This is a genomic window from Candidatus Aminicenantes bacterium, assembly GCA_026393855.1.
GTDB lineage: Bacteria > Acidobacteriota > Aminicenantia > Aminicenantales > UBA4085 > UBA4085.
Genome location: JAPKZJ010000075.1, coordinates 1 through 57,671 on the forward strand (window position 1 = coordinate 1; position 57,671 = coordinate 57,671).

50 protein-coding genes and 1 tRNA gene (1 of these 51 running past the window's edge) are annotated in these 57,671 nt (G+C 61.6%); 25 read left to right on the forward strand and 26 right to left on the reverse strand.

The window, feature by feature from the left end:
• The 5 genes from NTZ26_09090 to NTZ26_09110 all read right to left on the reverse strand — a co-directional run.
• Nucleotides 1-351: nucleoside hydrolase (locus NTZ26_09090; protein ID MCX6560659.1), on the reverse strand; the 351-nt coding region annotated here is incomplete at its 3' end.
• 47 nt (nt 352-398) lie between these two features.
• Nucleotides 399-1,334, reverse strand: a complete 936-nt coding sequence (locus NTZ26_09095; protein MCX6560660.1) for a hypothetical protein — start codon at nt 1,332-1,334, stop codon at nt 399-401.
• A 132-nt stretch (nt 1,335-1,466) separates the two neighbouring features.
• Complete coding sequence (locus tag NTZ26_09100) at nt 1,467-1,631, reverse strand: hypothetical protein (GenBank protein MCX6560661.1); 165 nt, start codon at nt 1,629-1,631, stop codon at nt 1,467-1,469.
• A gap of 243 nt (nt 1,632-1,874) precedes the next feature.
• A complete protein-coding gene (locus tag NTZ26_09105; GenBank protein ID MCX6560662.1) occupies nt 1,875-3,095 on the reverse strand; it encodes an SUMF1/EgtB/PvdO family nonheme iron enzyme in 1,221 nt (406 codons plus the stop codon).
• Nucleotides 3,096-3,159: 64 nt separating this feature from the next.
• On the reverse strand, nt 3,160-4,485 hold the full coding sequence (locus NTZ26_09110; protein ID MCX6560663.1) for a VCBS repeat-containing protein: 1,326 nt from the start codon (nt 4,483-4,485) through the stop codon (nt 3,160-3,162).
• Nucleotides 4,486-4,712: 227 nt separating this feature from the next.
• Here NTZ26_09110 and NTZ26_09115 point away from each other — a divergent pair, with 227 nt between their 5' ends.
• Nucleotides 4,713-5,027 carry a hypothetical protein gene (locus NTZ26_09115; protein MCX6560664.1) on the forward strand — a complete coding sequence of 105 codons (315 nt, stop codon included), beginning with the start codon at nt 4,713-4,715 and terminating at the stop codon, nt 5,025-5,027.
• A 236-nt stretch (nt 5,028-5,263) separates the two neighbouring features.
• On the opposite strand, the gene NTZ26_09120 is transcribed toward NTZ26_09115, so the two are convergent.
• Both NTZ26_09120 and NTZ26_09125 read right to left on the reverse strand, forming a co-directional pair.
• A tRNA-Ala gene (locus NTZ26_09120) sits at nt 5,264-5,339 on the reverse strand.
• Nucleotides 5,340-5,361: 22 nt separating this feature from the next.
• Entirely contained in the window at nt 5,362-6,159 is a 798-nt protein-coding gene (locus NTZ26_09125; protein MCX6560665.1) for a hypothetical protein, read from the reverse strand.
• Between the two features lie 144 nt (nt 6,160-6,303).
• Between NTZ26_09125 and NTZ26_09130 the strand changes: the two genes are divergently transcribed.
• From NTZ26_09130 to ubiG, 14 genes are all read left to right on the forward strand, one after another.
• Entirely contained in the window at nt 6,304-6,816 is a 513-nt protein-coding gene (locus NTZ26_09130) for a D-lyxose/D-mannose family sugar isomerase (GenBank protein MCX6560666.1), read from the forward strand.
• Nucleotides 6,813-7,970, forward strand: coding sequence for a hypothetical protein (locus NTZ26_09135; GenBank protein ID MCX6560667.1), 1,158 nt, complete (start codon nt 6,813-6,815; stop codon nt 7,968-7,970). The genes NTZ26_09130 and NTZ26_09135 overlap by 4 nt, the downstream gene beginning before the upstream one ends.
• Nucleotides 7,963-9,072 (forward strand): hypothetical protein, encoded by a 1,110-nt coding sequence (locus tag NTZ26_09140; GenBank protein ID MCX6560668.1) that lies wholly within the window; start codon nt 7,963-7,965, stop codon nt 9,070-9,072. Before NTZ26_09135 ends, NTZ26_09140 begins: the two co-directional genes overlap by 8 nt.
• Before the next feature lie 102 nt (nt 9,073-9,174).
• Nucleotides 9,175-10,152 (forward strand): FHA domain-containing protein, encoded by a 978-nt coding sequence (locus tag NTZ26_09145; GenBank protein ID MCX6560669.1) that lies wholly within the window; start codon nt 9,175-9,177, stop codon nt 10,150-10,152.
• A gap of 78 nt (nt 10,153-10,230) precedes the next feature.
• A complete protein-coding gene (locus NTZ26_09150; GenBank protein ID MCX6560670.1) occupies nt 10,231-12,564 on the forward strand; it encodes an alpha-xylosidase in 2,334 nt (777 codons plus the stop codon).
• Between the two features lie 69 nt (nt 12,565-12,633).
• On the forward strand, nt 12,634-13,521 hold the full coding sequence (locus tag NTZ26_09155; GenBank protein ID MCX6560671.1) for a cupin domain-containing protein: 888 nt from the start codon (nt 12,634-12,636) through the stop codon (nt 13,519-13,521).
• Between the two features lie 10 nt (nt 13,522-13,531).
• Nucleotides 13,532-14,593, forward strand: a complete 1,062-nt coding sequence (locus NTZ26_09160; protein ID MCX6560672.1) for a DUF362 domain-containing protein — start codon at nt 13,532-13,534, stop codon at nt 14,591-14,593.
• Between the two features lie 38 nt (nt 14,594-14,631).
• Complete coding sequence (locus NTZ26_09165) at nt 14,632-15,534, forward strand: cupin domain-containing protein (protein MCX6560673.1); 903 nt, start codon at nt 14,632-14,634, stop codon at nt 15,532-15,534.
• A gap of 12 nt (nt 15,535-15,546) precedes the next feature.
• Nucleotides 15,547-17,481, forward strand: a complete 1,935-nt coding sequence (locus NTZ26_09170) for an SMP-30/gluconolactonase/LRE family protein (protein ID MCX6560674.1) — start codon at nt 15,547-15,549, stop codon at nt 17,479-17,481.
• A 20-nt stretch (nt 17,482-17,501) separates the two neighbouring features.
• The gene (locus NTZ26_09175; protein ID MCX6560675.1) at nt 17,502-18,581 is read left to right on the forward strand and encodes a DUF362 domain-containing protein; all 1,080 of its coding nucleotides are present in this window, start codon (nt 17,502-17,504) and stop codon (nt 18,579-18,581) included.
• Nucleotides 18,578-19,759: a bile acid:sodium symporter family protein gene (locus NTZ26_09180; protein MCX6560676.1), complete on the forward strand. Its 1,182-nt coding sequence runs from the start codon at nt 18,578-18,580 to the stop codon at nt 19,757-19,759. The genes NTZ26_09175 and NTZ26_09180 overlap by 4 nt, the downstream gene beginning before the upstream one ends.
• A 13-nt stretch (nt 19,760-19,772) precedes the next feature.
• The gene (locus NTZ26_09185; protein ID MCX6560677.1) at nt 19,773-20,651 is read left to right on the forward strand and encodes a ThuA domain-containing protein; all 879 of its coding nucleotides are present in this window, start codon (nt 19,773-19,775) and stop codon (nt 20,649-20,651) included.
• Between the two features lie 69 nt (nt 20,652-20,720).
• Nucleotides 20,721-23,591 (forward strand): glycosyl hydrolase, encoded by a 2,871-nt coding sequence (locus NTZ26_09190; GenBank protein MCX6560678.1) that lies wholly within the window; start codon nt 20,721-20,723, stop codon nt 23,589-23,591.
• An 89-nt stretch (nt 23,592-23,680) separates the two neighbouring features.
• Nucleotides 23,681-24,511, forward strand: a complete 831-nt coding sequence (ubiG, locus tag NTZ26_09195; protein ID MCX6560679.1) for a bifunctional 2-polyprenyl-6-hydroxyphenol methylase/3-demethylubiquinol 3-O-methyltransferase UbiG — start codon at nt 23,681-23,683, stop codon at nt 24,509-24,511.
• Nucleotides 24,512-24,535: 24 nt separating this feature from the next.
• Here the strand turns inward: ubiG and NTZ26_09200 are convergent, their stop codons facing one another.
• Nucleotides 24,536-25,717 carry an SDR family oxidoreductase gene (locus NTZ26_09200; protein MCX6560680.1) on the reverse strand — a complete coding sequence of 394 codons (1,182 nt, stop codon included), beginning with the start codon at nt 25,715-25,717 and terminating at the stop codon, nt 24,536-24,538.
• Between the two features lie 20 nt (nt 25,718-25,737).
• Entirely contained in the window at nt 25,738-27,111 is a 1,374-nt protein-coding gene (locus tag NTZ26_09205) for an FAD-dependent oxidoreductase (protein ID MCX6560681.1), read from the reverse strand.
• Between NTZ26_09205 and NTZ26_09210 the strand changes: the two genes are divergently transcribed.
• Nucleotides 27,016-27,492: a hypothetical protein gene (locus NTZ26_09210; GenBank protein MCX6560682.1), complete on the forward strand. Its 477-nt coding sequence runs from the start codon at nt 27,016-27,018 to the stop codon at nt 27,490-27,492. The two genes, NTZ26_09205 and NTZ26_09210, sit on opposite strands and share 96 nt — an antisense overlap.
• Before the next feature lie 546 nt (nt 27,493-28,038).
• Here NTZ26_09210 and NTZ26_09215 read toward each other — a convergent pair.
• The 5 genes from NTZ26_09215 to NTZ26_09235 form a co-directional block, all read right to left on the reverse strand.
• Nucleotides 28,039-28,350, reverse strand: a complete 312-nt coding sequence (locus NTZ26_09215; GenBank protein MCX6560683.1) for a putative addiction module antidote protein — start codon at nt 28,348-28,350, stop codon at nt 28,039-28,041.
• 154 nt (nt 28,351-28,504) lie between these two features.
• Entirely contained in the window at nt 28,505-29,689 is a 1,185-nt protein-coding gene (locus tag NTZ26_09220; GenBank protein ID MCX6560684.1) for a 6-bladed beta-propeller, read from the reverse strand.
• 130 nt (nt 29,690-29,819) lie between these two features.
• A complete protein-coding gene (locus NTZ26_09225) occupies nt 29,820-31,841 on the reverse strand; it encodes a peptidase M6 (protein MCX6560685.1) in 2,022 nt (673 codons plus the stop codon).
• Between the two features lie 76 nt (nt 31,842-31,917).
• Nucleotides 31,918-32,772, reverse strand: a complete 855-nt coding sequence (locus tag NTZ26_09230; protein ID MCX6560686.1) for an MBL fold metallo-hydrolase — start codon at nt 32,770-32,772, stop codon at nt 31,918-31,920.
• 34 nt (nt 32,773-32,806) lie between these two features.
• Nucleotides 32,807-33,172 (reverse strand): cupin domain-containing protein, encoded by a 366-nt coding sequence (locus NTZ26_09235; GenBank protein MCX6560687.1) that lies wholly within the window; start codon nt 33,170-33,172, stop codon nt 32,807-32,809.
• A 287-nt stretch (nt 33,173-33,459) separates the two neighbouring features.
• Here NTZ26_09235 and NTZ26_09240 point away from each other — a divergent pair, with 287 nt between their 5' ends.
• Nucleotides 33,460-34,542 carry a ketoacyl-ACP synthase III gene (locus NTZ26_09240; protein MCX6560688.1) on the forward strand — a complete coding sequence of 361 codons (1,083 nt, stop codon included), beginning with the start codon at nt 33,460-33,462 and terminating at the stop codon, nt 34,540-34,542.
• A gap of 22 nt (nt 34,543-34,564) precedes the next feature.
• On the opposite strand, the gene NTZ26_09245 is transcribed toward NTZ26_09240, so the two are convergent.
• Nucleotides 34,565-35,008, reverse strand: a complete 444-nt coding sequence (locus NTZ26_09245; protein MCX6560689.1) for a nuclear transport factor 2 family protein — start codon at nt 35,006-35,008, stop codon at nt 34,565-34,567.
• Nucleotides 35,009-35,030: 22 nt separating this feature from the next.
• Nucleotides 35,031-35,570, reverse strand: a complete 540-nt coding sequence (locus tag NTZ26_09250) for a hypothetical protein (protein ID MCX6560690.1) — start codon at nt 35,568-35,570, stop codon at nt 35,031-35,033.
• A 129-nt stretch (nt 35,571-35,699) separates the two neighbouring features.
• On the opposite strand from NTZ26_09250, the gene NTZ26_09255 reads away from it, so the two are divergent.
• The 3 genes from NTZ26_09255 to NTZ26_09265 all read left to right on the forward strand — a co-directional run bounded on the left by NTZ26_09255 (nt 35,700) and on the right by NTZ26_09265 (nt 39,310).
• A complete protein-coding gene (locus NTZ26_09255; GenBank protein ID MCX6560691.1) occupies nt 35,700-37,205 on the forward strand; it encodes a S8 family serine peptidase in 1,506 nt (501 codons plus the stop codon).
• A gap of 424 nt (nt 37,206-37,629) precedes the next feature.
• Complete coding sequence (locus NTZ26_09260; protein MCX6560692.1) at nt 37,630-38,748, forward strand: hypothetical protein; 1,119 nt, start codon at nt 37,630-37,632, stop codon at nt 38,746-38,748.
• Nucleotides 38,749-38,824: 76 nt separating this feature from the next.
• The gene (locus tag NTZ26_09265) at nt 38,825-39,310 is read left to right on the forward strand and encodes a peptidylprolyl isomerase (protein MCX6560693.1); all 486 of its coding nucleotides are present in this window, start codon (nt 38,825-38,827) and stop codon (nt 39,308-39,310) included.
• Nucleotides 39,311-39,328: 18 nt separating this feature from the next.
• On the opposite strand, the gene NTZ26_09270 is transcribed toward NTZ26_09265, so the two are convergent.
• The 5 genes from NTZ26_09270 to NTZ26_09290 form a co-directional block, all read right to left on the reverse strand.
• The gene (locus tag NTZ26_09270) at nt 39,329-40,354 is read right to left on the reverse strand and encodes a hypothetical protein (protein ID MCX6560694.1); all 1,026 of its coding nucleotides are present in this window, start codon (nt 40,352-40,354) and stop codon (nt 39,329-39,331) included.
• Between the two features lie 370 nt (nt 40,355-40,724).
• Nucleotides 40,725-41,738: a hypothetical protein gene (locus NTZ26_09275; GenBank protein MCX6560695.1), complete on the reverse strand. Its 1,014-nt coding sequence runs from the start codon at nt 41,736-41,738 to the stop codon at nt 40,725-40,727.
• Nucleotides 41,735-45,352 carry a malectin domain-containing carbohydrate-binding protein gene (locus tag NTZ26_09280; GenBank protein MCX6560696.1) on the reverse strand — a complete coding sequence of 1,206 codons (3,618 nt, stop codon included), beginning with the start codon at nt 45,350-45,352 and terminating at the stop codon, nt 41,735-41,737. Before NTZ26_09280 ends, NTZ26_09275 begins: the two co-directional genes overlap by 4 nt.
• Nucleotide 45,353: 1 nt before the next feature.
• Nucleotides 45,354-46,520, reverse strand: coding sequence for an ABC transporter permease (locus NTZ26_09285; protein MCX6560697.1), 1,167 nt, complete (start codon nt 46,518-46,520; stop codon nt 45,354-45,356).
• Nucleotides 46,517-47,503 carry an ABC transporter ATP-binding protein gene (locus tag NTZ26_09290; GenBank protein MCX6560698.1) on the reverse strand — a complete coding sequence of 329 codons (987 nt, stop codon included), beginning with the start codon at nt 47,501-47,503 and terminating at the stop codon, nt 46,517-46,519. The genes NTZ26_09285 and NTZ26_09290 overlap by 4 nt, the downstream gene beginning before the upstream one ends.
• 164 nt (nt 47,504-47,667) lie before the next feature.
• Here NTZ26_09290 and NTZ26_09295 point away from each other — a divergent pair, with 164 nt between their 5' ends.
• Nucleotides 47,668-48,324, forward strand: a complete 657-nt coding sequence (locus NTZ26_09295; GenBank protein ID MCX6560699.1) for an IPT/TIG domain-containing protein — start codon at nt 47,668-47,670, stop codon at nt 48,322-48,324.
• A gap of 3 nt (nt 48,325-48,327) precedes the next feature.
• On the forward strand, nt 48,328-48,999 hold the full coding sequence (locus NTZ26_09300; GenBank protein ID MCX6560700.1) for a hypothetical protein: 672 nt from the start codon (nt 48,328-48,330) through the stop codon (nt 48,997-48,999).
• Between the two features lie 17 nt (nt 49,000-49,016).
• On the opposite strand, the gene NTZ26_09305 is transcribed toward NTZ26_09300, so the two are convergent.
• Together NTZ26_09305 and NTZ26_09310 are read right to left on the reverse strand one after the other, a co-directional pair.
• On the reverse strand, nt 49,017-50,264 hold the full coding sequence (locus tag NTZ26_09305; GenBank protein ID MCX6560701.1) for a methyltransferase: 1,248 nt from the start codon (nt 50,262-50,264) through the stop codon (nt 49,017-49,019).
• Nucleotides 50,265-50,280: 16 nt separating this feature from the next.
• Complete coding sequence (locus tag NTZ26_09310) at nt 50,281-51,273, reverse strand: thioredoxin family protein (GenBank protein MCX6560702.1); 993 nt, start codon at nt 51,271-51,273, stop codon at nt 50,281-50,283.
• Between the two features lie 215 nt (nt 51,274-51,488).
• Here NTZ26_09310 and NTZ26_09315 point away from each other — a divergent pair, with 215 nt between their 5' ends.
• Both NTZ26_09315 and NTZ26_09320 read left to right on the forward strand, forming a co-directional pair.
• Entirely contained in the window at nt 51,489-51,731 is a 243-nt protein-coding gene (locus NTZ26_09315) for a ribbon-helix-helix domain-containing protein (protein ID MCX6560703.1), read from the forward strand.
• Nucleotides 51,716-52,054, forward strand: a complete 339-nt coding sequence (locus NTZ26_09320) for a type II toxin-antitoxin system PemK/MazF family toxin (GenBank protein MCX6560704.1) — start codon at nt 51,716-51,718, stop codon at nt 52,052-52,054. Before NTZ26_09315 ends, NTZ26_09320 begins: the two co-directional genes overlap by 16 nt.
• Before the next feature lie 36 nt (nt 52,055-52,090).
• Here NTZ26_09320 and NTZ26_09325 read toward each other — a convergent pair whose 3' ends face one another.
• From NTZ26_09325 to NTZ26_09335, 3 genes are all read right to left on the reverse strand, one after another.
• Nucleotides 52,091-52,420, reverse strand: a complete 330-nt coding sequence (locus tag NTZ26_09325) for a hypothetical protein (protein ID MCX6560705.1) — start codon at nt 52,418-52,420, stop codon at nt 52,091-52,093.
• A 747-nt stretch (nt 52,421-53,167) separates the two neighbouring features.
• Nucleotides 53,168-53,731, reverse strand: coding sequence for a sigma-70 family RNA polymerase sigma factor (locus NTZ26_09330; GenBank protein ID MCX6560706.1), 564 nt, complete (start codon nt 53,729-53,731; stop codon nt 53,168-53,170).
• A 132-nt stretch (nt 53,732-53,863) separates the two neighbouring features.
• Nucleotides 53,864-56,497 (reverse strand): hypothetical protein, encoded by a 2,634-nt coding sequence (locus tag NTZ26_09335; GenBank protein ID MCX6560707.1) that lies wholly within the window; start codon nt 56,495-56,497, stop codon nt 53,864-53,866.
• Between the two features lie 130 nt (nt 56,498-56,627).
• On the opposite strand from NTZ26_09335, the gene NTZ26_09340 reads away from it, so the two are divergent.
• Nucleotides 56,628-57,671: part of a carbohydrate binding family 9 domain-containing protein coding region (locus NTZ26_09340; protein MCX6560708.1), annotated on the forward strand (this coding region is incomplete at its 3' end). Its footprint extends 1,037 nt past the window's final position; the window shows 1,044 of its 2,081 annotated nt.

The window sequence follows — 57,671 nt, forward strand, 5'->3', positions numbered from 1 at the left end:
AAGGTCATAGCCTTCAACCCAGGCCGCCTGCCCGCCCGTCCCGTCGCGGCCGCCCGCTCCCAATCCCACCGGGACGTCAGTCCTTCCGGCAAGAGTCAGAACCTTGGCGACGATCTTGGCCCGGTATTCGGACTTGCCGAAAGTGGTCGTTACAAGCTTGAGGTCCAGCTCCTGGCTCTTGAGCAGCATGACCAGGGCCCAGGTGTCGTCGATGTCGTCGCCGATATCGGTGTCGAGAATGACCGGAGTTCGGACGGGAGCCTGCGCGACCGCGGTTTCTACGCGGCCGCCGGCTCCGTTCGCCGCGAAGGACAAAGCCATCATGCCGACGAGAAGTCTTTGTTTCGCCATGTCTTACTTGCCCTTGAAGAATTCGATTCCATCGACGAAACGAACGTCTAGACGCTTCCCCCGACCGCAAAGAAGGAGAGGGTGAAAAATACGGCCTCCGCGAGCAGGACCCAAAAAGCCGAAAAAAGGCGATCGATGGATTGCTTCCCCCCCGCGGCCGTTTCGCCGAGCGGCTGGGAAACGGACTTGATGATCCTGGGTTCATCCTGACGCGGAATCGAGGCGCTTCGCAGGGCCCCGATCAGCTGATCGACATTTCTTAGGTCTCGCTTGCCCCAGGCCGTAGCGATCCAGATGAAGACGCTCGATCCGTCTTTGAACTTGAGGCCCAGCCCTTTTTCTTCGTTCGCGGCCAGAGCCTGGCTGGCCGCGACGGAACCGTGGCGGCCCCTGTCCAAAACAGCGGAAGCGCTGCTCGCGGCGACCAGCCAGCCCGGCGCCTTGAGAATCAACGGCACAACCAGGCTCATCTCCGAGAATCGAAGGAGCGTTTGACTCTTCCAATTCGAAACGATTATGCCTTCGCCTGTGAGGTCGATCCGGTAGGATGCGTACCAAACCGCGTACCGCAGCAGCTTCAAGCCGGGAAAAACCAGAATCCAGAAAGCCAGGCCGATCAGCAATCCGGTGCCCAGGGAGGCGAGCGATCGGCCGATGGAAAATAACGGGAAAGTCAGGCCGGGTACAAGGAGAATCAGGGAGACGAGATCGATGAAGAAAGCCCGCCAAGCAGGATAACGGATCGCCGTCTGGGGGCGTTTGAGGCCCGGGAGAAAGAGGTAAAGGGCCAGCGCGACGACGAGGATGGGAAGGGCGAATCCACGGCCCGGATGGGCCGAGAGAGAGGGATCGTTGAACCAATTGGCCGCCCCCGAACCGAACCCGGCGTCATGGCTGGATACGCCTTGCACGGGCGCGAAAAAGTACAGCCAGATGGCCATGACCACACCCAAGATGAGAATAACCCGCCGCCAAAGCATCATGGCAATCCTCCTCGTCGGACGGTTCGTCCGCAGGACTCATGGCCGACCAGATGACAGGCTGACTCCCTACGCGCGAGGCTTATCCACCCCGGCCTGATCCGGGAAAAGAACGAAACCGTGTTACGGCTTCGCTCAAAGACCGAGCAAGATCAAGGCGCCGGAGGCGACGGCCAGGATCTCCATGACCAGCGGGAGGCCTTCGAAGTGCAGCTTGAGCAGCGGGATCAGCCCGTTCATGATCAGCCAGATAGCCAACAGGAGAAATCCCATGTTCTTAGTCACTTTCATTTTAGCCATTTTCCCCTCCTCGAAGAATATCCTGATGTTCGAGGGACGGCCGCCGTCGTCGCGGGAAGCCCTCTCCTCATTGGAACAGACTATATCTTAGGCCGGATGTTGCTGTCAAAAAGTGCGGGCCAGGCGACGCGCAGCCCTATCCGCTGAGGCAGAAGAAAAGGGAGGGATTCGACGGCTCATCGGGAGAGGAGTGTTGGAGCTGACCAGGATCGAACTGGCGACCTCTTGAATGCCAAATAATAATCAATCCCGCGCAAGACGAAAACCTTGGTTGTTGCGTTTGAACGAGGGATCGTAGGAAGAGCGATACGGAGCGCGAACGAACCGGGCGTCTGGTTCGAGCCAGGAACTGCCTCGACAAACTCGGAAGGAGCCAGAAGAAGGCCCTTTCGGATTCGTCACCGATCCCGCCGAGTAAGCCCCATACCAGTCCGCACACCACTCCCAGACGTTTCCGAGCATGTCATAAAGGCCAAATCCGTTGGGCGCCTTCTCGCCGACATCGTGTGTCCGGTTTCCCGAATTGTTGCCGTACCAGGCGATCGAATCCAGTTCCCCATACCGGTCCTCCGTCGTACCCGCGCGGCAGGCGTACTCCCACTCCGCCTCCGTCGGAAGCCGGTAGTTCTTTCCTGTTAAAGCGTTCAGCCTTTGGATATACCATTGGACATCGTTCCAAGTCACGAGTTCGATGGGGCGCCCCTCTTCATGATCCGTCGACGGATACGACCCCATCACCGAAAACCACTCCGCCTGCGTTACCTCGAATTTTCCCATCTCGAAGCCGGATAATGTGACCTGATGCACCGGCTTTTCATCTGCAAATGCTTCGCTCGATTCGGAGCCCATCATAAATGTCCCGCCCACAAGGCGGACCATTACAGGTTCTCGAGGGATAATGCTCGCGATCAAGGTCGCTGAGATCTTTGCTGTCTGCCCCACCTGGACCGTAACGGACTGTTCATAAGAACCAAACCCATATAGAACGAGTTTTATCGTGTAATTTCCCGGAGCAATACTAGTCAATGTCGTATTAGTCGCTTTTCCAGTCTCATTTCCATCAAAAAAAATGTTTGCCCCTGGCGGCGTTGATTCTACCTGGATACTTCCGGTCGTTACGCTTGGAACGATCGGCTGATTCGGATCCTTTTTCTTTTTTAAAAGCAGAATCGTTGCGACTACGCCCGCCACCACGATCCCACCCACCAAAAGCCAGGGAAATTTCTTTTTCTTGACCTCGGTTACAGGACTCGACTTCCCGCTAAACGAAACCGGCGAAAATGTTTCTGCTTTTTTCGCTCCAATATTCTTAACTTGCGGCGGAGCGGTCTCGCTTTTTAACGCATCCGTCTGTTCGCCCTTCTTTACAGCGGATTTTGAATCTGTTTGTCCAAAGACCGCGCTATTTGAGGAAACCAATACAACAATAAGCATGACAGCGATAAGATTTCTAAATTTATCCATTGATCTAGCCTCTTAAATGGAGCGGAACTGATAGGTCAAAAGCTTATTGAATCTCGCCGTAATATCAGCCGATCCTTGGGCTCCCGCCGTAAACCGTGACATAAATCCGGCCGAGCGTTCCCGCCCATTTGTAGATATTCAATCCATTGTTTCCATAGACGAACAGCTCTAAGGCGTCATCATAATCCAATGACCCGAGCGTGACGTCCATCGGACCATAGTCGGGTATCATCTTAAGGAGTTGGATCATCGAGAGCGTCGAATCCGCATGTTTCGCAAATTTCAATACGTAAAGATACCTATCGGGATAATCGGCGGCCGTCACGACCTCGGGCCAGCCATCGTCGTCGATATCCCCCGCATCCACCGAGACGGTATATCCACCCAAATTCTCACTCAAGAAGATTTTCGGATATGCGCCGTTCTTATATTTCCAGACGACGAGTTTAGAGCTGTTTCCGCCGGCGATGATCTCAGGCTCGGTATCTCCATCGATGTCCCTGGCGACAGCGCAGTCGATCGTAAACGCTCCTATGGACTCGGTCTCTTTGATGTCCCAGCCATTATTGCCAAGATACTTTAAAACGCTGACCTTCCCGATGCTCGGATGGGCGATCAGAATTTCGTTGCCGGGCTGCCCATCTGCATCACCGATCGAAAGGCTGTAACTTCCTGACGAAAATTCCGGGCTCATCCCAATGCAGTCGAGGGAGCCGGCGGAGGAATATTTATAGATCCAAATTCGATTGGAACGCGCCAATACGAGCTCATCACCCGGTTGGCCATCGACATCTCCAGCAATAATGGCCCTACCGACCGTGGCCGAGGTCGTTTTTTCCAGGGGAATTGTAGAAGAGGGTTGACCCGTCGAACCGTTTTTAAAGAGATATACCGTCGGCGCATAATAATTGACTTTGTTCTTTCCGCTGCCGACGGAGGTCATGACAGTGTTCACAGTCAGAATCTCTTTATCCGGATCGGCGTCAAATTGGCCGATGAGCGCTTGGAAATCATACATTGTCCCGACGGCATTGCTGCCCCACGGGATCGAATAATTACTGTTCGCAAAAGTGATTTGGAAGGTCCGACAAACATCGCCTATTGTGCCGACGATCTGCTTCCCCGGATCATTGAGAAGCGCTAGCGGAGAAAAAGCCGAAATCCGGCAATCAATACAAGGCTGGTCTTTCGGAGCAACCCCCGCCTTCCATTCCACAGACTCGCACATTTTATCGGTGTCGCAGGTCGTCGGGCTCGGTTTTCCCGCCGCTCGCACTTGGTCTTGCGAAGCCCAAGAACTTTTCTGGACAATACTGAATCCCCCGACGGCAAGAGTCAGAACAAGAACGAAGAAAATCACAGACTTCCATGACGCGTGAAAGCGGTTCATTTAGACCTCCCCCCAAGAAATTGTTGACAGCGCAATGATAGAAAAAAAAAAACAATGTCAATGCCTTACTGTCGGCATATCGATTCCTGCCGCAACTTGTCGTTATTCATACGGCCTTTTCCCGGCTGGTCCTTGAACGGGGAGCTCCTCCCGGCTCACCCGGCTCATTCTTATTGACTCCCGAAGCGTTTGCCGCTACAAATGAGCCGTACGCGAAGGAGGAAAACATGGCCAAAATCGAAATCCGTCATGATCCGGGTCTGACCAAGGACAAGCTGCTCGATCTGTTTCAGAAGAAGTTTCAGGGCAAGTACGAGATCTACCCGACCAAAAGCATGATCAACAGGGATTTTGTCGTGAAAAAGAGCGCCCGGTCGGGCATCTTTGTCAAGCTGGACCAGAAATCCGATAAAACCGTCGTCGTCTTCAACAAGGATTGTCCATCGGTGTTCTGGAGGTCTTTTCCGATCCTCCGGATGATGGGCGGAAAAGACGTCAAGGCCGACGTGGAGGCCTTTCTGCAAACCATGGCGGAATCTTAGAAGAAAAACAGGGAGGGAATCGTCAGCGTTCCTGATTGCCCAGCGCGCTACCAGCCAAAGACTCTTGGAATCTACTCCCCTGCCCCCCTACAGAGAGAAACAAGCTCGTCTGAATATTGATGATGACCCTTTGTTGATGCAGGGCTTGCCCAAAACGCTTCCAGCTTTTTTTAAGGACTTACCCACCCTACCCTCCCTAAAATAGGGAGGGAATCGTCAGCGTTTTGGGAAAGGAGTGGTGGAGCTGACCAGGATCGAACTGGCGACCTCTTGAATGCCATTCAAGCGCTCTCCCAACTGAGCTACAGCCCCACCGGGGAAAAGCCCGGCTATATTACTCAAAGCGGCGGGATTCGTCAAGGTCATCCTCATCCAGAAAGCCGGCGAATGTCACCCCGTCGGAGAGAACCCCGATGGAGATGTTCACCGCTTGGCCCTTCGAATATGCGATAGTCTCGATACGATCGGAATCGTATTCCGTGTAATGCGTGACGTAATAGAACATCCCCCCGACTCCGGTCCGGTGCCTGGCCTCGGCATCGTAGGCCGTTTCCTCGTAATGGTACTCATTCAGGGTATAGCCGTAAGTCAGAACCTGGACCTCGATGCCCGAATCCTCCCCGAAGCGGAGTGCGATCCCGACGGCCGGCGTCCGTTTCACTAGCCCGATCTTGCTGACCGTCAGGGATTCGTTTTCTTCGAATTCTTCAAGGTCGACTTTAACTTTAGTCACCGGAAGGGGGAAGAAGTTCGAGAGGTAGATTTGCACCGGGAATCCAATCTCCACGTGCCCCTTGCGGAGGGTCGGCCTTACGCCGAGCCAGATGTCGCCCGTCACAAACGTTTGGACATTTTTCACCGGAGCGAAAGGGTCGGCCCTGGGTATATTGTAGAAGAGGTACCGGGGTAGATTGAAGTTGGTTTCCCAGCCCGGATAAGGCTCGAGCCCGTATTTGGATTGGCTGACAGCCGTGTCGACGCCGAGATTGAACCGGATCCCCGGAACGAGTTTTCTCGGCTCTTCCGCTCCCGCCGTCACAGCCAGGACGAGCGCCAAAATCCCGAGCCAAGCGCCCTTGCGGATGGTGGATTGAAGGCTTACGGAGCTCCCATGATCGCCTGGTATTCGCATGGAAGAGGATGGTATTCCCAAGCCGGGAACGCAGTCAAGGCGCAAGGCCGACTTCCCTCGGCAGGCCTGTTTTCATTATAATCGCGTCGGAGAGGGACCATGAAGCGAGAAGCCGTCGAAAAAGCCAGGGAAAGGGCCGGCCGGATGCTGGATGCCGTCGGAATCGCCATTTCGCCCGCGGAACGAGCGGCGATCGAGGTCGCCGATCTCGGTCTCGGCGACCCGGATCACTACGGCCTCCAGATCGTGATCTACGAGAACAACGACCGCTACTGCGCCAAGGAGCTCATCCTCTTCCCCCGCCAGATCTGCCCGGAGCATCGCCATCCTCATTATGTCTGCCCCGGCGACACGGTTGAGAAGCCGGGCAAGCAGGAGACGTTTCGATGCCGTTGGGGGCACGTCTATCTCTATGTCGCGGGTGAGCCGACGCCTTCCCCGCAGGCGATTATTCCCGAGGGCGACGAGGCCTGCTTCACGGCCTGCCACGAGATCGTCCTCGAACCGGGCGATCAATACACCCTCTCGCCGGAGACGTTGCACTGGTTCCAGGCCGGCGACGAGGGGGCCATCATCAGCGAATTCTCCACCACCAATACCGACGAATACGACGTCTTCACGGACCCCCGGATCAAGCGCCTGCCGGTCTACGAATGAGCGGCGGGGTCATCGAAATCGGCGTTCCGGTCGAGGAGATCGAGGCCCGCCGGGCCCGGGTGGAGAAGGCCAAGCGGTTCGAGCGGCCCGACCGGGTTCCCGTCCTGCCCGCTGTCGCCCATCGCTACCTTATCCCCCAGGTCGGCGTGTCTTTTCGCGAATACTACGCCGATCCAGAGACCATGCTGCGGACCCAGATTCTGGCCCAGAAATGGCTGATGGAAAACATCCGCACGGACGCCCACGACATCACCGGACCCTGGGTCGGCGCCTGGACGGACTTTCAGAACACCTTCGAAGCCGGCAGCCTCGGCGTCCCCATCGTCTTCCCGAATGACGACATCCCCTGGGTCGGCCCCGGCTGGGTCAAGGACGAGACGGACCTGCGGCGGCTCGAAGCGATCAACTATGTTCATACCGGGATCAACGCCCGCCAATTCGAATACCGGCGGGCGATGATGACGGCAGCCGAAAAATATCCGGTGCGATTCCGGGGCGGGCCGGTCTTCTTTCCGGGCGCCGCACCGCACCTGACCCGTACCTCGGACGGCCCCTTCGGCGTTGCCGGCGACCTCATGGGCAACACCGAGCTTTTCCTGGCCTGTGCCGAGCGGCCCGACTTCGTCCGCGAGCTGCTACGGATCGTCGTGGATAAAATGATCGAGTACCTGGACGCCTGCTGGGCCGAGGAAGGGCGGACGGGCCCCCGTGATATCGCCTGGACCGACGACCTGGCGGTCTCGCTGTCGCGGGCCATGTTCGAGGACCTCGCCCTGCCGGCCAATCGGCGCCTACGGGACCATTTCGACGGCTGGGCCATGCTCCATATGTGCGGCCACTCCGATCATCTGCTGGAGACCTTCCGCGACGGATTGCGCATCGACGAGCTGCAGGGCTTCGGCTGGGAAGTCGATCTCGACCGGATCGCCGAGGTCATGGGCGGCCGGGTCGTCCTGCTGGGCAACGTCAACCCGATGCTGATCCGAAGCGGAAGTCCGGACGCGGTCCGCGAAGCAACCCGACGGGTCATCGAGAAGCTGGCCCCGCTCGGCGGGTTCATCGTCCAGGACGGCAACAACATCCCGCCCGGATCGCCGGTCGCGAACATCAACGCCATGATGGAAGCAGCCGAGAGGTACGGCCGGTATGAGTGACCGCAAAGAATTCTTAACCCGCCTCTGGAACCTCGAGAACGACGAGCGGCCGGGATTTCTGATCGGCTACACCGGGCCGCGGCTCAAGGGCGGCACGCCCGTCCGCAGCGCGCTCTTCTCGACTGAGGGCCGGGACACGGTTCGGAAGCGCCTGCTCGACCCCGATAAATTCCTCGAAGCCCAGATCGAGGAGATCCACGGCCAGATGGCGTTCAAGGGCGATCTCGTCCCCGCTCTCTGCCCGACGCTGGGGGTCATCGCCATTCCCTCCGCTTTCGGATGCGAAGTCGTCTGGTGGGAGAACGACTTCCCCTCGGTCCGGCCGCTCGAGGGGGACGACCCTCGCCGCATGCTCGATCTCGCGATTCCGGCCGTCGCCGACGGCGTGCTCGGCCGCATCCTCGCCTATTCGCGCCTGTTTGTCGAACGGCTGGGCGGCCGCTACCCGGTCCGGCTGGCCGACATCCAAGGGCCGCTGGACAACGCCGCTCTCGTCATGGGCCACACCCAGCTCTTCGAGGCCATGCTGACCCATCCGGCCGAGGTTCACCATCTGCTCGGGATGATCACCGACCTCATGATCGCCTTCGCTCGGGCCCAACGGAATCTCGTCCGGAGCCTGGGCGCAGAGTTTGTCCCCAGCGGCTTTCAGCCCTGGATCCCGGACGGGCGGGGCCTCTCGATCGCCAACGACACCGGGGTCATGCTCCCCCCCGCCCTGCACGATGAATTCGCCGTTCCCTATATCAACCGCTTATCCGAGGAGTTCGGCGGCGTCTACATCCACTCCTGCGGCAACTGGACGCATCTCTTTTCGAGTCTGGAAAAAGTGCGGGACTTGCGGGGGCTGGAATTCGGGGCCAGCGAGACGCCGTTTGGCCCAGTGGCGGAGCGCTTTGGCGGCCGCATGGTGCTGGCCTGCCGCGTCGGCCAGCACAAAGACATCCGCTACGACGGCATGGCGGACTACGTGCGAAAGATTATGGCCGCGCGGACGACCAACCGCGGGCTGTTCATCCACGTCGACATCACCAACGGCTTGCTCGACGACTCCTGGCCCGAAACGGACCTCGACGAAATCTACGGGCTTCTCGCCCCCTGACCCGGCCGGCGGCCGGGCCGCCAAAACGAACCGTCATTACTCGTTGACATCGAACGGGAGCCGGGGATATTCTTTGACCATTCAGTCTCAAGGAGGACCGCCATGACCCAATCCAACGTCCCCGCCAGCGTCGCTGCCCGGCTGGTCGGCCGCAACGGCGAATATCTAGGCAACGAATTCTTCATCAAAGGCGACGATTTCCTGATCGGCCGCGCCTTCGAATGCCACCTCATGCTGAACGACGAGATGATCTCGAGCCAGCACGCCCGGATCGTCCGTTCGGGTGAGCATTACGAGCTGCAGGATCTCGGATCGACCAACGGCACCTTCGTCAACGGCGAGAAGATCGCCAAGAAGGTCCTGCGGACGGGCGACAAGCTCATGTTCGGGGCTTTAGAGTTCGAATTCTCGCGTCCGCTCGACGTCAGCCGGACGATGGTGGCGACCCCCGAGGCCATGGCCGAGCTGGCTAAGGCCAAGGCGCATGCCATCCCGGCCGCGGCTCCGGCTCCGGCCCCGGCCGCGGCGATGGAAGTCGTCAAGATCCCCAAGGCGGCCCCAGGCCATCCGCTGGCCGGGCTGATCCCGGGCGTACTGATGGGCCTTCTCATTGCCTACATCGTGCCGCTCCTGGCTGCGGCTTTCCAGTTAAATAAGCTGGGCAATTTGACCGTTACGGGCGTCGGACAATTCTTGAAAAGCTGGGCCGGCACCTTCCCCGGCATGCATACGCATGTCGGATTGGCATCCTTCGACCTGAGCAACATGACCAGCTTGATTGCCCTCATCGGCTTGGCCCTAGGGCCGTTCGTAGGCGGATTCCTCGCCCGCCGCTTGGGCCGCCGCGGTCAGATCGGTACAGCCTTGGCATTTGCCATCAGCTATGCCGTTGTCGCGCTCATCATCCAGATCGCCGTGTTTAAAGCGGCTTTCTCGGATCTGCCCTTGTCCTACCCGGGAATCGTTCGTTCGTTGGGCCCCTGGGGTAATTTCGTAGTCGTCCTGGCGTACTTCGTAGGGGTGGTTTTCGTCATCAGCCTCATCGGGGGGCTTTTCGGCCGAAGCCGCAAATCGGACTAGCCGCGAGACGCGCCTGCGGGAGTAGGGGGGGATCCCGCCCTTCGCCCCCCGGCTATTCTGTATGTGTCTGGGTAATCGATGAGACCTTATGATACGCCGCGGGAATTCGACTGGGTCAGGCGCGCCTTAGGCTGGAAGACGGAAGGGGGCACTCTTCGCTTCGACCTCGAAACGGCCTGGGGCCGGAGCGCCCGACTGTCGTTCCGTTTCATTGCCGTTGATATCGTCCGCTGGACGTTCGTCCCCAAAGGCTCGGCGGAACCCCGCCCGACGGAATCGATACACCCTTCGACCGGCTTCAAGCCGCCGGCCTGGCAGGTTCGGCCTCTGCCGGGCGGCTTAGAGGTCACGGGTCTGCAAGGCGGGCTGAAAATCGATTTCGATCCCTGGGTCATGCGTTTCCTCGACCGCCGCGGCCGGCCCCTGCTGGCCGAAAATCCCGCGGACATGGACGGCCTCGGCCATCCCTTCGTCCCGCCCCTCGGCTTCGTCCGCGACAGCCGTGCCGTCTCCCGGGTGACCCAGTCCTTCAAGCTCGGTCCGGACGAGCATCTCTACGGCCTGGGCGAAAAGTTCACCCGTTTGGACAAGGCCGGCGCCCGGCTCGTCTCCTGGACCCAAGACGCTCTCGGTTCGACCAGCGAACGATCCCACAAGAACGTCCCGTTCCTCTGGAGCACCCGCGGCTGGGGCCTATTCGTCGACGGCGGCGCGCGGATCGCCTGGGACTTGGGCGCCCAAAGCACGCAATCGTTTACCGTGACCGCGGATCAAGGGACGCTGGATGCCTATGCGATCTTCGGTCCCGGGCCGGCCGCGATCCTCAAGCGCTACGCCGACCTCACTGGCTATGCGCCCGTGCCGCCGAAATGGAGCTTCGGGCTTTGGGTGTCGTCGGGCGGGACTTATCGGACCCAGGCCGCCATCGAGGCCCTCGTCGACGGATTGGGAGAGCACGGCATCCCGGCCGGCGTCGTCCACATCGATCCTTGGTGGATGCAGTGGCGGCGATACTGCGATTTCCGTTGGGACCGCGACGCCTTCCCCCACCCCGACAGCCTGATCCGCAAGCTTCACGGCCTCGGGCTCAAGCTCTGCCTCTGGGAGCATCCCTACGTCTCGATCGAGAGCGACTTGTTCGAGCTGGGCAAACGCGAGGGCTTCTTCCTCAAGCGGCCTGACGGCGGAGTTTACGTTATCGACTATGGGCTGTCGCTGGCGCCCCGGCCGGACGGCATCGTGCGGCGGGCCCGGCGCGCGGACTCCTGGAACGCCCGCGTCGCGATTATCGATCTCACCAATCCCGAGGCGCGCCGGTGGTTCAAGGATCTTCACCGGCCGCTGCTCCGGCAAGGCGTCGATGTCTTCAAGACGGACTTCGGGGAGGACATTCCGGCCGACGCCGTCTTCCATGACGGAACGACCGGCGCGACACGGCATAATCTCTACCCGCTCCTCTACAACCAGGCCGTGGACGAGGTGACGCGCGAGGAGCGCGGCTACGGGCTGGTCTGGAGCCGCTCCGGCACGGCCGGAAGCCAGCGCTTTCCCGTGGCCTGGTCGGGCGACCCGGCCGCCGACTGGGACAGCCTGGCGGCCACCATTCGGGGCGGACTGTGCGCCGGGCTCTCCGGCATCCCGTTCTGGAGCCACGATATCGGCGGCTACCGGGGCAAGCCGACGCCCGATCTCTATATCCGCTGGGCCCAGTTCGGGCTGCTCTGCTCACACAGCCGGATGCACGGCGACGGACCGCGCGAGCCGTGGATCTTCGGACCCGACGCTCTGCGGATCGTCCGAAAATTCGTCCGCCTTCGCTATCGGCTTTTCCCGTATCTCTACAGCCTGGCCCATGAGGCGGCGGCGACGGGCCTGCCCGTAATGCGGGCGCTGCCGTTGGCCTTCCCTGATGATCCGAGCGTCCATGGCCACGACCTCGAGTTCATGCTGGGGCCTTGGCTTCTCATCGCCCCCGTCGTCGATCCGTCGGGGACAAGAACCGTCTACCTACCTCACCTGGATACAGCCAAGCAGGGGACAAAAGGCGCCAAGGGCGAAAAGAGAAAAACGGCCCCTTCACCGGAAAACGGCGAGGGCGGCGAGTGGATCGATTATTGGACCGGCGACCGATACGCCGCCGGACAGAGCCTCAAGCTCAAGGTGCCCCTATCGCGCATCCCGATCTTCGTCCGGGCCGGGGCCATTCTGCCGATGATGGCCGACGCCGAGCGGATTCCCGAAGGGCCGATCGAAAAGCTGATTATCCATATCTACGCCGACGCCAAGTCCTCGTTCACGCTTTTAGAGGACGAGGGTCGGACGCGCTTCGATCTCGATCGGCGGGGAAACCATTATGCGTTGGCCGTGAAAGGCTGGCGACCAAAGCACGACCTTAAGATCATCTGGCGATAAAGCTCGTTCGCGGTTTGACCCGCCGGGTGGCCTGTGATAAAAAACCGCTTGAAAGCTCCGCACTTGGATATGCCTAAACGGCTTTTTATCCTTCTGGCGGCATCCGCCGTCGTAGCCATCTCGCTAGCCCACGCCCAACAGAAAACCGATGTTACGCCCGCTCCCTCCTACCGGGAAGACGCGGACTGGAACCGCCGCCATCCGGGCTTGGACACGGACGTCTCCCTTTATCTCAACCAGTGGCGGGATTCGCCGCCTCACGAGGGTCACGGCGGGCTGGTCGAGCGGGAGATTCTCCGGCGGGGCGATCCCTTCAAGCCGGCACAGAAAGGCGCGGTCCTGCGGTTTCTGAAAACCTACAACCAGGCCGAGCTGGCCGGCGGGGCGGAGACGCGGGATTACAGCGATCCTCGCGAGCAGGTTTTTCTATACGTCATGAACGGGCGCGGCACCCTGACGATCAAGGACAAAGCCGTCGCGCTCGAGGACGGATCGGCCGTCGTGATCCCGCCGGGAATCACATATCGACTGAAAAACCCCGGCCTGGCGCCGCTCGAGCTCCTGCTAGCCGCCGAGGAGACACCGGCGGATTTCGTACCGAACCGGACGATCTCCGTCGGACGATGCGGCGATTCCCTGCCGCTGCTGGGGGCCCATTGGGCCCATATCGCCCGGCCGTTCATCTACGACATCGAGCCGAAATTCCGGAACCCCATGGGCTTCGTCCCCGTGTCGATCGACGAGTTCGATATCGCCCAGCCGCACTCGCATCCGGCGGCCGCGGAGGAGATCTGGCTCCAGGTCAAGGGGCGCAGCCTTCTTCTGCTCGGGAACCGGCTTTTCAACCAGGAGCCCGGCGAAGCTTTCCTCGTTCCTCCGAACAATCTGGTTCCGCACAGCTCAATCAACGCCGGCGGTGAGCCGATGCTTTGGCTGTTCTTCGGATGCCGGAAGTGAGAGGAAACCAATGAAACGCGAGCCCGCGCCTTGTGACCGGCGAACGTTCCTCAAAACGGCCGGCTGGGGTATGGTCGGAGCCGGCCTGGCTGGGAGCCCGTTGTGGAGCGGCGCCGGGAGACCCCGGATCGAGGCCGCCGCAAATCCGGCCGCCCGCCCGGCGGTGGGCGCTGCCTCCCGGGTCGCTCTGGTCAAAGGGCGGGATCGGCGCGAGATCATCTTCCAGTCGCTCAAGCTCATCGAGGACGACGTTTGGGCGGCCGTCGACCGGAAGAAGCGCGTCCTGATCAAGCCCAACATGGCCGTGGACAAGAACCCCCTGGCCATCACCCACGTCGACGCCGTGCGGGCGGTCCTGGAATTTCTCAAGCCGCGCTGCACGAAGCCGATCACAGTAGCCGAGTCCGGCGTCCTCAACACCGCGGCCGGCTTCAAGGCCAACGGCTACGAAGCATTGGTCAAGGAATTCGGCGTCTCCCTCGTCGATCTCAACGCCTCGCCTTCGTGGAAGCCCTATTACGTCTTCACCAAAGATCAGGCGCCCCAGCCGATCCGGGTCTACGCCGATTTCGTCGATCCCAACGTCTGCCTCATCTCGCTGGCCCGGATGAAGACCCACGACACCGTGCTCGTCACACTCTCTCTCAAGAACGTGCTGATGGCCGCACCCGTCAACGACTACAAGAAAAGCGACAAGGGCTTTCTCCACGGCGCGGAGAAGTCCCTCAACGACATCATGCACTTCAATCTCTTTCACATGGCCCACCGGGTCTGGCCCGACCTGGCCGTCATCGATGGCTTCGAGTCGATGGAGGGCCACGGCCCGGCCTGGGGAACGCCGCTCGACACGCGGCTGGCCTTGGCCAGCCGCGATCCGCTGGCCGCGGACATCGTCGGCACAAAAATCATGGGCTTTGATTCGTCGCGCATCCTCTACCTCAGGACCATGGCCGAGGCGGGGCTGGGCGCGGGCGATGTGGAAAAAATCCCGATTCTGGGGACGCCGCTCGAGTCGTGCCTTTTCAAGTTCAAGGCCGGCCCAAAGATGACCGAGATCTATCATCTGACATAGAGGGCCGGGCCTGCGCCCACGGCCCCCGAGGAGTGATCATGAAGCAAATCGTTCCCGTTCTGAGCGGAGCCGTCTTGCTGGCCATGGCCCTGGCCTTCGGCCAGGTCCAGTCGAAGCTCACCGTCGAGCCCGACCCGTCATTCGCCGAAGACGCGCTGTCCAATCACCGCCACCCCGGCCTGGACACGGACGTCTACCTCTACATCAACCACTGGCGCAACTCCGTGCCTTACGAGGGCCACGGCGGCTTCATCGAGCGTGACATCCTGACGCCCGGCGACCCGCTCGCCCCGCCCAGGCGCGGAGCGGTGCTGAAATACATCAAGGCCTACAAGCGGGCGGCCCTGGAGCCCCGCACCAACTCCCGGCCTTTCAAGAGTGCCGACGAACAGGTCTTCCTCTACGTCAACGGCGGCTCGGGCAAGGTCGAATCGGCGGGCCAATCGAAGGAGATCAGCGACGGCACGGCCGTCTTTATCCCGGCCGGCGTCGAGTTCCGCGTCCTCAACCCGAGCGATTGCTTCCTGGAGGCGATCATGGTCGTCGAGGGGACGACACCCGGCTTCGTCCCGAACAAGACGATTTCCGTCGGGGACTACCATAACTCCGTACCGAGCATCGGCATGCACTGGGCCCACATCGGGCGCGGCTTCGGCTGGGACACGCCGCCCAAGTTTGCCAACCCGGTGGGCTTCGCCATCGTCTCCATCGACAAGTTCGACATCGCCCAGCCGCACGTCCACGGCCCCGGCTGCGAAGAGATCTGGTGCCAGCTCAAGGGCACAAGCCTCTTGTTGCTCGGCAACCGTCTCTTCCACCAGGAGCCGGGCGAGGCCTTCCTGATCCCGCCGAACCGGAAAGTCCCCCACAGCTCCATCAACGCCACGGACGAGCCTATGCTCTGGCTGTACATGGGCAATCGCCACGACCAGGCCAAGTAAAGGAACGATCCGATGAGAAAACAGCGAACGATCACTGCATCCATCCTGGCGGTCCTGCTGGCCGCCTTCGTGCTGGCCGCACTCCCCGCCTGCGCCAAGAAGCCAGCTTGGGCGGCCAAGAACGATAAACTGATCACCGAGAAAAATATCGTCGTCCGCACCCGCGGCGACATCCCTTCGCGCGGGGCGGTCCCGAACCTGGCCGACGGCGTCATGACGACCCTGGCCTCGCTCCCCGAGGTCCTTTTGGCGCCCGGCGTCAAAGCCAAGATGTACTGGGCCAAGGGCAATCTCGTTGCCTGGCTGACCCTCGATCCGGGCGCCTCGCTTCCCAAGGAGACCCTCCCAGCCGAGCGGATCATGGTCGTCATGAAAGGCGCGGTCAGCCAGTTCCTCGGAGGAGCGAACGTCGAAATGCGGGCCGAGACGCGCGAAGACCCCGACGGCACCCACGGCCGGACACCGCGTAACGACCTCCTGCTCCTGGAGAAAGGCACCGAGAACGCCGTGCAAGCCGGTGTCGCGGGGGCCGAGATCGTCGAAGTCTACTGGCCGGTGCGGGCCGATTATTTGGCCAAGGCTGGGGTCGCGGACGCTCCCCCGGCTCCGGACGTCCAATTCCCGATCGCGCCCACGGTGACGCCCGGGACGGTCTACGACCTGAACGACATTCAATTCACCGAGCTTCAGCCCGGGGCCAATTCCCGCCTGATCGGCGGGCACGGCGCGCAATTGAGCTTCCTGCGCATGGACCCGGGGATGAACTTCGCCGCCCACCTCCATCCCGAGGCGCAATTGATGTGCGTCCTGCGCGGAGCCATGGACGAGCTCATCCTGGACGCCACGGTGCCGATGAAGACGGGCGATCTGCTTTACCTGCCGGCAACGATGGTCCACGGCGGGGCGGTCGGCGAAGTCGGCTGCGACGTCCTCGACGTCTTCTTCCCGCCGCGGCCGGATTACACGGCCAAGAAGGAAGCGCGCGACGCGGCCTTCCACGCCGTCATCCCCGCCTCGGCCGAGGTCGAGCTCTTCGTGGACGGGAGCAAGAGCGGCCCTGGCTTGACCTTCAACGAAGGCCCCAAATGGCTTGCCGGCAAGCTCTATGTCTCGAGCATGTTCTTCGACCAGAAATGGAACGGGAGCCCGGCCAAGAGCAAGACGGTCGAGGTCGATCCGGACGGAACCTACCGCGTGATCTCGAAAGGCTTGCAGACCAACGGGCTGATGCCGCTCCCCAACGGCAACCTGGCCGTCTGCGACATGTTCGGCCACCGGGTTGTTGAGATGACCGTCAAGGGCAAGATCGTCAAGACGCTGGCCTCGACTTTCGAGGGCAAGCCGATCGACGGCCCCAATGACATCGTCACGGACGCCAAGGGCGGGATCTATTTCACCGACCCGCAGTTCACGCCCGAAGCCAAGAAGTTCCAGCCCGGACGGGCCGTTTATTACATCCGGCCCGACGGAAAGCTCGTCCGGATCATCCCGCCCAACGACTTCGCCATGCCCAACGGCATCCTGCTCAGCCCGGACGGCAAGACCCTCTACGTCAACAACACCTACGACAACGAGTCGTTCTGGAACGTGGACTCGGACAAGGACAATTGGATCTGGGCCTTTGACGTCAAGGACGACGGCGGTGTCGCGAATCCGCGCAAATTCGCCCTGCTCGTCCTGACGCCCGAAGTCGTCGCCCGCAAGGGCCGGTCGAGCGGCGCGGACGGCATGACCATCGACGCGAACGGCGGCCTCTATGTGGCCACCTACATGGGCGTCCAGGTGTTCAGCGCCAAGGGCGAATTCCTCGGGATCATCAACACACCCGTCTATCCGGTTAGTTGCTGCTTTGGCGGCGACGACATGCAGACGCTTTTCATCGTCGGCTACGACAAGATCTTTAAGGTCCAGACGGCCGTCAAGGGCCTGAAGTACGGGCCGAAATAAACCCGGACGGGAGGATGAACATGGCCGATCGTTTTGCACTCCAACGCCGGGATTTCCTGAAGCGAATGGGCGGCGCCATCGGCGCGGCGGCGCTGGGAGGGAAAGCCTTGCTGACCCCGCTTCGAGCGGACGCGGCCGAGCCGGGACGGCCTGACGACCCTTACGGGCAAATCCATTTTCCCATCAACCGACTGGGCCAGGCCGCCCCCCAGGCCCGGGTTTCGCTGGTCAAAGGGGAAGGCCGCTACCAGATCGTGACCCGCTCGCTCGAGCTGATCAAGGACGAGATCCTGGGCTCGATCGGGAATAAAAAAGTCCTGATCAAGCCCAACATCGTCCTGGCCGACTGCGCCGCCTGCGTCACCCACGTCGATGCGATCCGGGCCGTTCTGGATTTCATCAGCCCCGTCGTCAAAAGCCAGATCCTGATCGCGGAATCCAGCTTCCACAACACCATGGAGGGATTCCGCTACAACAACTACCAGCGGCTGGAGAAGGAATACAACGCCCGCCTCTTCGACCTCAACACGGACGGCTTCCAGAACCGCTATGTCCTGGGGCTGGACAACAAGCCCTCGCGCATCCGGATCGTCAACTCGCTCCTGGATCCCGACCTCTACGTCATTTCGGTGGCCCGGATGAAGACCCACAACTACGTCTTTGTCACCCTGTCGATCAAGAACGTCATCATGGCCTCACCCCTCAACGACTACAAGGTCAACGACAAGGGCCTGATGCACCAGGCGGCCCCGGCCCGGAACGACCTGCTGCACTACAACATGTTCCACATCGGGCAGGAGGTCTTCCCCGATCTGGCCATCATCGACGGCTACGTCGGCATCGAGGGCAACGGCCCGGCCTGGGGCGCGCCCATCGCCTCGCGGGTGGCCCTGGCCAGCCTGGACGCCGTGGCGGCCGACGTCACCGGAACCCGGGTCATGGGCTTCGATCCCCGCATCGTCAACTACTTGAACGTCATGGCCGAAGCCGGGATGGGCCAGGGCAACCCCGACAAGATCGAGCTTCTGGGGACGCCGCTCGAAAAGTGCATCATGAAATACAAGCCCAACGAGAAGATGGCGGAGCTCTACAAGCTATGAGCGCCGAGGCCAAGCCCGCCGGCCGTTGGAGGCGGTTCTATGCCAAGTACAATTTCACCCTCTGGGTGCTGATATTCGTGGCCGCGTCCATGCTCCGGCCGGCGATCTTCCGGTCCTGGTTCGGGACGGACCTCAAAATCCTCATCGTCCCGCTCATCCAGATCATCACCTTCGGCGTCGGCACGACGCTCAGCGGCAAGGATTTCAAGAACGTTTTGGCCATGCCGGGACCGGTTCTGCTCGGGATTTTCCTGCAGTTCACGATCATGCCCCTGGTCGGCTACACGATCGCTATGACCTTCGGCTTTCCGCCGGAGGTGGCGGCCGGCATCATCCTGATCGGGTCGGTCTCCAGCGGCGTCGCCTCCAACGTCATGACCTACCTGGCCGGGGGCAACGTGCCCCTGTCGGTAACCATCACCTCGGGGACGACCCTGCTCTCGCCGTTCGTGACACCCTTCTGGATGAAGACGCTGGCCGGGCGGCTCATCCCCGTCGACGTCACGGCCATGATGATGTCCATCTTCAATATGATCATCATCCCCATCGTGGCCGGCCTCGCCGCCCACGGAATCCTCTACGGCCGGAAGAGATGGACCCGGGAGGTGGGGACGCTGGCGCTGGCCAGCGCCGCTTTTCTGGCTGCGGGCTCGGCCGTCCTCCGAGCGCCGGGCGATTGGTGGGGCGCACTGTCGCCGCTCCGCTCCGGCCTCATCCTCGGCTTCGCCCTTCTGGCCCTGTCCACCTTGGCCAAGCTCGTCATCACGGTCTGGCTGCGCGGGCCCGAGCGGTGGATGGACAAGGCCTTGCCGGTCATCTCCATGGCCGCCATCTGCCTCATCATCGCCGTCATCACCGCCCAGTCGCGCGATCAGCTCCTCTCGGTCGGCCCGCTTCTCATCCTGGCCGCGATCGTCCACAACGGGGCGGGATACAGCCTCGGCTACTGGGGCGCGCGCCTGGCCCGCCTGGATGAGAGCGCCTGCCGGGCCGTGGCCATGGAGGTTGGGATGCAGAACGGAGGCATGGCCTCGGGCCTGGCCATCGACGTGCTCAAGAGCACCAGCGCCGCCCTCGCCCCGGCCATCTTCGGCCCGTGGATGAATGTGTCCGGATCGCTGCTGGCCGGCTGGTGGCGGCGGCGGCCGGTCAAGCCGCGGGCCGCGGCGAAAGCCTAAAGGAGGCTCGACCATGAACAACGACAAATCCATTTCGCGGCGCGCGGCTCTTCGAAACACGGCCCTGATGGGAGCGGGCGCGGCCCTCGGCGCGGCCGCGCTTCCCGCCCGGCTGGAGGCCGGACCGGCCAAGGCCGACGTCCTGGCCGTGATCGGCGACCGCTGGCACAGCTTCGACTTCCTCCGGACCGCTTTCACCCGAACGCTGGTCAAGGAAGGCGGCGCGACTGTAGAGTTCGCGCCCGCGCCCTCCGATTTCGACGCGGCAAGGCTCGCCGGGCACAAGATCCTGCTCATGCTCTGCGACGGCCTGGCTTTCCCCGGCGGGTATACGACCACGTATCCATTCATGGAGCCGGACAAGGTCAAGATCGTCAGCGATCCGCCCGTCGAGGGGCTGGACGAGACGGCCGTCAATTGGCTCGCACCCGCGCAGGGCAAAGTCATCCGCGAATTCGTCGAGGGAGGCGGGTCGGCCTGGTTTTTCCACAACGCCAACTACATCTCCGGCGGCAACATTGATTTCCGCCATGTCGAGGGCGCGCTGTTCACCGGGCACACGGGCTTTCGCCCCTACAAGATGAAGATCGTCGCCGATCATCCCATCACCCGCGGGGTTAAGGATTTCGTGGTCACCGAAGAACAGCACTATCTCATCTATGACAAGGACCCCAAGACGGTCCTAGTCCGCAGCGTCAACGAGGAAGGGCTGACCTACAAGACGGAAAAGTATGGCGACCAGGGCGCGACGTGCGAGGCCTGCTGGGCTTACGACCTGGGCAAAGGGCGGGTCTGCTACATGGCCCCCGGGCACACCATCCCCGGCCTGTGGAACCCCGAATACATCAAGCTGCAGAAGAACGCCCTGCGCTGGCTGCTGCGCAAGTCGTGAAGCGGCCGGGGCGGACTCGCCTCCGGCAAAAGTGTGTTATTTTCTAATTAATCCCACTCCGGAATAGATATGAGAATGCAATTACTCAGACGAATCAAGACGCTTTCATTCCTTTTAGGCATGTCATTGCTGCTGGTGCAGTGTGCCGCCAAAATGCCATCAGGGGGGAAATTAGAGGAAGGGTTTAAAAACCCTTCAACGGAATACAGGCCATTGGCCTTTTGGGCTTGGTTAAACGGTTACGTCGACACCGCAAAAATGGTTTATGAACTCGAAGAAATGAAAAAACAGGGCATGCGCGGAGCATTAATTTGGGATGTCGGCGCGCTCGCCGATCCCGGGAAAATGATTCCCGCAGGTCCCGCTTTCCTAGGCGACCAATCGCTGGAAACCATTTCCCTGGCCTTGAAAACAGCAGGTCGGCTTGGGCTGGATCTGGGGATGGTAGCCTCCAGCAGCTGGAATGCAGGGGGTGATTGGATAGATGAGGCTGATGCAAGCAAGCAGCTGCTTAGTACAACCCAGCTAGTTGAAGGGCCATTAAAGAAGAAAATCAGGGTTGCGAGACCAGAAAACGGTGCCAAGGGAGCCAAAGCCTGCTTATTGATCACCTCGGTCGCCACGCCGCATTCCCAGGCCAAGGAGATCGATTATTCCGGGAATAAGCCGGTTTGCTTGGATGAGTTCACGACGGCAGATCAGTCTATCGACTGGGATGTGCCCAAGGGGAAATGGGATGTCATCTCATTTTTCATGTGCAATACCGGTCAGAAGCTGGAATGCCCCAGTCCAAATTCCAACGGACCGATGATCGATCATCTGAGCCGAAGGGCGACGAAGATCCATTTCGATACGATCCTGACCCGGCTGGCCCGGGTCAGCACGCCGCCAAATCAATTGAAATTCCTGGAGGTCGACAGCTATGAGGTTTGGCCCGCGAAAGACTGGACCCCCGGCTTCATTCAGGAATTTAAAGTCCGGTACGGATACGATCCCCGGTCATTCCTGCCTCTCCTGCAGGGATACCGCAGTAAGGACGGGATTGTTGGGGAGCGGTTCCAGGGAGATTACAGCCGCCTTGTAAGCGATATGATCATCGAAAACCATTTCGCCCAGTCCGTCGAGATCGCCCATAAGAATGGGATCAAGATGTTCGCCGAGGCCGGCCATGGAGGCTATCCGCGGGTGGATCCGCTGAAAGGGCTTGGAAATTCCGATGTCCCCATGGGGGAGTTTTGGAACCGGGCGCAATTCTGGGTGACCCGGGAGGCCGCCAGCGCGGCCCATATCTACGGAAAGCAGGTGGTCGCCGCGGAATCATTGACGGGCTGGAACCATTGGCAACATGGCCCGGCCGACTATAAGCAATTGATCGACATCGCCTTCTGCCAGGGCCTCAACCAAATTGTTTTCCACACCTTCGCCCACAATCCCGAAATCGCCGGCAAGCCGGGATTTGCCTATCATGCCGGGGAGCACCTCAACGTCAACACCACCTGGTGGGATATGGCGCGGCCGTTCATGGATTATCTCAGCCGCTGCTCCTATCTCTTGCGACAGGGAAATTTCGTCGCCGACGCCTGCCTCTATTACGGGGACCAGGCGCCCAACCTGGTGCCGCCCAAACGGATCGACCCGAACATTACCCCGAAATACGACGACAGCCAGTGTCTGCATTGCGGGCAGCCCAAACCGGTCAATGTCGGAGCGTTGCCCGGGTATGATTATGACTACATCAATGCCGACGTCATCACCACCGCCTTGCGGGTGGAAGACGGAAAGCTGGTGCTGCCCTCCGGCATTTCTTACCGGGTGATGTTGCTTCCGGACCGGGCCGATATTTCCTATGAAGTTTTAAAGAGCCTTGAGAAGCTGGTGTCCGACGGGGCCACCGTGATCGGTCCCAAGCCGGAAAGGACCACCTCTTTGGCGAATTATCCCGAATGCGACGACGAAGTGAAAGCCATCGCCGCGAAGCTCTGGGGCCAGGCCGACGGCAAAAAGAATTTTTCAAACGCCTACGGTAAAGGGAAGGTTTACTGGGGCAAATCGGTGAAAGAAGCATTGGAAGAGATGAATGTGAGGCCGGATCTTGAAGTCCAAGGCCTTGACAACAGCCGGTACACCATCGATTTCATTCATCGCCGGACTGAGACAGAAGACATTTATTTCGTTTCCAACAGCAGCCCAAACGCCCAGCGGATCACATGCACCTTCAGGGTCGGCTCGAGCAGGGTTCCCGAATTGTGGGATTCGGAAACAGGCCTGATCCAACGGAAGGTCAGCTATGAAAAATCGGGCGTCGGGATCCGCATGGAATTGATGATGGATCCTTTGGCCTCCCGATTCGTCGTTTTTAGGGACAGGTCGTCGGGGAAGAACGATCCGGGGATCGGCGCAGATCTGCAGTTTGGATTTTCGGGCAGCGCCCATGAAGTCGCCAAGATCGATATCACCAATAACTGGAAGGTCCGTTTCAATCCCGGAATGGGTGGCCCCGCGACCTATCAGATGGATCGGCTTACCAGCTGGCCGGATATCGATTCAGCCGGCGTAAAATACTACTCTGGGGCCGCAACCTATAGCAGGGAATTTTGGGTTACCGAGGAGACGCTCGCAGAAACGCCGGTTGTTTACGTTGCTTTCGGGGACATTCAGGAAACAGCCAGGGTCATCATCAATGGATATGATGCCGGGATTATCTGGACCCCGCCCTACCGGGCCAACATGACCGGGCACCTCAAACCGGGAAGCAATGAAATCAAGGTTGAGGTCATCAATACCTGGAACAACCGGATCGTGGGGGATCTAAGAAATCCAGACAAGCCCGCCTATGCCAGAACAAATGTGAAAAACAAGTTCAATGAAAAAAGCGCCTTGCTGCTGTCGGGTTTGATTGGAAAGGCCGAGATAATCTTTTTAGCTCCTCGCCCCAAGTAAAATATGTGGTTGAACTCCGTTCTTTTGTACAAGGACCGGGCCGAAGGTCCGCCTCGGCTTGGCATTCCTGAAGGCCTGAGGGCGCGTTGATGGGAGGGCAGAATCGCCGTCTCCTTTCCAGGGTGGCGTCCGCCGTTTACGATCGGATCGACAACGCCGTTTACAATACCGAAAGCGAGACTTGGTGGCAGCCCGACTCGGCTTTTCACCAGATGAAGCATGTATTCAATCCCGCCCGGGTGGGCTATGCCAAGAGGAAATTATTCGGAGACCTTAAAATCAATCCTTCCGGGAAGCAGGCCTTGGAGATCGGGTGCGGAGGGGGGATTTTAAGCGAAGAGATCGCCCGCATGGGGTTCGATACCACGGGGATCGATCCTTCAGAACCCTCCCTGCGCGCGGCGGCCGATCATGCCCGATCCGGGGGGTTGAATATTCGATATTTGAAAGGGGTGGGCGAATCGCTCCCCTTCCCCGACGGCTCCTTTGACGCGGTGTTTTGCTGCGACGTTCTGGAACACGTCCGGGATTTGCCGAAGGTCGTTTCCGAAATCTCGCGGGTTTTAAAAACGGGCGGGGTGTTTATTTATGACACCTTCAACCGCACCCTGATCAGCAAGCTGGTGGCCATTAAAATAGGCCAGGAATGGAAGCCCTGGGCGTTCATGCCGGCCGATCTTCACGTCTGGAAGATGTTCATTAAACCGCGCGAACTCAAGTCGCTCCTCCCAATGAACCATCTCCGGTGGATGGAGCATCAGGGACTGAAGCCGGACAATTCCATTCTCCGGATTCAACGCTTTTTGCGCCAAAGGGCCGGCGGTAGAATGTCGTATCGAGAGCTGGGCGAAAACATCCGGATGGTCGAAGGCCGCAGCCGGGCGGTGATGTACATGGGCTATGCCGTCAAAAGCTCCTGAAGCGCCCTTCCGGCGTCGGCCGCCTCAGAGCCCCGGGGAAAACAATTTCTTGCCCCATTGGACCTGGGAGGCGAAGTCCATGCAGCGCTCGAATATTTCGTAAGTGAATTCCGGCGGCTGGATTCCGCCGCTGGCGGCATCCGTATGCGTTCGTTGGAAGACCCGAGTGTCGGAGAAATAGGGCCGGTAAGGCTCTATCAAGCCATCGAACAGCTCTTCCGCGGCATTGCGCGGGACAAGATCACCGGCCCGGCCGTAAGCGATCTCCAGGCCCCGGACGTTCATGAATCGTTCGGTGTAGGCGGCCAGAGTTTTCGGGCTCATCGGAGAGGAATTCGTCAGATGAAAAACGCCCCCGTCCGGGCTGTCCTCAATGAGGGCCATGGTCGTGGCCACAAAGTAATCCACGGGAATGAGGTTGATCGAGCCCTTCCGCGGCAAAACCATCCTCAGCGGCAAATTGAGCCGGCCCTGGGGATCGAGCGATATTCCGACTTCCCGCGCTCTTTTGCCTTCATGGAGACGGATGTCGTTCAGATAGATCTCCTTGATATGCTGGAGCGATTTGATGGGAAAATAGAGCGCGTTGAATTTGAGCGAACGGCCCGTCCGTGAATCTCCGTAGACGATGGACGGCCGGTTGATGGTCAGAGGGATCGAATTCAGGGCGCAATGGGCGGCGATGATCTTTTCGGCCCGGGCCTTGCTTTCCTCATAGACATTGACGAACACGGAAGCTTCGGGGAGTGTTTCCCGGCAGAGGGTATCGTCGGCGCCGGCCACATATGCGGTGCTGATATAGTGGAAATTCGTCGCCCGGCTGCGGGCCGCCATCTCCAGGATGCCCTGCAAACCGTTCACGTTGGCCTCAAAAACGAGGTCCCGTTTGCGTTCCGAAAAATTCGTATCGGATGCGCAGTGGATGATCTGATCGGTCCTGGCGCAGAGCTCCCGGTATTGCGGCTCCGGAATTCCGAGCAGGGGTTTGCTGAAGTCAATGTCCATCGTCTCCGGCCGGTCGACGGACTCGTCCATCCCGAACCATCCTAAAAGCCTGGTGATTCTTTGCCCCAGGGTTTCGGATTTCGCGGACCGGCCGAGAATGATGACGGTATATCCCTTTCGGAGCAGCGCGGCCATGATGTGGCTTCCTAAAAAGCCGGTGGCCCCGGTGAGGGCGATGATGGGTTTGTCTTTTCCCGGCATAAAGCGCCTTCTTCAGCCGATCAGGAATACAAGAGGTTTTCTTTCCGGCAGCAGCCCTGATTGACTACGTAACGGACCTGGCGGATCGTGCCGGTTTTCAGGGAGTATTCGTCCAACAGGGCCCCGGCTTCCTGGGTCGCCTGTTGAACCCTGGAAATCTCGGCCGGATCATGATGGTCGAAATAATAATCGTATTCCCAAACGCACCGTTTACCGTTGTCGAACGGGGTGATGAATCCTAATTCGCTTTTCAGGTGGTGCTTCGCTCCGATTTCTCTCAGCTTGTCCTGCATTTCCAGGATCAGCGGGGCCTCGATCGGGAGGTACAAAACCAGCGCAACGCAGGGCATTTCCCGGCAATATCGGGAGCTCATGATCCGGAACGTGTTCAGCCAGACCAGATCGGTCATTTCCGGCCTGGAGTAAAGCTCTTCAAAAAACGAGCTCAACTCGGGATCCATGTCCCGGGTCAGCTGTTGGGGAGAAGGCGCCAAGGCCGTTTCGGCAAGCTCGGCGAATCGCCCGAGCTTGAGATAGGAGTAGGGATCTTCATCCGAAAGATCCTTCAGGAGGTCCAGCCAGGGCGCGGATTTCAAGGCCGATAGTCCATGAAAGAGGATTTTAAAAAGCTTCTGGTCGATGACGGGGTGCCCCATATCATGGACGGAGCGGATCGCGTACCGGTCTCCGATGAGAAGGACCAGATAGGGCATGCCCAATATATGGGCAAAGACATCCTTCGCTTCAGCGGCCCGTTTTTTTGTCGGGGCCAGGAAAGAGGATGCAAACTCGCTGCCCAGGATTCCGATGGCCAGGCCGATATGGCGGGTGGCGCACTCTCGGGAGAAATCGAGGGCTTTTTCAAGCGATTCGAACGGCACAAGAATGCCTTTCTCGTCGGCGGTAACCGGATGGAGCTTCATGCTGACCGATACGCAAACGGCAGTGGCCTCATGCTCGGCAAGGGAATTCCGGAAGGAGAAAAGATTGGGCGCGGTCGGATCATTCAGGCTGAATAATGAGCCGTCCTTGGCGATGAACTCCGCGTCGATGAAGTTGTCGGCGGAGATGCCGTAGGTCGTGGAAAATGTGGACAGCAGGCCGGATGTCATGATATTGGCGCAAACGAGGGCCGCCGGCTCGGCTGTATGCACCCGATAGCCGCGCTTTTGAGCCTCTCTTTGAAGATCGAATGCGGCAGTCCCCGGACCGACTTTGACGGACCAGTTCTTTTCCTCAAAATCGATGGTTTTCATGCGGTTGAGGTCCAGGATGACGCCTTCGCTGAACACCAATCCATGGCTGGACGCTCCGTTGCCCCGCACGACATAGGGTATTTCCTTTCTATTCAGGAGCCTGATGAGGGAAGAAATTTCTTCCTTGGAATTCGGCATGACGACATAGGTCGGCATTTTGAAAGTGACATGGGGGCAAAGGTCATGATGATAGGCGATCCTGATGGCGGCATCGGCGGTGGCCCACTCATCGCCGACGATCTCCTTCAATTCGGCCAGAAATCCGTCCTCTTTCGCGGGGACTATTTTGCCTCCACTTCGACGAAAAGCCGCGACATGATCTTTCAACGCTTTCATGACTATCGAGGGACGCATCTCATTGACAAAGTAACAGGGATAATCGCATTTTCCGCAGAGGTTGCAGCTATCGGCAATCTCCAGGCATTTTTCGGTGATGGGGATCGCATTTTCGACCAGGGCCGCATAGAGGTCCATGCGGCCTTCGGGATAAAAGCTCACATACTGTTTTTCCAGACCTGACGCGCAAACCCCTTTTCCCAGAAAATCGATTTTGCACATGGCGAAATGCCGGCAATTTCTGGCCGTCTTCAAAGCGTCATCCATCGCGTCCCTCCTGCCCGGCCCGGGACATCGCTTCCGGATGGGCGGGATCAATTGGAATCATATTTCGGTCGGAGAGCTTTATCTTTTTCATGGAAGCTTTCTTTTCGGAACGCTGCCGAGACTGCCCGTATTTTATCACCCCTGCTGCGAAAGTACGAAGCCTCGATGAAAACCGGCGGCTGCTCTTGGCCATCCCTATTTGAGTTCTTGACACAAATCCGCGGCCGGGAATACCATCGCTAGGTGACGGCATGAAGATCCTGGTCATCCTCAATTCCCGCGCAGGTCGGCGATCTTCCCCCGGCTGTGAAAACCGGACCGAACACGGCTCTGCGGCCTCCATCAGCCGCAAATCACCTGAGCTTCCTCCTATGCGCTGGAGAACAATCAGGGAAAATATTTAGTCGCGCTTTGCAGCGGCAATCGCTGCAAGCGTTTAGCCTGGAAGCCTCCCTTTTCGACTCAACGAGCGGCTCTGGATGTCCGCGCCGGAAGCATGGATTCCGCGTGCAATTTTAAACCGAGCGCTTTAATCACCTTAAGGATCGTATCAAAGCCTGGGCTTCTCTCGCCCGAAAGGGCCTTATAAAGGCTCTCCCGGGACAGACCGGCATCCCGCGCCACTTGGGACATTCCTTTAGCCCGAGCGATTTCGCCCAGAGCCTTGGCAATGAAAGCGGCGTCGCCATCCGCCTCCTCGATGCAGGCTTCGAGATAAGCAGCCATTTCCTCAGGGGTACGAAGGTGTTCGGTCACATCATATTTGGTCGTAATGGTTTTTGCGAAGATCTCAGCTTAGCGAATCTCCCGCGCAGTTGGATTGTAGCCAGTAGGCTACACGTTGTCAAGCGCTTGTACTGGACGACGACGCGACACGGCTCTGCGGCCCTCCGTCGGAGAAGGATGAGCCGGAAATCACTCGTCGCCGTCAGCGTTCGACGATCCGATATTGATGATAGGCGACGCCCCGGTCGCGGTCGAGAAGGTAGAGCCGGTCGCCGAAGATCCAAATCCCGTCGACGAATTGCGAGACGGGGAGGCTTCCCAAGAGAGCGCCCTCGCCGTTGAAGACGTCCAATTGATACATGTCGGTGGTTCGAAGGTCCGTGTTCCCTTCCACTTTTCGAGTCGAGCCCGACTGATTCCCGGACATGGATATGCGGATGACTTCTTCGGGCTTGATCTGCCGTCGATAGGTGACCACCCAGATGCGGCCGGCCGCATCGACCGCAACTCCGTTGGAGCAGCGGTTCATATTAGGTCCTCGATAGGTGGAGGAGCGAGCCGTCCTCTTGAACTCCCCCTTTTCGATCACTTTGGTGTCGAAGTTCAGCGGCCGGTCCGCGCTCCAAATAATTTGACCTGCTGGCGTATATTTCTCAATCCGATTCTGATAGCTGAAGGAAGCCACGGGACCGCCATCCCGCCCGACCGCAAAATAAACGGAATTGCCGACTTGATTTGTGACCGGCTCTCCGAAATCGACCGGCTGTCCGAACTCGGCCCGGACCGCCTCCTGATCATCGAATACTTTGAGCAGAATCTTGGGCGAAAGCGGCTCCGGGTATGAGGAAAGCGGCTCTGCGGCCAGGAAGGCGCCGTCCTTCATTAGCCCCAGGCCGGAGATGGGGGTCTTGACGAACTTGATTGTCCGTACTTCCTTGCCATCGGTCGTCAGGACCGTCAGCCGACGCTGCCTGTCGTCGAAAGCGAACAGATGGTCGTCCGCATCGACGGCCAGCGAACTGACCGAGCCGAACTCGCCCGGCCCCTGCCCTTTGCGGCCCAGAGAGGCCAAGAACATTCCCGCCGGAGAGAACTTCTGGATCCGACCGTTCGAGCTGTCCGCAATGTAGATGTTGCCCCGACTGTCTTCAGCCAGGTCTTTGGGCATGTTGAAGGCAAGATTCTCAGCATCGGTATCGACATCCCCAATGACGCGGATCGGATCGAGGCGGACCTTGGGCGTCGACCCCCATTTGCCCGGCTGGACGTTATGGATGATTCGGATGCCGTCCTTGGTTTCGATCTTCTGCGGAAAAGAGACAGAGGGCGTCATAAGCAGGACAAGAACGGCAAGGATTCCGGCCATCGCGACGGTTCGATTTTTCATGTTCATCCCCCCCGGCCGCGGACGGCCACGGAAAATTTGCGCCTTTCCGGGAACAGCGCCCATCGCCAAATATTACGCTGGTCTCGATGCTTCCGTTTATTCTACTAAAAAATATTGATTCCCCAAACGGTCAACGCGTCACCTTGATCGAAGCGGAGGCGATCTTCGTCGGATCGCTCTCGGAGACGGCCCGAATCGTCACGGTCGCCGTTTTGGCGGCGCCTTCGCCGGCCGCGACGCCGGCCGTGAGGCGCTTGGACGCCCCGAAATCGACAGCCGCCAAAGCGTTGAGAAGCTCCACCGTCCAACCCTCCCCCTCCACCGACGCGGAAAGCCGATAGAGGTCGGCTCCGAGATAGGCGCGTGCGTCCATGGGATGAAGGGCGGGGTCGGTTCCGGCGGCCGCACCCACGTTGATCAGGTCGAAGTCGAAGGAGGCTTCGACCCCCTTAACGGCCACAGCCTTGGGTGTCGTCAGGGCGACGCCGCGCTTCTGCGGGCCCGCGCCATCCAAGGACCGGACGGCCAGGGTATAGACGAGAAGCCCGTCCTTGTCCCGACGCAGATCCACAACAAAGAAATGCAGCCGGTTCGGCTCATCGATCCACTCGCAGGCGCTGCCCGAGCCGAGGCCGGCGTGGAACAGGGCGTCGTTGAGCTGGCGGTAGTCGGCGACCGTCCGCATCACCTTTTGCCCATTCGGCTTGATGTAGTCGACCTTGTTGATGTCCTCGGGGTGGGCGTCGATGACCCAGATGTAGCTGTTAAAACCGTTGGGCCCGCCGTTTCCGCCGCGCAGGCCGTCCTTGTTCTTGGCGATCAGGACGCCGTTGTCAGGAGTGAACGAGTCGTATCCGATCCGCTGCACAACCTCCATCGTGTAATAAGCGTAGTTCGGCGTCCCTGGAGAAAGAGGGTTCAAAGCCGAGTCGTCGGCGGGAGTGCGGTCGACCGGCAGCGCGCCGTCCATCCGGACCATGATCCCGGTGAACGTCCCGGGAAGCGGCTCCACCGCGCGGGCCGTGACCTCGGCGACGGCCAGGCCGGATTTGGCCAAGCCTTCGCGGCTCAAGCGCAGGAAAGCGTCCTCGGTGATGAACTTGTTCTCGAGGCGGTTGCGGACCATGAGTCCCGCCGGCATGGCTGCGCCCTGGATGGGCGGCACCACCCAGCGGCGGTGCGGGCCGCCCGGCCCGTTGAAGCTGCCCCGGTCCATCATGTCCCAGGGCCCCGCCGCGACGCGCCGGTAGGGTTTCACGTAGGGATTGTTGTTGAGATCGGGCAGGTTGAAGGCGAAATGCCCCAGCTCGTGGGTGATGGTGCCGGAGTTCTCGCCCTGCCGCATCGAGGACAGTCCCCACTGCCGCGATCCGGCCAGCCAGCTCGTCCACTCGACATAGCGGGTGGAAATCCAACGGGGCATCGCGGGGTTGGGATTGCCCCACTCGGGCGGGATGTCCTCTTTGGAATTGAACTTCATCTCGCCGAATTCCTGCCAGACGCCCGTCTCGTCGTAGCCGGCGTACATGCGCAGGACGGCGTCGTAATCCTTGCGGAGGTCCCGGCCGACTGCGGCCGTCCAGATCTCGTCGCAGTCGCGCTCCATGCGTCCCTCGGGCTTGCTGCCGTCGGGGGTCGAGGCGTTCTGATTGAACTCGTTCAGTCCGTAATGCCAGATCGGTTTGGGCATGCGGTAGGGACCGAAGGCCTCGACCTCGGTGATGCCGAACTGGCCGCGCGACTGCTCCATCCAGTAGCCGTTGATCGTCTGGCCGTGGTTGGCCTCGCCGGGCTTGACGAAGAAGTCGGCATAGAAGCGGGCCACGTCCGCGCGGGCGATGGGGTCGAGCTGGGGGTTGCCGAACGGGTCCGAGCCCTTGGGCAGGGTGATGACGAAAGGCTGGTCGGGAAAGTCGATGGCCACGACGGCCAGCTTGAACCCGCGCCCGGGCTTGAGCGAAGGGTCGGCCCATTCCCGGCCGGGGATGGGGCGATAGTCGGCCCAGGTCATGTCGTCCTGGTCCTGGACGCGCTGCGGGTCGATGGGCGGGCGGAGGCGGCCTTGCGACGCCGGCGGATCACCGGGCAGCGCGGCGAACAACAACAGAGCCGGGACGACGAGAGAGGCGAATAAAGCGGCTTTTCTTGGCATGATCCGGTCGCTCCTCGAGCGATGTCCGGATTCTATACCGAATTCGGGCGTCATGGCCAGACGCCTGTAGCCGGCGCTATTTTCTGAATTCTTTAGCCGGCATCCCCGGTAAAAGCAGGAAGATATCCTTGTAGTACTTACGGACCTGGTCGATCTTGCCGGGCGCATCGCTCTCCAGGCGGATGGGCAGATGCATCAGGGCGATATGATCCGGCGCAAGCTCCTCCTGCAGGAACTTCGCCGCGTTCGGCTCGAGGGGGAACCAGAAATGGACCAAGGCCAGGTCAACCGGCTTGCTCCCCAGCCCGAAGGCCCGGATGGCCTCGATTTTCTCCGGCGAGTCCCCCTCATGAAAGATGCGCCAGCCGCCAAGATCGATAAATAACACGAGATTCATCGGCGCTTCCCGGTCGCCGCTGTGCAAGGTGCGTAAGGCTTTGACGGGAATCCCGCCGATATCCCTGGATGTTTTCTCCCCGACCTTGAGGTCGAGCGAGACGACGCGAGACTCGATCTTTGCCCACTCCGCGGCCTTCCTCAGCTCGGCCACGGCATCCGCGGGCGCCACGCACACGGTTTTCGCGGAGGCAACCATGAACTTAGCGGCCAAAGGGGCCTCGAAATGGTCGGGGTGGTTGTGTGTGACGAGCAGCAAGTCCACGCCGTCAAAAGGCGCCTCTCCCTTCATCATCTTGGCGAGGATGTCGGGAGCGGGCGCCCGGTAATCCGGATGGGGTTTGTCGAGGACGGCGTCGATCAGGACCTTGGTCCCGCCGCAGGACAACAGAACGCCCTCGTTGGCGAGATAAGTCAGCTGGAGCGGAGCCGCCAGCCTTGAGCCGCTGCAAGAACCGGCCGGATTTCCGGCGGCCATCGCGGCGAGCCCGAGGATAACCACGCAACGGCACGCCTGTATGATCCATCGTTTCATGATAGTCTCCTCATGCTTTAACCGCCGCTCTTGATCAGAGCCTCGGAAACTCCTTGACGGTTCTCTCATCGTGGATTTGGCCGGTATGGGTCGTGCCGAGAGGTTCGATCACCAAGACATGCACTTCTTCACGAGGGTCGGTTTTCGGACAATGCGCGACTCCCCGCGGCACCAAAATGACCTCACCTTGCCGGACCATGACGGTACGGCTTTCGAAACACATCTCCATATCGCCTTTGACGACGTAAAAAAACTCGTCGCCGTTATCGTGCCTGTGCATGACGAATTCGCCTTGGATTTTCGACAGGTACACCTGCAGGCTGTCGCCCTCCGCGATCACGTGCGGATGCCATTGTTTCGTAAAAAGCGCTAGCTTCTGAGCCAGGTTGACGGATTCCATTGATGGACCTCCTCAAGGACCGTCGGTCCGGTTTCCGATCGCCCCTGGGTTTCCGGGGATGGCTTTCGACCAGACCGTTCTTGGGCCTCTCGCCATGTATAACGACGCCAGGGCCGCAAATTGAAATGCCGGGATCCCGGGGATTTCGTATTTTATTCTTTTTCTATCGCTTAAGGAAAGCCCGGGAGTTCGCCCCAAGGGCCGGCCCCCCGCGGGCCGTGATTCGATGTTGCGTCCAGTCCTCGAATGCGTATGATATATTTGGAAATTCACGGAGGCCGGATATCGTGAGCGACAAACTTCACTCGATCATCGTGGGAACTGGCAGCTACATCCCGGAGCGCCGAGTGGCCAACTCGGATTTCCTCAATCATCAGTTCTACGACGCCTCCGGGAACCGGCTGACCAAGTCCAACGAGGAGACGATCCGCAAGCTGGAGGAGATCACCGGGATCGCCGAGCGCCGCTACGTAAACGACGACCAGTTCGCCTCCGACATCGCCGCCCTGGCCGCCGAGGGCGCCCTGGCCGGCTCGGGGATCGACCGCGAAAGCCTGGACTATATCATTGTGGCCCATGATTTCGGGGATGTCCGATCCGACAACCCCCGCTCCGATTTCGTGCCCACCCTGGCCGCGCGCGTCAAGCACCGCCTGGGCATCGCCAACCCCCGCACCGTCGCCTACGACCTGGCCTTCGGCTGTCCGGGCTGGCTGCAAGGAGTAATTCAGGCCGATTATTATCTGCGGTCCGGCGACTGCCGGCGGGCCATGGTCATCGGCACGGAGACCCTGTCGCGCGTCTCCGACGCCCATGACCGGGATTCGATGATCTACGCCGACGGAGCCGGAGCGACGATCCTGGAAGCCGTCGCGGGCGAAAAGCCCGTCGGCATCCTGGCCCATGCCGTCCGGTCAGATACCATCGACCACGCCTATCTGCTTTCGATGCAGCGCTCCTACCATCCCGAGCCGGGCGACGAGCGGATCTACCTCAAGATGGACGGCCACAAGCTCTACGAATACGCCCTGAAGACCGTGCCGATCGTCATCCGGGAGTGCCTGGACCGGGCCGGCCTGGCGCTCGGCGACATCCGCAAGGTGTTGATTCACCAAGCCAACGAGAAGATGGACGAGGCAATCCTGAAGCGCGCCTTCAAACTGGCCGGCATCGCCGAAGTCCCGACAGACATCATGCCCATGACGATCTCCTGGCTGGGGAACAGCTCCGTAGCCACCCTGCCGACGCTGCTGGATCTGCTGATCAAGGGCCGGCTGGAGGATCATACCCTGCCCGACGGCTCGGACATCCTCTTCGCCTCGGTCGGCGCGGGCATGAACATCAACGTCGTGGCGTATCGCCTGCCCTGAATCGGACGGGGCCGCCGGCTGGTCAATATTTCAAAAGCCCGGTGTGGTAGACGAGCTTCCAGCCCTCGGGCATGAGGGTGTAGCCTTTACAGGCCCGCCCATACCAATGGAAATCCTCACCGCTCGTCTTGTGCCGCCAGAGGGTGTCCACATCGACCACGGCCAAGGCGCCGTCGCCTTCCACGGAGAGCTGAATGCGGCGGGTGACGCGGCGGTTATGCACCAGCCGGTAGTCATCGAAAAGCTTCTGCCAGCCTTCTCGCCAGCGCTCCCGCTGGAAGCGCCCTTGGGGGAAGACCCAGGCGACGGGGTCGTGGGCCAGGTTGTCCGGAGGCCAGGGCCAGACCATGTCCGGATGGAAGAGGGAAACCAACAGCTCCGCGTCCTGCGTGTCCCAGGCCCTGGTCTCCAGGTCCACCAGGCCCTGAATCGTCGCTTCCAGCGCGTGTTTTTCCGTCTCGTTCATGATCGTCCTCCCGAGCCCCCGGCTATTTCTTGATCAGCCAGCCCCGCGTGTACTCCTTGAAATCCTGTCCGGGCATAGCCATGGAGAAGATGTTCAGCACTTTACCGTCGGCGGCGAGTTCGTAGCTCAGGCGGAAACGCGGTCCCTTGGTCCCCGGCGCAGACTCGAAGACGGCCCGGCCGGGTCCCGTCGGCGGCAGTAGGACGTAATGGATGACATGGCTTTCCATGTCGAAATAGTCGGCCTTCAAGCCCGGCTCGCCCGCCTCGCCATAGAGGATCATTAGATCCTGATGGGAGACGCCTTTGGCCTCGCCCGGCTTGGGTGCATATTCGGCCCAATTCTTGCGAACCAGAATGTTCTCATTCAGCTCGAAGGCAAACGTGCAGCCGCCGCGGCCTTCCCCGGGCGCCCCGGATCCCAGCCCCTCCCAGGTCCCGACCAAAAACTTCAGCGGAGTCCAATTCGGGGGTACGGGGGCAGGGGCCTGGGCAAAGGCCGGGGAAGCCGCCAGGGCCAAGAGGGCGGCCCAGCCGATCACGCGCATCATTTTCTTGTTCATGAATCTAGTTTATCAAAAATCCCCAAGCCGCGCCTGCCCCCGGGCCCGGCCTGGCAATCCATGCCCAGACGCGGTATCGTACGCTTCCGGCGCCGGCCGCCGGAGATTCTCGTAGCCGGGAGGTGGACGATGCCGAAATCGGAAAGGACGCGTGTGCGACGGGCTCTATGGGCCACCGCAATTCTCGGAAGCCTGTGCCTTCCCGTCGGAGCCCAGTCGCGTCCCGACGCCCGGTCGGGACTGGATTCGATTTTCGCCGACGCCAAGCAGGCCTTCTTCGAGACCCTGGGCGGGATCCTCGAGCGCCATCCCATGAAGCCCCAGCTCGATCCCAACGATCTGTCCAGGCTGTCGAAGGCCTCGACGGAAATCCCCTTTCTGTTCGAGCGGTTGATGGTTTTCGCTTATCAGAAAGACGAGCCCCGCTACCTGCAATGGGCCGCCCGCGGAGACGCGGAATCGATGGCGGCCTTCCGCCGCGCCTTCACGGAGCTGGCCCGGGACTATGCGGCCCGCTTCGTCGGCTCGCTTTTTCGCAAAAACCGCCTATTCGACTTCGAGATGGCGCTCCCCCACAACCGCGGCAAGTCCCGACTCGGGTTGGTCCTTCAGAGCCTCGGATGCGAGGCCCGGAGTGACCGCCCCGACATCCCTAAGGACCGCTGGTTCAGCAACGCGATTAAGCCGGAATACACTTCCCAGTGGGCCATCGACGCTCTCAACGTCCGTCCCTGCTGGCCCCAGAGCAAGGGCGCCGGAGTCGTGGTCGCGGTCATCGATTCGGGCATCGATCCCTTCAATTCGCTGTTCAAGGACAGGACCGTCCCCGGCTTCAACTTTCTGCCGCGGACCACACCGCCCTGGTCCGGCGAGAATCCCCCGATGATCGACTGGGGCATGCACGGCACGGGCTGTTCCTCGGCGGTCCTGGCCGTGGCGCCGGACTGCCGGATCATGCCCGTCCGGGCCCATGACGGGGACACGATGAACGATCCGGCCTACGATTACTGGATCTACGAGTCCATCGCGGCCGGCATCTATTACGCCGTCCACCACGGAGCCCAGGTTATCTCGCTGAGCGCGCCCTTGCCCGCGACCGAGCGGATCTTGGTCGAGGCGGTCCGGTACGCCTATCGCGAGAACGTCCCCCTCTGCACCTCGGCGGGAAACATCTCCCGGGTCCAGTTCGGTGTGCGCCTGGAGGATCAGCAGTTCAAGGCCATCGGTAAAGAAGTCATCCTCGCGGGCGGCGTGGCCCGGGAGGGCGCCTTGATCCGGCCTTGGCCGATCACGGTCCCGCACGAAGAGATCGACGTCGCCACCCCCTCGGAGGACGTCTACGTGATCGTCCCGGTCTATATGAAAGACCTGCAGGACATGGCGGTGGCCGGGACATCGCTGTCGGCCCCCCTGGCGGCGGGTGTCGCGGCGCTCCTGCGGAGCGCAGCTCCGCCATCGCCGGACCTCCTGAAAACGCCCGGCGGATACGCCCGCCTGGTCGAGCGGAGCCTGACCGAAGCGGCCCGGCTGGATGTTCTCGGCTTGACCGAGCCGGACGACGTCGTCGGCCACGGGCTCGTCGACGCCTTCGGCTCGCTACGGATCATCAGCGAGCTGCTCTCTGGAAAACGCTGAAATTAGGTCGGCCCGGGAGAAGAGGCCCGAATAATTTGAATCATTTCCCATCGCCGGGGGATGGTCAGGCGGAACATTGATCGGCCAACGGCGAAACCGCGCGGGTTTAGTCTTTTTCGCGAACCTCTTCGAGGGAACCTGGCTTTGCAGGCGCCGAGGGATGTTTTTAAATTCCGAAGGCGCTCAACACTTTTGATTTTATTGATATCACCACCCCGGCCCCTCCTTCAAGGAGGGAGCAGGTCTGCGCCTTCGGCTGCAAGTGGCGAGGCGAGTAGCGTGAAAAAGGCGTGAAAAACCCGCGCCGCCGGGCCGATCACTGTGACGCCAGGCCCCGGCGATGGGAGCCGCACAAAAATACGTTCCTCTAGAAGTGATGAGACAAGGTGCTGCATCGTTTAATAAATGAGAGGACAGGACGGCCGTGTCACATATTAAATATTGGATTCTCGGGCTGTTTATCCTGGCCGGCGCGGCTTTCGGCCCGGCCTGCTCCAAGTCGCGAACGGACCAGCCGACGACGGTCACAGAATCGGGCCTCCAAGTCGTCAAGAATCCGTCCCGGCCGACGCACGGGAAAGCCTCTTTGAGCCTGACGGAGGAGTTCGCCTTGAGCGGCCGGACGGAGGGGGACGACTCCTTCGAGACCATCGACAGCTTCGCCGTGGACGCAGATGGGACGATCTTTCTGTGCGACGAAGAAGCGGCCCTGATCAAGGTCTTTTCGGGCGAGGGCGCGCTCCTGGGCTCGTTTCCGACGTCCGGCCCGGAGCAAGGCGGACTGGAGCGCCCGCATATCGCCGGGATCTCCTCCGGCGGGGAGCTGGCCGTCGAGAGCGGGGGGCACCGGAAGCTCGTCTTCTACTCCAGGGACGGACGCCCGGTGCGAGAGACTTCGCTGGCTGGCCGCAACATCTTCCGCCTGAGTGTCGACGGCCGAGGCCGCATCCTGCTCCATCATTACCGTTACGTCCGGCCGAACGTGCTTTATTATGTCCGCCTCTATGACGACGGCCTCAAGGAGATTAAGACCTACGGCCAGTCCTGGGAGCCGCAAAGCGTCGGCAACGCTCTCTACGCCTATCTTCCGATTCTGTGGTGGACGATCGACGCCCGGGGCGGAGTCGTCTATGGCAATCCTCAAAGATATGAGATCCAGGTCTTCGACCCCGAGGGTGTGACCGTCCGTATCATCCGCAAAGAGCATCACGCCGTCCCGATCAGCGAAGCCGAGAAAGAGGCTTACCAGAGGGAATACGCCAAGGCTCCCTATGTGCGTATCCATTTTCCGGAAGCCCATTCGGCCTATCAAAAATTCACGGTCGACGAACAAGGCCGGATCTATGTCATGACCTGGGAGCGGGCCCCGGGCGGGGTCGGTTATTGGTACGATGTCTTTGACGAGAAGGGTATCTACACGGCCCGCATCCCCCTGAGCCGGATGCCCCAGATTTGGTCCGGCGACCGTCTCTACACGCTGGAGCGATACGCCTCCGGGAAAGTGGTCCTGACGCGGAACCGCTTCGAATGGACGCTGCGCTGAAGCGGGCGCCGATAGGCAAAACCCGCCGATTCTGGTATCTTGGACGGGCCGATAATTCAAACAGGAGTCCCCATCCATGGCAGCCAAACAATGGGCCGCGGCGCCGGCCCTGACCATCGACCCGAAGAAACGCTACACAATCACGATCGAGACCGTCCGCGGCAAAATCGAGCTGGAGCTCGCGCCCCAGTACGCCCCCAAGACCGTCAACAATTTCGTCTTCCTGGCCCGAGAAGGCTTCTACGACGGCGTCAAATTCCATCGCGTCATCCCCGACTTCATGATCCAGGGCGGCGACCCGACCGGCACCGGCCGCAGCGGCCCCGGCTACCAGTTCGCGGACGAGTTCACCGGCAATCCCCTCAAGCACGAGGCCGGAGTCATCTCGATGGCCAACGCCGGCCCGGGCACCAACGGCAGCCAGTTCTTCATCACCCACTGCCCCCAGCCCCACCTCAACGGCAAGCACACCGTCTTCGGCAAGGTGGTCAAGGGGAAGGACGTCGTCGACGCCGTCCGGACGGGCGACGTCATGACCAAGGTGACCGTCACGGAAGAGTGAGGCCGAACGGTCCGAGCCTCAGTTCCAAATCATACGCAAGACTTGGAGCTGTTTGAAACCGCCGGGCTTTTCTTGGACTAAATACAAGCGATCGCCCCTGATGAGGGCTTGGACCATGCCCACTCCCTCGGCGCGAACATTCAGGCTCCGCCGGGCGACAAAGACCCCGGTCTGATCAAAAACGTCAAAAATGAATTCGTTGGGGCTAGCACCGAGTTCATAAGTCATGACCCAAAGCCGGCCATGATCATCGGGGAAGAAGGCTTGGAAGGGATGCCAAGAGTCTGGGAAATACACCTTTTTCGCGTAGGCCGGCATGCCCTCTTCATACGGTTTGAGAAATTTTAGCCGATATTCGTCGGAGACCGGAACGGGGGCGAACTCTTTCCGGATCTTTCGGATCAACCTGCCTCCGAAATCGAAAACGAGAATCTCGTAGCCTCGCTCGGAGTTGCCGACATAAATCCGGTCGCTCGACGCCTGCCCCAGGAATATCCATTTGATTCCGTTGATGTACTTTTCAGGGATTTTCTCGAGGACTCGGGAATTGGGCGCCTTCTCGAAGCGATCCAGTTCCTTCACGAGCTTGAAATTCGAGTCATACAGGCCGAGGCTGAGCGCGAAATATTTGGCTTGGGGGTTCCCGGCATCCAACCGGGTAGCCAGACACCCTCCGCTGGCGAGAGGCAGGATTGTCTCGAAGCCGAACGGACTTATATCCTCGGCGAACTTGCCCTCCGGAGTGAAAGCGTGGACTTTATTTTTGGGCGATTCTAGGATCCATATCCTCCCACCGGAAGCGGCCCGGAGATCGTTGGGGTATTCCGACTCGCCGGGACCTTGTCCGACGCGGCCGAAGGAGCCGATGAATTTGCCCTCGGCGGAAAACCGGCGGACGAGGTTTCCTTGCCGATCGGGGGGAGCGAGAATATAAATGCGCCCGTCGGCATCCGCGTCGAAGCGATAGATATCCGTCAGGCCCGAGGCGGCCACGGCGTCGTCTTCGGTATCGATCCGAAAGATCTCCTGGAGAGAAAGATTCAAAGTCCCTCTCTCCGGGAGGTTGGGCAGCTGATGATTCGTAACGATTTCGATGCCGTTTTCAACGATTTTATCGACCGCCTCTCGCTTCCCGCCGCAAAAACATGTTGATAAAACAACCAAAGCCAAGAAAATCGTTTGCGGTTTCATGTCGCCCCCCCTTTAAACACGACATTCCTCCCTGCCCGGGCGGGATTTTTAAGCACTTCGATCGTATATACGATCGAAATACCTATCATCGTACACATTTGCTAAATTAATGGGGAGTTGGATTCTCTCGATTGCCAACCTAGGTGGAATCAAACCCCTCCGGCCGAGACACGGCCCAATCCATTAAACGCCGTTCAATATTTGGGGATGCACCGTTAGAAGATTAGGCCAGGGCCGCCTCGGCCATGGCGGCCACGTTGCGAGGCGGGATGTTGGGCAGGATGGCCTCGTGGCTGGGGCTGCAGATCCAGCGCGGCCCGAAGAGCCCGCGCAGACGCCTGACTTCGGCTCGGATCGCCTCCGGCGTGCCGTTGACCAGCAATTCCTGAGTATCCACACCGCCCAAAAAAGCGATTTTTCCACCGAACTCCGCGGCCAGCCGCTCGGCCTCCATCCGTCCCGCCCTCGCCTGGAGCGGGTGCAGGCATTCGACACCGGCCTCGATAAGCCTGGGGATGACCCGGTAGATCGAGCCGCAGGAGTGGAGGATGACCTGATGGCCGGCCGCGTGGGCCTGGTCCGTCAGGCGCCGGAACCAGGGCAGGATGAACTCGTCGAAGTGGCGGGGGCTGATCAGGCAATCGATCTGGGTTCCGAAGTCGTTGCCGAAAAAATATCCGTCCATGAGGCCTCCGGCCCGGGCGAAGAACCGGCGGTTGGCTTCCAGATAGAATTCGCAGACCCGGGCCGTGACCGCGTGGACAACCTCGGGGTGGGTCTGCATCTTGATGAAATAAGCCTCCATGCCGAGCAGGTCCATGACGTTGTGGAAGAAGGGGGCCCAGAAGCCGCTGGCCCGGTAGTAGGAGCCGGTCGCCTCGAGCTCGGCCAGGCATTCGTCGAAGTTCAGGTATTCGGGGTCGGGCCACTCAAAGGCGGCGACATCGGCCTCGGTCTCCGCTCCCGCCAAGGGTCCCGCCTCGCCGTGGAACCGCTTGAACTCCGAGGCGTCGAACAGCCCGCGCCCGCGCGGATCGCGGTATCCGGAGGCGCGGTATTGCGGCGTGATCCAGCGGAAATCGTCACCCAGCTTGCGCCGCAGCTCCTCCTCGCCCCCCGTGCCGAAGTAGCGGTGCAGGATCGGCCAAGTCTCGGGATGCGGGTTGCCCAGCCAGAAGCCGCAGCGGTCGACGGGCCGGCCGGCAATGATCCCGCGGACGATGTCGCGGCCGGTCATGGCCCGTTTTTTTTCGGCGACGCGGCCGTCAGGGTCCGCGGCGCTAAAAACTTCAAGGCGTTCGAGATGAGCCGGGCCGCCATGACGGGCTGCAGGCCGTCCCCGGTCCCCTTAAGCCCGGCCAGAATCGGCAGGCCGAAGAACAGGACCCGGCCTTGGCCCAGCCGGGCCGCGAAACCGGCCGCCCCCACGTTGCGATCGTGATCGCGGCCGTAGCCGATGAAGACGTCGACGTCCCGTCCCTCGACGATGACGCCGGAAGTCCCGTCCACGGGAATTTGATAATCGCTTTTCATGGCCTGGTCGGCCGGCAATCCGTCCAGAACCGGATGCTTGCGGCTGAAACACCAGGAACCCATCCAAGGCGCCCGCGACTCGCCCACTGCGGCCCGGAACTGGAACGCCCCGGCCTCGGCCAGGCGTCGGGCATAGGCCTCCACGGCCTCCTGCCCCTCCGGCAGGACGAGGAGCGAGGCTCCGCGCCGGACCCGCGCCAGCACGGCCTCATCCAGAGCCGTCGGCCGGGCATAGGCGCCCCAGAGGAGCCCGGCTTTGTCCAGGTACGGCCGACCGCCGCAGTTGACGGCGATCGTCTTGCTGCCCGCTTCAATTTTAATGGCGCTGAACTTGGCGTAGTTGACGGTTCGGCGGGGCACGGTGATCCGGACGATCCCATCGGCGGCCTCGACGTCGAAGACGCGGTCGACCGCTTTCCGGATGCCCCCCGCAGCGGCGGAGACGTCGAAATCCTTGAGCACCGTCTGGCCGTTGACGGCCACGTCAAAGACACGCTTGCCCGGCCCGCTCAAAGTGACTTCGGCGAACCGCAGGGTGACCCGGGCCGGGCCTTTGGGCAGGCCGTCGAAGACGAATTCGAGGTTCTCAGCATCGCCCCAGCTCTCGGACCTGTAGAGCTCGTCGTCGTCGGTGCCTTCGATCTCCATGGCCGGGTCGATATCGGGCGAGGTCCAGCCGTACAACAGCCGCTCGCCGGCGATATAGAGATCATATTCGCGGGCCGGGTTGTAAGCCTCAAAAGCCACCCCCGGGAACTTCGCTTGCAGGGCGGCCGTGACCTTGGGGCCGGCAGCGATCACGGCCGCGGTCCGCGGCATGGGCGCGGACCGGCCCGCCGGATCGACGACAGGGATCTCTTCGCTCCAGGAGATTTCAGGCATCCCCTCGACGACCGCGAAGACGCGGTAGACCCCTTCGAACTCCAGGACCGGCGTTTCGATACCGGCCTTGACCGGGTAGACGAAGCGGTCTTTGTGAAACGGCGGAATCTCGAAAATCCCCAGCTCGGTCCGGGCATAATGCGGGTCCTCGAGCCAGATCGTCATCCGGGATCCGGCCGCAGTCCCCGTCTCGTTCAGGAGATAGGCGTCCACGACGGCCCGGCCGCCGAGCGGGAAGACGGCCGCCCGCGGCTTAAGCACAGGACGCAGCGGAGCCATCCGCCGGGCCATGAGCTGAGGATTCCCCTTGAACCGCCGCAGGTTGTCGACCAGGCCGGAGTGCTGCTCCATGGCCGTCGACTCCCAGCCGCTGACGACCAGCAGATCGTTGGATTCCGACAAGCGGGCCGTCTCGATGACCCGGCCCCAGAAATCGTAGCTTTTATCACCGAGGGCCAGGAAGAGCTTCTCGGCCGTCGGGAAAGCGTCCCGGAAATCCCAGCGGGTCAGGAACTTTTCATAGGCCGCCAGGACTTGCTCGTGGTCCTCCAGGTCGTAGCTCGACCCGGCCCGACGCTTGATTTCGCGGACCATGCCGGCGTGGTTGTCCGGGACGCCGACACCCAGCATCTCGCCCCAGGCCACGATCTCCTTGTCGACGGTCGAGCGGTGGGTAAAATCATCGGGGCCCTTATAGAGCGCGTCCGTCCAGACGCCCGGCCCGCCCACCGTATGTTCATCGCGCCAGCCGGAGACGCCGTCGCCGCCGTCGGCCAAGATGCTCTCTTCATAGGGCTTCATCCAGGCCTGGTTCACGGCCGGAACGCCCGACTTGAGCAAAACGATCCGGCTGGGGTCTTCGGCGTGGACACGGCGCAGGAGCCGGGCCGCGCGCGGATTGCGCAGGTCGGGGTGGATCTCGTTTTGCAATTGGTAGAGCGCCAGCGAGGGCCGGCTGCGGTTTTGGCGGACCATCCGGAGGACCTTCTCCTCCATGTAGCGTTCGGCGAAGCTCGCCGCATCGCCCCGCGCACCCGAGAGGTCGAGCCGGCCTGCGGGCGATTTGGCGTAGAGCGGGAACGTCTCGCCCAGGGCGGACTGACCGCCTCCGGGCTCCATGATCCGCAGCAGGCCCAGGCGGTCCTGGGCGTCGAAGACCTCGGCCTTGCCGATGGCGCGGTGGAAGTGGAGCATGGTCAGACCGAGCGTCTTGGCCGACCAGACCTCGCGCTCGGCCAGCTCGGGCGAGGGCCACAGGCCGTTGAAGCCCCAATAGCCCCAGGAGATGGCCGAGACCGGCCGGATGCGGCGCCCGTTGAGCCGCAAAACGGCGTTCGTGCCGACGCCGTCGGCTTCGAACCAGCGGAAGCCGAATTTCGTCTCGGCCGCGTCGCGCCAGGACTCCGGAGTCGACGCGGCGGGGGCGGAAGGCGCGTCGCCCGCCGCGGCCGGACACGAAATCCGGGCCCGCAAGACATACAGCTTGGGCGAATCCAGGTTCCAGAGCTCGGCCGTCACGGCCTCCAGCGTTTCCGATACATCCACCGTGCCGCCGGCCGGCATCGCCACACGCTTCGCGCGTGAAGCAAGCGCGGCCCCGTCCCTGGCAGGATCGATGATCTCAAAGACCAGATCGCCTTGGACGGGCGAGGGCGAGGCGTTGCGAACCCGGGCGGCGGCCCGGATGCGGCGGACCTGGGGGGTGTTCAAGGCCCAGACATCCTCGATGGAAACCGGATCATGGGCGCTCAGTGCGAGCCCGCGATCGAGACCTCCGAAGCCGTGCCCGGCGTAGAACGAGACAGTTCCCCACTGGAGGAGCTTCGTGTCGGCCCAATCCAGCCGGCCGCCGGGATTGGTGATCCGGACGGCTAACAAGTTTTTCTGCCCGGGCAGGATCGCCTCGCTGACATCGCAGTCGAAGGCGGTCTCGCCGAGGATGTCGTAGCCGACCAATTGGCCGTTGAGAAAGACCTCGGCCCGCAGCCGGGCCCCCCGCACGTGCAGCCGGACGCTCTTGCCGGCGAACCGGGGCGGCACGGCGATCTCCTTCCACCACCAGGACACGCCGCGATAGGCGCCGTTCAGAACGTCTCCATCCGTCCGCTCGAACCAATACTCGTCCCTGTACGGGCGCCGGCCGGCTTCGCCCCAGTAATGCTCTTCGACGGTCGAAGGCAGCGTCACCGGGATGCCGGCCGAACGGTGCAGGCCGCTCCAGCCGCCGGTCGGAATGTTGAGGGGCAGGCTCTTCAGATCGGCATCGGCCGGCAGGAAGATCGCGTCGTCCTTCCAGGCGGCGTCCCGGTCCAGCCAGAGCCGCCAGCCGATGTCGGCGATGGGCAGCGTTTCCTGAGCCCGGGCCGGGGCCGGGCGGACGGCCAGGACTAGGGCCGCGGCCAGAAGGGCTTCGACGAGAATGCGGCGTGCGTTCATGCTATTCCTTGCGCCATTGGGTGCGGCGATAGATCCAGACGGCGGCCGCGAAGTAGACGACGGTCAGCCCGGCCAGCATCGCAAGCTCATAGGCGACGTCGCCGAGCGAAGCCCCAAACGAAAGAATCTTGTTCAGGGCGATCACGGCGTGGGTCGGAGGCAGAAAATCGTTGAGGGCGATCGGCCGAGCGCCGACGACGAACAGGGTCAGCCGATTGAGAGGCATGGCCGCCCCGGAGAACCACATCAGCAGGAAGAAAGGCAGGGTGCCGATGGTCAGCACGGCCGTGGCGTTCTTGCAGAAGCAGGCGGTGAGGAGGCCGACCGCGACGACCGAGCCGACGCACATCAGCGCAACCAGGCCCGCGGCGAGGAACGATCCCCCGCTCCGGAATCCGAGCAGCGCGGCGACGGCGAAGGTCAGGGCGATCGAGGCGGCTCCGATCACGATCTGGGCCAGGCTGACGCCCCCCAGCAGGTCGAAGACAGTCAGGCGCGAGACACGCAGGCGCCGCAGCGTCCGCTCCTCCCGCTCCCGGATGAGCGGCAGGGCCGTGGTGAAGAGCAGCAGGAGGATGGATAGGATGAGGAGTCCCGGAACGTAGGCTTCGAACTCGGTGCGAGGGGCGGCGCCGGAGACGAACTCCTCCCGCCAAGGGAAGGGGGGCTCGGCCCCGCCCGCCGCCCGGACGGCCGCGTCGAGGGCGGTGAAGACGAAGACGGAGGCCACGGCATAAGCGACGTTGCCCGCGTCGCCGGACAGGACGACCGGGGCGAACCGGGACCGCTCGGCCGGCGGGGCGTGGAGCATGCGGCTGAAATCTTCCGGCAGGATGAGAAGGGCCGCCGCGTATCGGTTGCGCAGGTCGGCGTCGGCCGCGGCCCGGTCCGCGACCGGCCGGACGCGAAGCATCGGATCGCCGCTCGGGTATTTCAGCCCGCGCAAGGCCTCCACGACCCGATCCCCTTCCTTGACCGGCTCTCCGCCCGCGAGGACCACTCCGCCGTCCCGGTTGAGGACCAGAACCTTATAAGAAGTCGAGCCGCCGCCCGCGATCAGCCAGTAGAGAAAGACGAAGAACGGACAGAGGACCAGGACCATGGACAGCGACGCCAAGTCGCGGACTTGTTCGCGAACGGTCTTGCCGAAGTATGCCAGGAGCCTCATTCGCGAAGCCTCCGCCCGGTCAGGGCGATGAAGACATCCTCCAGGCTATTCTCCCGGAGACGAACCTCGCCGGCGGCCTGGCCGGAGGACCGCAGCCGGTCCAGGACGACCGGCAGGCAGGCGACGACGTCCGCGCCCCGGACGACAAGTGTCCGGTCGGCCGCCACGGCGCTCATGCCCAGGACTTCGAGCTCGGCCACAAGCCCCGGCGCCACCGGCCCGGCCAGCATGATCTCCAGAACGCCGCCCGCGCCGATCGTCTTCTTCATCCGCTCGGGCGTGTCGAGCGCCAGCAGGCGGCCGTGGTCGATGACGGCCACCCGGTCGCAAACCCGTTCGGCTTCATCCATGTTGTGGGTGGTGAAGAGCACGGTCTTGCGGGCGGCCATGGCCCGGATGTACTCGCGGACCATGACCCGGCTCTGAGGGTCGAGGCCGGCCTCGGGCTCGTCCAGGATGACCACGGAGGGATCATGGACGAGGGCCAGAGCCAGATTGAGGCGCCTCTTCATCCCGCCGGACAGGGTGCCGGCCAATCGGCCGCTCTTTTCGGCGAGTCCGAGGTCATTGAGGAGGGCGGCCCCGCGGGCCCGGGCGGCGGCGCGCGGCATCCCGTACATGCGGCCGGAGAATTCCAGCTGCTCTAGGCAGGTGAGCTTGGGCCAGACGACGATCTCCTGGGGACAGATCCCAACCCGGCTGCGGACGACGTCGGACCCGGGACGGACGGCCTGGCCGAAAATCCGGACGACTCCGCCGTCGGCCGCCAGAAGACCGCAGATCAGGTTGATCGTGGTGCTCTTACCGGCCCCGTTGGGACCAAGCAGCCCGAAGACTTCGCCCTCGAAGATTTGGAGCTTCAGCCCGGCCACGGCCAGGATGTCCCCGAAGCGCTTGGTCAGCCCGGACGTCTCGACGGCCATCCGGCGGGTGGGCGCGGATGCGGCCTGAACAGCCGTCGCGGAGCTGGGTTCTTTTGGCACTTTAGCTTCCCCGGTCCCCGCGGATGCAAAGCCGCAGCGGGTCCGACGGGGGCATTATATCCGCTTTCCGGCGCCCGGAGAATAAACCCGCTCGATACCCCGGGCGGCGATTTGACAGCGAAGCTTTTTTAGCACAAGAATAGAGGCAAGGGAGGAGTACCCACATGAAAACTAGAGTCTCGGTCTTTTTCTTCGCCGCCTTGTTTCTGGCCCTTTCGGCCATGGCCGTCGGCCAAAACCCGAAACCGCAGGTTCCCCAGAAGATCGATACAGTCAAAATTCCCGTTCTTGCCCCCCGCATTTCGTCGGTGAAATGTACCCATGACGGGAGCCCGATTCCGGAAATCGATCTCAGCGGCCTGGCCTTTGGCGCCGCCCGGGGCAGCCGGCGCGTCATGATGGACGGCGTCCCGGCCACGAACTATCTGCACTGGACCAATACCGGAATCACGATCGGTCCGCCGATCACCCCGGTCATCAAGTGGACCCACGAGTACACCTTCGCCATCGACGACGGGGCAGGAAATATCCTGTCCAACCAATTCAAGGTCAAGTTCCTAATCGATTGGGACGGCGCGTCGCCTGGAAGCGCGGCTCCCGGGACCGAGATCACGCTCAATGGCTGGGGACCGGGGCCGAATCTGGGAGGGAAAGTCCTGATGATGGACAATGTCGCCCTTCCGATCTTGGGCTGGACCGGCTCGCCAAGCGCGACCCAGATCCGGACCAGGGTTCCGGCCATTGCCGCCGGCCCCCACAGAATCTTCTTCATGGATGGGGGGGTCAAAGCCTCCAAGGACCTGTCCTTTACGGTGCTCTGAAACATGAAAAAGAAACTCGCCATCATTCTGATCGCCGGGCCGCTGCTGGCCATGACGGCCTTAGCCGCCGGTTTGTCCCAGAATCCGCCGGTCCAGGCCAAACCGCAGGTCGAGCTCAAAAAGCTGCCGGCCTTTCCGCCCACCATCATGTCCGCGACATCCAGCATCCACGTCATGCCCGTCCCGTTGATCGATCTAGGAGGCAAGGGCTTCGGAAACGCCCAGGGCGCCCGGCGCGTCCTGATAGACGGTATTCCGGCCGTGGGCAATAGTGTTTTGGCTTGGACGGACAGCCGCATCAGCTTCGAGCCTCCCGTCTTTCCATTTATCGCCTGGTATCACGAGTACACGTTCACCCTGGATGATGGGGCGGGCAAGATCCTGTCCAATCAATTCAAAGCCAAGTTTTTAGTCTTCTGGGTGGAGGGTTACGAGGGTTCGAGCGCACCCGGAGGAGAGACCGGCGTTCGATGCTACGACGCGGGCGCGGCTCGCGGCTCGAAAGCCTTAAAAATGGACGGCCAGGACATGGAGATCGTGAGCTGGACCGACGAAGGTCGGAGCGGGATCCGGATCAGGGCCCGCATCCCCGCCATGGCACCCGGCTGGCACAAGGTCTACCTGATGGACGGGGCCGACAAGATCAGCAAGGATTTGAACTTTCAAGTTCGCTGAGCGGCCGCTCGCTCAGCTCAGCGAAAGTCGCGCGCGGCCCCGACCATGGCCGCGATGTTGGCGGGTGGCACGTGCGGCATGATGTTGTGGATCTGATTGAAGACGAAGCCGCCGCCCGGCGATAAAATCTGGATTCGCTCTTCAACGTGATCCCGGATTTCGTCCGGCGTCCCTTCGGACAGGACGCGTTGGGTATCGCAGCCGCCGCCCCAGAAGACGAGGTCGCGGCCGAACTCGCGCTTGAGCCCCGCCGGATCCATGCCGCGGGCGCTCGTCTGGACCGGGTTCACGATCTCGACGCCGATCTCGATCAGGTCGGGTAGGATGTCGACGATCGAGCCGCAGGAGTGAAGGAACAGCCGCAGGCCGGACTCGCGCCGGATCTTGTCGTAGAGGATCTTCTGGCGCGGCTTGAAGACCCGGCGGTAGAGGCGAGGCGAGATCTGGAGGGCGTTCTGGGTGCCGAAGTCGTCGCCCATCTGGATGATGTCGACCAGGCCGTCGACGGCCGGCAGGATCTTGTCCAAGTTGGCCAGGTGCATCTCGGTCAGCGCGTCGAGAAGCGCCTCCGCCTTGGCCGGGCTCTCGATCAGGTCGACCAGGAACTGGTCCATGGAGCATAGATACTGGCCCCATTCGAGGAGATTTCCCCCGAAAGCGATCATGACGGCATAGTCCGTCGTCTCGCGCAGAACGCGGGCCCCCCGGGTGATCTCGGCCAGGTGGGCCGGCGTCAGAGGCGCGTGGTAGGGAGCGCAGGGCAGGGCCGACCAGGTGACCTGGTCCATGAGCTCCGGCAAGCGGTCAAGGACGGAGAGGTCGGCGCCGTCCCAGTCGCGCAGGGGGAAACGCTTTTGGCTTAGGTAGTACGCACCGCGCGGCATGGCCCCGATCGTCAGCCCATCCGCCGCTTTGGCCAGCCAGCCGCCCTCGCCGTCCGGCGCGACCGGCATGAACGAAGGGATACGGGCGGACTGGCCGTCGGGCAGCGTGAACGGCTTCCAGTCGGCGTCTTCGGTCAGGAAGACGCGGCCCAGGTCGACGACGTCGGCATCCCAGTAATCGAGGACGGCCTGTTCGGGCTGGGCCAATTGCTGGACGACGTCATAGACGTCCGTGTGTCCCGCTTCGATTCCCAGGTGGCGCTTGAGCTTGCCGTAGGCCGCGGCCGTGATCCCCGTCGAGCGCATAGCCGCCAAGTCCATGGGGACGCGGTCGGCCTCGCGGTGGTCGATCGCGGCGAGGACTCGTTCGCGGCGGGTCATGGCCTCGGCTCCGGGGTCACTTGCCGGCCGCCGTCAGCGAGGCCAGCAGGGTTTGGATATCGGCCGCGGTTAGACGCTTGGCGCTCTTTTCCAGGAACCCGCCGAAAGCCGCGATCTCGCCCGCGTTGGCCGGGAAGCCCGTGTTGGCGCCGGAGTCGGTGCTCGTGGCGACGACTTTCCCGTCCAGGTCCAGGGCGGCGAACCAGGGGATGCCCGACTTCTCGGCGCCGGGGTAGTCTCTCTTCATGACCAGGCCGCCGTTGGTCCGGTCCTGGTCGATCTTGAGGTCGACAAAATCCTTCTTGAGCAGGGCGGCGATTTCGGGCTGGGCCATCCAGGCTTCGAGCTTCTTGCACCAGCCGCACCAGGGGGCGCCGAAGTGCATGAAGACGCGGCGGCCCGAGGCCTTGGCCTCGGCCAGTCCCTTGGCCAGGAGGACGGAGGCGTCGAGGTAGGCGGCCTTGTTCTTGACCAGAAAATCGACGACCTTTTTGGGATCGTGCCCCTGGCCCGCTTCGAGGCTGTTCGTGTCCTGGTTGGCGACCACGTTGCCGGCGCCGTCGAGGACGGTCAAATAAGGAACGCCGGCGCTCTTGAAGCCTTCGGTATAGGCTTTGTTGTACCGGTCGGCCACGTCCAGGTTCTTGTTGAAGTTGCCGATATCGACCATCACGACGTCGTATTCGTAGAGAAGCACCTTGGCAATAGCCTGGTTTTCGTTGAACAGCTTGTGGAGCAGGCGGCACCAGCCGCACCAATTGCCTCCCCATTGGATCAGAACCCGGCGGTTTTCCTTGGCCGCGCGGGCCAGGGCGGCGGCGATATCGGCCTTGGCGTCGGCCTTCTCGTCATAGATCGGTCCCTCGGGCGCTATGGGGGCGGCTTGGGGCGCGGCTTGTTGCGCCGCACCCGTCTTAGTGGCGGGAATCGAGGCGACTTGGCCGAAGGCCGACGCCGAAAGGGCGGCTGTAAACAGCATGATCACGAAGGCGGCGATTATTTTCTTCATCGTCTTTCTCCTGACCGATTCGACCCGTTGATGATATCAGAATTTCTATCCGGCGAGAACCGCGCCACCCCAACCATCCGCCGAATGAGAATCTCGATGCCCCTGGTCCGTCTATTATAATTGGACGGCGGATGACCGACATCCAAAGCTTTGCTTTTTGCCCTGTTTTGCGTTTTTTCGGCTAGGTATGATATATTGTCATACCAGGAGCCGAAATGCCGAGCCGCAAAATCGCCATCACGATCGAGGCGGGAGTCCTCCATGAGGTGGATCGCTTAGTGCTGGAAAAAGTATTCCCCAACCGCAGCCGGGCCATTCAACGGGCCGTCGAAGAAAGTCTGGAAAAGTTCGGCAAGCGCCGGCTGCAGCGCGAGTGCCGTAAGCTCGATCCGCACGAAGAGCGGGCGGCGGCCGAGGAAGGCTTGTCGGAGGACTTCAAGGCATGGCCCGAATATTGAGGGGAGAGATCCGCTGGGCCGATCTAAATCCGGTCCGCGGGCATGAACAAGGCGGCGCCCGTCCCGTGCTGATCCTAAGCCAGGATGTTTTCAACGATCATTCGGGCACGGTCATCGCGGTCGCGATCACCAGCCGAGAACAACGGGCGGGCTTTCCCCTGACGCTCCGCTTAAAGGACGGGCTCCTGCCGAAGCCGTCATGGGTCAAGATCAGCCAGGTCCGGACGCTCTCCTCCGACCGGATCGGCGGCCGCCTGGCCGTAGTCGAGCCCGAGGTCTTGGACCAGGTCGTTGCCGGCCTAGACGAAATCATCGGCCGGTAAACGGGAGAGGCACGAAAACGGTCCTCCCAAGCGTCTCTATTTACCGATGGGGAAGCTGTTCATCCATTCATCGAGAAGCTTGGCCTTCCGGTCCCGATTCTCGATATGAAGCCTCAAGTTGACGATTTCTTCGGCCAACGCACCGGTCATAGCGCCCAAGCCGACCTCGCCCGCTTTATCAAAAACCGGACGCGCGCCGGTCACATCTTCCACGAAATCTGTTGTGAGCCGATTGACGGCGTCCTTTAATATGCCTTTAGAATCTGCCAAAAAGTTCAATCTCATGATCATCAAGAGCCGATTGAACCGGAAGAAGAACGCGGGATCGATCTGCGCCTTGGCCTTGGCCTGGACGGCTTCGCTCATGATGTCTTCCAATCCCTTGGCCACGGCCTCTCGACCGCCAGAGCCTGTTCTGGCCAGATTCTGGAAAAGAACGAGGACCCTGTCCAAAAGAACAAATCCCGGCTCTGCCTTACCGGCCGCGGCCGCCGCGGGCCAGGACTGACCGCCGGCCAGGGCCGTTCCTCCCGCCAAAAACGCTGCCAGCATCCAAACCATCATCTTGCGTTTCATCGTCATCCCTCCCGTATGGATTTGTAGACCTGCGAAAAAAACCGGGAAAATCTCGTTGGCCGAATGGGTTCCCTTAGAACCGGTTCTCGCCAGGGCTTTTCCTTGGCCCGCGTTTTAAGCAACGCGTTCTCGATCAGAGACGCCAGAGCGCCGGACGTCTCGTCGGCCAAGTGGGTCCGACAAAGCACTTGCTGAATCGACCAGGCGAAATCCGTCATCCCGGCAGGCTTGAAATGAATATCCTCTGGTTCCAACGCCGGGCCTTCCGCCCGGGCGTCTTCAAAGGCCCTGAGGAAAACGGATGTGGGCCCCACGCCCTTAGGCGGACGGGATGCACCTTCCCATCTCACCAAGAGAACGGCCGCAAGGACGAGCACGGTGCAGGTCACCGTGATCCATCTTATTCGCCGCCAGACCCAAAACCTCGGCTTCCGCGCGTGGGCTATGGGCGCAACGGGTCCGTCCCTCCTTGCGAGCCAGGCCCGAGCCGCCGCCTTTTCGTGCTCGATCGCATCCCGGCCCAGAGCCCACTGTTCCTCATCTTGGATTCGGTTCATATTCCCTTCCTATGGAGACAAGTCTCGCTAAACGGAGAACGATCCCCCGCGCCCGGCTCAGCCGCGACATGACTGTTCCCAAGTCCAGATCAAGGACTTCCGCGATCTCCCGATAAGAAAGCTCCCCGTATTCCCGCAGGACCAGAACGGACCGAAGCTTCTCGGGCAACCGGGAAACCGCAGACTTGACGGACTGCACCATCTCGGTGCGGACAATTAAGTCCTCGGGAGTCTCCATCTCGGTTGTCTCAGGTCGATTCCGGTTCAGGAGAAGCCCGCGCAGACGCGCCGTTCGAAAATGCTCCCGGCATCGGTTGCGGGTCAGGACGATGAGCCAACGGCCTAAGTGTTCGATGTCGTAGAAAGATCCGGCTCTCTCCCAAGCGCGGCAAGAGACGTCCTGGGCCAGTTCCTCGGCCTCGACAGGATTCCGGGTGTAGCCGAGACAGATCAAGAAAATCTGCTCCCGCCGCGTCGCAAGCTCTTTGGCCAGAAAAGCACGATCGGAGCCCCCAGCCTCGATTAAAGGACGTTCGGTTCTCATCCGCTCATTTGATTAACGATCATGCGGGCGGTTTATTCCATCGGATTCTCTCTCGCCGCACGCCGGGCTGACCGAGAATCCTTATCAAAGTCCTCCGCCCGTCGATAAGTTGGTCGGAGACTTGGAAGGAAACTATCGTTCTTTGATCAAATCCACGATCCGCCAGCGCCCGCTTCGGCCCACTCGAAAGGTCTTGATCTCGAAGGGTGAGAACGCAGTCTCGATCTCGATCGGGCCGGAGTGCTTCCCGGTCGGGGGCGCCACGGACAATCGCGCCTTGGTTTTCCGGCCGGCCGATTCCTGAACCCGAATGATGAGCGCCTTTCCGTCCTCGGAGCGCCTGCAGGCCAGGAGCCGGATATTGGGTGGCGAAATCGTGATCATCGCCGCGTTCGTAACTTCGCCGTTCGAATGTCCCTCCCACGATCCGAGCCCCTCCGAAACGGCCGTAACGGCGCTCCCGTTCGGCTTGGATGCCCTGCCGGCGGTCGCCTGCCCGAACGGCAGATGGGCATAGACGGCGGGCGGGGCGGATAACCAGTCGGCCAGTCCCGGCAGAATCCGCCTGACCTCCTCGGGAGAGCCCGCGGTTACCGCCAGCCGGATCTCGTGCACGCCTTGGTCGGCAAACTTGTAAGGCCGTTCCGGCCTCAGCTTGAAGCCCTGCTCGTGGCAATAGGCGGAACCCCGCAGCGCCGACAACCGGACCTCCCCTGACTTGAAATCGAACCCGTGGAGACCGATGTGGGCGATCCCGAACGCCGCTCGGGAACAGTCCGCAACGCCCTCGGCCAAACACCACCGGCCATGGACATATTCTTGTCCGTCGGCCGGCCGGGTGATCGCACCGCCGGGGACTTCGCACAGGATTCCATCCGCGGCCCGGAACTCGGTCGGGAACCCCAGCTTCAGACGCGTTTTCGCTTCGTTCCAATGCACCCGCAGGCGGATCTCCACGACCGGCCAGGATGGATAGAAGATCGCCTGCTGGACGATGCGGCTGGATTTGAAGGAGGCCTTCATCTCGACGATCGTCCGGACGGGGCCGCGCTCCACGATCCTGGCCGTGGCGGACGGCTTGAACTCCCCCACGACCCGGCTATAGCTCCAACGATCCGTGCCCCACGAATCGCCGTCGTCCTCGACTACAAGCAGCTTGGGCAGAGGCCCGGCCAGCATGCCGACAGCATCCGTTTTCAGAAATGCCGTCCGGCCCGTCCGCCGATGGCATCCGAGCCAAAGCCCTTGCTCCCGCGTCCACGGCCGGACGGACCCGGCCGAATCGACGGACGTCCAGCGGGGCGCACGAAAGAGCCAAACCTCGCCCGATCGCTCCGGACGAAGCGGCGCGGGAGCCGGCTCTTCGACCGGACGGACCTCGTAGAAAGCCGGGCCGACGCCGGGGAGATGGGCCATAAAGGCGATTTTTCTCCGCCAGCCGTTGAACGGCAGCAGCGCTTCGGGCTGTTCCTCCTGGCAGACGACTTCGCGCCCGGCGCCGTCGAACAGGCGCGAATCCCAGACCCCGGTCCACTTGGGGCGATGCTCGATCATGAACTCGGCTTCGACCGGCACCCGGGCCAGGGCCGGATTGGCGTTGAGGATGGTCAGCGGGATTTCGGCCGCTGACTCTCGACTTCGGGCGAACGCCGCCGCCGCCTCAAGTCGCAGGCAACGCGCCTCCGCTTCGGACTTGCCGTAGAGGTCGAGGGCGTCGCGTTCGGCCGGCTCGACGCAGCTTCCCGGAAGAATGTCATGGAAGTCGTTGAACAGATGAGCCCGCCAGGCGCCGGCCAGCTTATCCGCGGGATAATCCAGCCCGTTCCTCCACCAGGCCGCCGACCGCAGGACTTCGGTCTGGACAAGAAGGCCGAGATTGGATTGGGCCCGCCGCTTCAGCCGCGACAACGAGGTGTAGCCGCCGGTGAAGCAGCGCTGCAGGTCGCCGGTCACGACGGGAGCTTCGCGCCCGGCCGCCGCGACGGCCGCATAAAACCGATCGGGGGTGCTGTGGATGATTCGGGCCAGGCCCTCCGTGGCCCGAAAGACGTCGATCCGGGCCAGATCGCGGCGGGTCGGCCCCCCCCCATGGTCGCCGAGGCCCCAAAAGACCGGCACGTCGCGGCCAAGCTCAAGGGCCAGTTCGACGCCCTTGGCCAGGCGCTCCTCGATGTTGTCGTATTCGGTATGGTAGAGCCCGACTGCGATCCGATAAGCCAGGATCTCCGAGCCGTCGGCGCCGCGCCAGCGGAAGAGGTCGGAGGGGAGGCTCAACTCGTGCGCCTGCGGCCGCATGTGGATATACATCCGGTAGCCGGCCTGTCGAAGCACTTGGGGCAAGCCCGCGCCATGGCCGAAGGAATCGAAGTTGTAGGCGACGCGCGGGAGGACGCCGAAGCGGTCGCGGAAGAATTCGCGGCCTTCGGCGATCTGGCGGACGACGGACTCGATCCCAGGCAGGTTGGCATCGGGCTGGAGATACCAGCCGCCGGCGATGGCCCAGCGGCCGGCCTTGACCAGGCGCCGGATCGTACCGAAGAGAGCGGGATCGAGCCGCTCGATCCACCGGTAGAGGACGGCTTCGTTATGGCAGAAGATGAGATCGGGATGCTCGGCCAGGATCTCGGCCGCAATCCGGAACGTGGCTAAAGCCTCCGACGCCCCCTCTTCCCAGCGCCACTGCCAGACCGGGTCGAGGTGGGAGTTGCAGATGAGATGGACGGTCGGGCGCCTCTTCGAAGTCCCGGTTCGAGTCGTTTTGTTCATGGCTGCTCCCCTGGCCCCATTCTATTCGGTTGCACGGACGGTTTCCAGATTGAATTCCGCCCCATAACCGGGTATCATGTCGGACTTATCCGTTTTTTCGACTCATTCTACGGAGCTGTAAGAAATCACTATGAGAAAAGCCTCTCTCATCCTATTCGCCCTGATCCTGCTCGCGGGAATGGGGACGGCCCAGATCAAGGCCGTCCGCGTCCCGCTCGGTCCCAAGATCGACGGCAAGCTGGACGACGCCGCTTGGCAGGCGGCCACCGCCTTCACGGAGTTCCGGATGGTCGAACCGACCCCCGGCCAGGCCCCCACGGAACGGACCGAAGTGCGGGTCGTCTACGACGACGCCAACATCTATATCGGCATCATCTGCCGCGACCGCGAGCCGGGCCGGATCACGGCCAACACCATGGCCCATGACAGCTATGGAACGTCCTCGAGCTCGGGCTACGGCTATGGCCACGGCCCCAGCAACCCGACCAACGACCTCGTCCGCGTCCTGTTGGACCCCTTTCAGGACAAGCGCACCGCCTACGTCTTCTTCGTCAATCCCAAGGGCGCCCGCGGCGAGGGCCTGGTCTATGCCGGCAGCACCAGCCTGAACTGGGACGGCATCTGGGAAGGCGACGCCGCCGTCGACGGGGAAGGCTGGAGCGCCGAGCTCCGCATCCCCTTCAAGACCATCTCGTTCAAGCCGGGCCTGACGGTCTGGGGAATCAACGTCGAGCGCTACATCCCGCGCAAGCAGGAGACGATCCGGATGTCGGGCCTGACCCGGGACAGCAATTTCAGCAACCCCAACGAGGCGGCCGCCCTGGAGGGGATCGAGAACATCCGGCAAGGCAGCGGCCTGACCATCCGGCCCTACGCTCTGGCCGGGCTGGACAAGGACCATGCCGCCGGAACGGCCGCCGAAGCCACGGCCGACATCGGCCTCGACGTCTACAAGAGCTTCACCCCCAACCTCGTCGGTGTCGCCTCGGTCAACATGGACTTCGCCGAGACCGAGGCGGACGAGCGGCGCATCAACCTGACCCGCTTCCCGATGTTCTTCCCGGAAAAGCGCATGTTCTTCCTGGAGGGCTCGGAGAACTTCAGCTTCAGCTCCAGCGTCAGCTTCACCCCATTCTTCAGCCGCACCGTCGGTCTGGTCAACGGCGAGCCGGTG

Bases quoted from the DNA above. Each gene is read 5' to 3' on its own strand.
- NTZ26_09095 (MCX6560660.1), bottom strand. From the start codon at position 1,334: ATGATGCTTTGGCGGCGGGTTATTCTCATCTTGGGTGTGGTCATGGCC.
- NTZ26_09100 (MCX6560661.1), bottom strand. From the start codon at position 1,631: ATGGCTAAAATGAAAGTGACTAAGAACATGGGATTTCTCCTGTTGGCT.
- NTZ26_09105 (MCX6560662.1), bottom strand. From the start codon at position 3,095: ATGGATAAATTTAGAAATCTTATCGCTGTCATGCTTATTGTTGTATTG.
- NTZ26_09110 (MCX6560663.1), bottom strand. From the start codon at position 4,485: ATGAACCGCTTTCACGCGTCATGGAAGTCTGTGATTTTCTTCGTTCTT.
- NTZ26_09115 (MCX6560664.1), top strand. From the start codon at position 4,713: ATGGCCAAAATCGAAATCCGTCATGATCCGGGTCTGACCAAGGACAAG.
- NTZ26_09125 (MCX6560665.1), bottom strand. From the start codon at position 6,159: ATGCGAATACCAGGCGATCATGGGAGCTCCGTAAGCCTTCAATCCACC.
- NTZ26_09130 (MCX6560666.1), top strand. From the start codon at position 6,304: ATGCTGGATGCCGTCGGAATCGCCATTTCGCCCGCGGAACGAGCGGCG.
- NTZ26_09135 (MCX6560667.1), top strand. From the start codon at position 6,813: ATGAGCGGCGGGGTCATCGAAATCGGCGTTCCGGTCGAGGAGATCGAG.
- NTZ26_09140 (MCX6560668.1), top strand. From the start codon at position 7,963: ATGAGTGACCGCAAAGAATTCTTAACCCGCCTCTGGAACCTCGAGAAC.
- NTZ26_09145 (MCX6560669.1), top strand. From the start codon at position 9,175: ATGACCCAATCCAACGTCCCCGCCAGCGTCGCTGCCCGGCTGGTCGGC.
- NTZ26_09150 (MCX6560670.1), top strand. From the start codon at position 10,231: ATGAGACCTTATGATACGCCGCGGGAATTCGACTGGGTCAGGCGCGCC.
- NTZ26_09155 (MCX6560671.1), top strand. From the start codon at position 12,634: ATGCCTAAACGGCTTTTTATCCTTCTGGCGGCATCCGCCGTCGTAGCC.
- NTZ26_09160 (MCX6560672.1), top strand. From the start codon at position 13,532: ATGAAACGCGAGCCCGCGCCTTGTGACCGGCGAACGTTCCTCAAAACG.
- NTZ26_09165 (MCX6560673.1), top strand. From the start codon at position 14,632: ATGAAGCAAATCGTTCCCGTTCTGAGCGGAGCCGTCTTGCTGGCCATG.
- NTZ26_09170 (MCX6560674.1), top strand. From the start codon at position 15,547: ATGAGAAAACAGCGAACGATCACTGCATCCATCCTGGCGGTCCTGCTG.
- NTZ26_09175 (MCX6560675.1), top strand. From the start codon at position 17,502: ATGGCCGATCGTTTTGCACTCCAACGCCGGGATTTCCTGAAGCGAATG.
- NTZ26_09180 (MCX6560676.1), top strand. From the start codon at position 18,578: ATGAGCGCCGAGGCCAAGCCCGCCGGCCGTTGGAGGCGGTTCTATGCC.
- NTZ26_09185 (MCX6560677.1), top strand. From the start codon at position 19,773: ATGAACAACGACAAATCCATTTCGCGGCGCGCGGCTCTTCGAAACACG.
- NTZ26_09190 (MCX6560678.1), top strand. From the start codon at position 20,721: ATGAGAATGCAATTACTCAGACGAATCAAGACGCTTTCATTCCTTTTA.
- ubiG (MCX6560679.1), top strand. From the start codon at position 23,681: ATGGGAGGGCAGAATCGCCGTCTCCTTTCCAGGGTGGCGTCCGCCGTT.
- NTZ26_09200 (MCX6560680.1), bottom strand. From the start codon at position 25,717: ATGCCGGGAAAAGACAAACCCATCATCGCCCTCACCGGGGCCACCGGC.
- NTZ26_09210 (MCX6560682.1), top strand. From the start codon at position 27,016: ATGGCTGGACGCTCCGTTGCCCCGCACGACATAGGGTATTTCCTTTCT.
- NTZ26_09205 (MCX6560681.1), bottom strand. From the start codon at position 27,111: ATGCCGAATTCCAAGGAAGAAATTTCTTCCCTCATCAGGCTCCTGAAT.
- NTZ26_09220 (MCX6560684.1), bottom strand. From the start codon at position 29,689: ATGAAAAATCGAACCGTCGCGATGGCCGGAATCCTTGCCGTTCTTGTC.
- NTZ26_09225 (MCX6560685.1), bottom strand. From the start codon at position 31,841: ATGCCAAGAAAAGCCGCTTTATTCGCCTCTCTCGTCGTCCCGGCTCTG.
- NTZ26_09230 (MCX6560686.1), bottom strand. From the start codon at position 32,772: ATGAAACGATGGATCATACAGGCGTGCCGTTGCGTGGTTATCCTCGGG.
- NTZ26_09235 (MCX6560687.1), bottom strand. From the start codon at position 33,172: ATGGAATCCGTCAACCTGGCTCAGAAGCTAGCGCTTTTTACGAAACAA.
- NTZ26_09245 (MCX6560689.1), bottom strand. From the start codon at position 35,008: ATGAACGAGACGGAAAAACACGCGCTGGAAGCGACGATTCAGGGCCTG.
- NTZ26_09250 (MCX6560690.1), bottom strand. From the start codon at position 35,570: ATGAACAAGAAAATGATGCGCGTGATCGGCTGGGCCGCCCTCTTGGCC.
- NTZ26_09255 (MCX6560691.1), top strand. From the start codon at position 35,700: ATGCCGAAATCGGAAAGGACGCGTGTGCGACGGGCTCTATGGGCCACC.
- NTZ26_09265 (MCX6560693.1), top strand. From the start codon at position 38,825: ATGGCAGCCAAACAATGGGCCGCGGCGCCGGCCCTGACCATCGACCCG.
- NTZ26_09275 (MCX6560695.1), bottom strand. From the start codon at position 41,738: ATGACCGGCCGCGACATCGTCCGCGGGATCATTGCCGGCCGGCCCGTC.
- NTZ26_09280 (MCX6560696.1), bottom strand. From the start codon at position 45,352: ATGAACGCACGCCGCATTCTCGTCGAAGCCCTTCTGGCCGCGGCCCTA.
- NTZ26_09285 (MCX6560697.1), bottom strand. From the start codon at position 46,520: ATGAGGCTCCTGGCATACTTCGGCAAGACCGTTCGCGAACAAGTCCGC.
- NTZ26_09295 (MCX6560699.1), top strand. From the start codon at position 47,668: ATGAAAACTAGAGTCTCGGTCTTTTTCTTCGCCGCCTTGTTTCTGGCC.
- NTZ26_09300 (MCX6560700.1), top strand. From the start codon at position 48,328: ATGAAAAAGAAACTCGCCATCATTCTGATCGCCGGGCCGCTGCTGGCC.
- NTZ26_09305 (MCX6560701.1), bottom strand. From the start codon at position 50,264: ATGACCCGCCGCGAACGAGTCCTCGCCGCGATCGACCACCGCGAGGCC.
- NTZ26_09310 (MCX6560702.1), bottom strand. From the start codon at position 51,273: ATGAAGAAAATAATCGCCGCCTTCGTGATCATGCTGTTTACAGCCGCC.
- NTZ26_09315 (MCX6560703.1), top strand. From the start codon at position 51,489: ATGCCGAGCCGCAAAATCGCCATCACGATCGAGGCGGGAGTCCTCCAT.
- NTZ26_09320 (MCX6560704.1), top strand. From the start codon at position 51,716: ATGGCCCGAATATTGAGGGGAGAGATCCGCTGGGCCGATCTAAATCCG.
- NTZ26_09325 (MCX6560705.1), bottom strand. From the start codon at position 52,420: ATGAGCGAAGCCGTCCAGGCCAAGGCCAAGGCGCAGATCGATCCCGCG.
- NTZ26_09330 (MCX6560706.1), bottom strand. From the start codon at position 53,731: ATGAGAACCGAACGTCCTTTAATCGAGGCTGGGGGCTCCGATCGTGCT.
- NTZ26_09335 (MCX6560707.1), bottom strand. From the start codon at position 56,497: ATGAACAAAACGACTCGAACCGGGACTTCGAAGAGGCGCCCGACCGTC.